The 56882-nt window shown below is 72.9% G+C and carries 51 protein-coding genes (1 of these 51 running past the window's edge); 29 read left to right on the top strand and 22 right to left on the bottom strand.

Annotated elements, in window-relative coordinates:
- Nucleotides 1-559, top strand: partial view of a Crp/Fnr family transcriptional regulator gene (locus ACQ3I4_RS05150; protein WP_329861858.1) — the 3' portion only. It extends 119 nt beyond the left edge of the window; 559 of the gene's 678 nt are visible here — the last part of the coding sequence; the start codon falls outside the window, past its left edge; the stop codon is at nt 557-559.
- A 79-nt stretch (nt 560-638) separates the two neighbouring features.
- On the opposite strand, the gene ACQ3I4_RS05145 is transcribed toward ACQ3I4_RS05150, so the two are convergent.
- From ACQ3I4_RS05145 to ACQ3I4_RS05135, 3 genes are read right to left on the bottom strand one after another with little or no spacing between them, the layout of a single operon-like run.
- Complete coding sequence (locus ACQ3I4_RS05145; protein ID WP_430633001.1) at nt 639-1526, bottom strand: NUDIX hydrolase; 888 nt, start codon at nt 1524-1526, stop codon at nt 639-641.
- Between the two features lie 37 nt (nt 1527-1563).
- On the bottom strand, nt 1564-2040 hold the full coding sequence (locus tag ACQ3I4_RS05140; protein ID WP_430633000.1) for a RidA family protein: 477 nt from the start codon (nt 2038-2040) through the stop codon (nt 1564-1566).
- Between the two features lie 22 nt (nt 2041-2062).
- A complete protein-coding gene (locus tag ACQ3I4_RS05135) occupies nt 2063-2194 on the bottom strand; it encodes a hypothetical protein (protein ID WP_430633069.1) in 132 nt (43 codons plus the stop codon).
- Between the two features lie 61 nt (nt 2195-2255).
- On the opposite strand from ACQ3I4_RS05135, the gene ACQ3I4_RS05130 reads away from it, so the two are divergent.
- The 4 genes from ACQ3I4_RS05130 (at nt 2256) to ACQ3I4_RS05115 (ending at nt 9301) form a co-directional block, all read left to right on the top strand.
- The gene (locus ACQ3I4_RS05130) at nt 2256-4577 is read left to right on the top strand and encodes a transglycosylase domain-containing protein (RefSeq protein WP_329861862.1); all 2322 of its coding nucleotides are present in this window, start codon (nt 2256-2258) and stop codon (nt 4575-4577) included.
- A gap of 2 nt (nt 4578-4579) precedes the next feature.
- Nucleotides 4580-5524, top strand: a complete 945-nt coding sequence (locus tag ACQ3I4_RS05125; RefSeq protein WP_430632999.1) for a metallophosphoesterase — start codon at nt 4580-4582, stop codon at nt 5522-5524.
- A gap of 121 nt (nt 5525-5645) precedes the next feature.
- Nucleotides 5646-7481, top strand: a complete 1836-nt coding sequence (locus ACQ3I4_RS05120; RefSeq protein WP_430633063.1) for an ABC transporter ATP-binding protein — start codon at nt 5646-5648, stop codon at nt 7479-7481.
- On the top strand, nt 7478-9301 hold the full coding sequence (locus ACQ3I4_RS05115; protein WP_430632998.1) for an ABC transporter ATP-binding protein: 1824 nt from the start codon (nt 7478-7480) through the stop codon (nt 9299-9301). The genes ACQ3I4_RS05120 and ACQ3I4_RS05115 overlap by 4 nt, the downstream gene beginning before the upstream one ends.
- Before the next feature lie 72 nt (nt 9302-9373).
- On the opposite strand, the gene ACQ3I4_RS05110 is transcribed toward ACQ3I4_RS05115, so the two are convergent.
- Nucleotides 9374-9610, bottom strand: coding sequence for a hypothetical protein (locus ACQ3I4_RS05110; protein ID WP_329861865.1), 237 nt, complete (start codon nt 9608-9610; stop codon nt 9374-9376).
- A gap of 162 nt (nt 9611-9772) precedes the next feature.
- Here ACQ3I4_RS05110 and ACQ3I4_RS05105 point away from each other — a divergent pair, with 162 nt between their 5' ends.
- Nucleotides 9773-11011: a helix-turn-helix transcriptional regulator gene (locus ACQ3I4_RS05105; protein ID WP_329861866.1), complete on the top strand. Its 1239-nt coding sequence runs from the start codon at nt 9773-9775 to the stop codon at nt 11009-11011.
- 41 nt (nt 11012-11052) lie between these two features.
- On the opposite strand, the gene ACQ3I4_RS05100 is transcribed toward ACQ3I4_RS05105, so the two are convergent.
- Both ACQ3I4_RS05100 and purD read right to left on the bottom strand, forming a co-directional pair.
- Entirely contained in the window at nt 11053-11952 is a 900-nt protein-coding gene (locus ACQ3I4_RS05100) for a phosphoribosylaminoimidazolesuccinocarboxamide synthase (RefSeq protein ID WP_329861867.1), read from the bottom strand.
- On the bottom strand, nt 11952-13262 hold the full coding sequence (gene purD / locus ACQ3I4_RS05095; RefSeq protein WP_329861868.1) for a phosphoribosylamine--glycine ligase: 1311 nt from the start codon (nt 13260-13262) through the stop codon (nt 11952-11954). The genes ACQ3I4_RS05100 and purD overlap by 1 nt, the downstream gene beginning before the upstream one ends.
- A gap of 54 nt (nt 13263-13316) precedes the next feature.
- Here purD and ACQ3I4_RS05090 point away from each other — a divergent pair, with 54 nt between their 5' ends.
- The 6 genes from ACQ3I4_RS05090 (at nt 13317) to purM (ending at nt 18522) form a co-directional block, all read left to right on the top strand.
- A complete protein-coding gene (locus ACQ3I4_RS05090) occupies nt 13317-13928 on the top strand; it encodes a class I SAM-dependent methyltransferase (protein ID WP_329861869.1) in 612 nt (203 codons plus the stop codon).
- A gap of 82 nt (nt 13929-14010) precedes the next feature.
- Nucleotides 14011-15015 (top strand): asparaginase, encoded by a 1005-nt coding sequence (locus tag ACQ3I4_RS05085; protein WP_329861870.1) that lies wholly within the window; start codon nt 14011-14013, stop codon nt 15013-15015.
- A gap of 2 nt (nt 15016-15017) precedes the next feature.
- Nucleotides 15018-15398, top strand: coding sequence for a sterol carrier family protein (locus ACQ3I4_RS05080; RefSeq protein WP_329861871.1), 381 nt, complete (start codon nt 15018-15020; stop codon nt 15396-15398).
- A gap of 3 nt (nt 15399-15401) precedes the next feature.
- Nucleotides 15402-15728, top strand: a complete 327-nt coding sequence (locus ACQ3I4_RS05075; protein ID WP_329861872.1) for a hypothetical protein — start codon at nt 15402-15404, stop codon at nt 15726-15728.
- 75 nt (nt 15729-15803) lie between these two features.
- On the top strand, nt 15804-17357 hold the full coding sequence (purF, locus tag ACQ3I4_RS05070) for an amidophosphoribosyltransferase (RefSeq protein ID WP_329861873.1): 1554 nt from the start codon (nt 15804-15806) through the stop codon (nt 17355-17357).
- Nucleotides 17358-17370: 13 nt separating this feature from the next.
- Nucleotides 17371-18522, top strand: coding sequence for a phosphoribosylformylglycinamidine cyclo-ligase (gene purM, locus ACQ3I4_RS05065; RefSeq protein WP_329861874.1), 1152 nt, complete (start codon nt 17371-17373; stop codon nt 18520-18522).
- Here the strand turns inward: purM and ACQ3I4_RS05060 are convergent.
- Nucleotides 18519-19505, bottom strand: a complete 987-nt coding sequence (locus ACQ3I4_RS05060) for a Sir2 family NAD-dependent protein deacetylase (RefSeq protein ID WP_430632997.1) — start codon at nt 19503-19505, stop codon at nt 18519-18521. The genes purM and ACQ3I4_RS05060 overlap by 4 nt on opposite strands.
- Nucleotides 19471-19698, bottom strand: a complete 228-nt coding sequence (locus ACQ3I4_RS05055; RefSeq protein ID WP_329861876.1) for a DUF3073 domain-containing protein — start codon at nt 19696-19698, stop codon at nt 19471-19473. Before ACQ3I4_RS05055 ends, ACQ3I4_RS05060 begins: the two co-directional genes overlap by 35 nt.
- A 191-nt stretch (nt 19699-19889) precedes the next feature.
- Here ACQ3I4_RS05055 and ACQ3I4_RS05050 point away from each other — a divergent pair, with 191 nt between their 5' ends.
- On the top strand, nt 19890-20474 hold the full coding sequence (locus ACQ3I4_RS05050) for a septum formation family protein (RefSeq protein ID WP_329861877.1): 585 nt from the start codon (nt 19890-19892) through the stop codon (nt 20472-20474).
- Here the strand turns inward: ACQ3I4_RS05050 and clpB are convergent.
- From clpB to ACQ3I4_RS05035, 3 genes are all read right to left on the bottom strand, one after another.
- Nucleotides 20440-23043: an ATP-dependent chaperone ClpB gene (gene clpB / locus ACQ3I4_RS05045; RefSeq protein ID WP_329861878.1), complete on the bottom strand. Its 2604-nt coding sequence runs from the start codon at nt 23041-23043 to the stop codon at nt 20440-20442. The genes ACQ3I4_RS05050 and clpB overlap by 35 nt on opposite strands.
- Nucleotides 23044-23149: 106 nt before the next feature.
- On the bottom strand, nt 23150-23707 hold the full coding sequence (locus ACQ3I4_RS05040) for a YceI family protein (RefSeq protein ID WP_430632996.1): 558 nt from the start codon (nt 23705-23707) through the stop codon (nt 23150-23152).
- A 73-nt stretch (nt 23708-23780) separates the two neighbouring features.
- Nucleotides 23781-24185 (bottom strand): YccF domain-containing protein, encoded by a 405-nt coding sequence (locus ACQ3I4_RS05035; RefSeq protein WP_329861894.1) that lies wholly within the window; start codon nt 24183-24185, stop codon nt 23781-23783.
- A gap of 180 nt (nt 24186-24365) precedes the next feature.
- Here ACQ3I4_RS05035 and ACQ3I4_RS05030 point away from each other — a divergent pair, with 180 nt between their 5' ends.
- Entirely contained in the window at nt 24366-25874 is a 1509-nt protein-coding gene (locus ACQ3I4_RS05030) for a polysaccharide deacetylase family protein (protein ID WP_430632995.1), read from the top strand.
- A 20-nt stretch (nt 25875-25894) separates the two neighbouring features.
- Nucleotides 25895-26761, top strand: a complete 867-nt coding sequence (trmB, locus tag ACQ3I4_RS05025; protein ID WP_430632994.1) for a tRNA (guanosine(46)-N7)-methyltransferase TrmB — start codon at nt 25895-25897, stop codon at nt 26759-26761.
- A 19-nt stretch (nt 26762-26780) separates the two neighbouring features.
- Here trmB and ACQ3I4_RS05020 read toward each other — a convergent pair whose 3' ends face one another.
- From ACQ3I4_RS05020 to ACQ3I4_RS04995, 6 genes are all read right to left on the bottom strand, one after another.
- A complete protein-coding gene (locus ACQ3I4_RS05020; protein WP_430632993.1) occupies nt 26781-27719 on the bottom strand; it encodes an alpha/beta hydrolase in 939 nt (312 codons plus the stop codon).
- On the bottom strand, nt 27701-28156 hold the full coding sequence (locus tag ACQ3I4_RS05015) for a heat shock protein transcriptional repressor HspR (protein ID WP_430632992.1): 456 nt from the start codon (nt 28154-28156) through the stop codon (nt 27701-27703). The genes ACQ3I4_RS05020 and ACQ3I4_RS05015 overlap by 19 nt, the downstream gene beginning before the upstream one ends.
- Nucleotides 28157-28214: 58 nt before the next feature.
- Nucleotides 28215-29195 carry a DnaJ C-terminal domain-containing protein gene (locus tag ACQ3I4_RS05010; RefSeq protein ID WP_430632991.1) on the bottom strand — a complete coding sequence of 327 codons (981 nt, stop codon included), beginning with the start codon at nt 29193-29195 and terminating at the stop codon, nt 28215-28217.
- 96 nt (nt 29196-29291) lie between these two features.
- On the bottom strand, nt 29292-29954 hold the full coding sequence (locus ACQ3I4_RS05005) for a nucleotide exchange factor GrpE (RefSeq protein WP_329861895.1): 663 nt from the start codon (nt 29952-29954) through the stop codon (nt 29292-29294).
- Nucleotides 29955-29966: 12 nt separating this feature from the next.
- Nucleotides 29967-31814 (bottom strand): molecular chaperone DnaK, encoded by a 1848-nt coding sequence (dnaK, locus tag ACQ3I4_RS05000; protein WP_329861884.1) that lies wholly within the window; start codon nt 31812-31814, stop codon nt 29967-29969.
- Between the two features lie 349 nt (nt 31815-32163).
- Nucleotides 32164-32430, bottom strand: a complete 267-nt coding sequence (locus tag ACQ3I4_RS04995) for a hypothetical protein (protein ID WP_430632990.1) — start codon at nt 32428-32430, stop codon at nt 32164-32166.
- A 144-nt stretch (nt 32431-32574) separates the two neighbouring features.
- Between ACQ3I4_RS04995 and ACQ3I4_RS04990 the strand changes: the two genes are divergently transcribed.
- Complete coding sequence (locus ACQ3I4_RS04990) at nt 32575-33843, top strand: helix-turn-helix domain-containing protein (RefSeq protein WP_430632989.1); 1269 nt, start codon at nt 32575-32577, stop codon at nt 33841-33843.
- A 194-nt stretch (nt 33844-34037) separates the two neighbouring features.
- Nucleotides 34038-35051, top strand: coding sequence for a trypsin-like serine peptidase (locus tag ACQ3I4_RS04985; RefSeq protein ID WP_430632988.1), 1014 nt, complete (start codon nt 34038-34040; stop codon nt 35049-35051).
- Between the two features lie 126 nt (nt 35052-35177).
- Here the strand turns inward: ACQ3I4_RS04985 and ACQ3I4_RS04980 are convergent, their stop codons facing one another.
- Together ACQ3I4_RS04980 and ACQ3I4_RS04975 are read right to left on the bottom strand one after the other, a co-directional pair.
- Nucleotides 35178-36845, bottom strand: coding sequence for a DEAD/DEAH box helicase (locus ACQ3I4_RS04980; RefSeq protein WP_430632987.1), 1668 nt, complete (start codon nt 36843-36845; stop codon nt 35178-35180).
- A gap of 225 nt (nt 36846-37070) precedes the next feature.
- Nucleotides 37071-39263 carry an MMPL family transporter gene (locus ACQ3I4_RS04975; RefSeq protein ID WP_430633062.1) on the bottom strand — a complete coding sequence of 731 codons (2193 nt, stop codon included), beginning with the start codon at nt 39261-39263 and terminating at the stop codon, nt 37071-37073.
- Between the two features lie 36 nt (nt 39264-39299).
- Between ACQ3I4_RS04975 and ACQ3I4_RS04970 the strand changes: the two genes are divergently transcribed.
- The 11 genes from ACQ3I4_RS04970 (at nt 39300) to ACQ3I4_RS04920 (ending at nt 50975) form a co-directional block, all read left to right on the top strand.
- A complete protein-coding gene (locus ACQ3I4_RS04970) occupies nt 39300-39779 on the top strand; it encodes a MarR family winged helix-turn-helix transcriptional regulator (protein WP_430632986.1) in 480 nt (159 codons plus the stop codon).
- Entirely contained in the window at nt 39776-40126 is a 351-nt protein-coding gene (locus ACQ3I4_RS04965) for a hypothetical protein (protein WP_329863283.1), read from the top strand. Before ACQ3I4_RS04970 ends, ACQ3I4_RS04965 begins: the two co-directional genes overlap by 4 nt.
- Before the next feature lie 162 nt (nt 40127-40288).
- Nucleotides 40289-41596, top strand: a complete 1308-nt coding sequence (locus ACQ3I4_RS04960) for an extracellular solute-binding protein (RefSeq protein ID WP_329863285.1) — start codon at nt 40289-40291, stop codon at nt 41594-41596.
- 67 nt (nt 41597-41663) lie between these two features.
- The gene (locus tag ACQ3I4_RS04955; protein ID WP_329863287.1) at nt 41664-42608 is read left to right on the top strand and encodes a carbohydrate ABC transporter permease; all 945 of its coding nucleotides are present in this window, start codon (nt 41664-41666) and stop codon (nt 42606-42608) included.
- On the top strand, nt 42608-43507 hold the full coding sequence (locus tag ACQ3I4_RS04950; RefSeq protein ID WP_430632985.1) for a carbohydrate ABC transporter permease: 900 nt from the start codon (nt 42608-42610) through the stop codon (nt 43505-43507). Before ACQ3I4_RS04955 ends, ACQ3I4_RS04950 begins: the two co-directional genes overlap by 1 nt.
- On the top strand, nt 43504-45024 hold the full coding sequence (locus ACQ3I4_RS04945) for a glycoside hydrolase family 1 protein (protein ID WP_329863291.1): 1521 nt from the start codon (nt 43504-43506) through the stop codon (nt 45022-45024). Before ACQ3I4_RS04950 ends, ACQ3I4_RS04945 begins: the two co-directional genes overlap by 4 nt.
- A gap of 19 nt (nt 45025-45043) precedes the next feature.
- Entirely contained in the window at nt 45044-46072 is a 1029-nt protein-coding gene (locus ACQ3I4_RS04940) for a LacI family DNA-binding transcriptional regulator (protein WP_329863293.1), read from the top strand.
- Between the two features lie 9 nt (nt 46073-46081).
- The gene (locus ACQ3I4_RS04935; protein ID WP_430632984.1) at nt 46082-47707 is read left to right on the top strand and encodes a phytoene desaturase family protein; all 1626 of its coding nucleotides are present in this window, start codon (nt 46082-46084) and stop codon (nt 47705-47707) included.
- A 9-nt stretch (nt 47708-47716) separates the two neighbouring features.
- Nucleotides 47717-48340: a LysE family transporter gene (locus tag ACQ3I4_RS04930; RefSeq protein ID WP_329863297.1), complete on the top strand. Its 624-nt coding sequence runs from the start codon at nt 47717-47719 to the stop codon at nt 48338-48340.
- 42 nt (nt 48341-48382) lie between these two features.
- Nucleotides 48383-48886, top strand: coding sequence for a low molecular weight protein-tyrosine-phosphatase (locus ACQ3I4_RS04925; protein ID WP_329863299.1), 504 nt, complete (start codon nt 48383-48385; stop codon nt 48884-48886).
- Entirely contained in the window at nt 48876-50975 is a 2100-nt protein-coding gene (locus ACQ3I4_RS04920; RefSeq protein WP_329863301.1) for a chorismate-binding protein, read from the top strand. Before ACQ3I4_RS04925 ends, ACQ3I4_RS04920 begins: the two co-directional genes overlap by 11 nt.
- 14 nt (nt 50976-50989) lie before the next feature.
- Here the strand turns inward: ACQ3I4_RS04920 and cls are convergent, their stop codons facing one another.
- The gene (cls, locus tag ACQ3I4_RS04915; RefSeq protein ID WP_430632983.1) at nt 50990-52471 is read right to left on the bottom strand and encodes a cardiolipin synthase; all 1482 of its coding nucleotides are present in this window, start codon (nt 52469-52471) and stop codon (nt 50990-50992) included.
- 103 nt (nt 52472-52574) lie between these two features.
- Between cls and ACQ3I4_RS04910 the strand changes: the two genes are divergently transcribed.
- On the top strand, nt 52575-53471 hold the full coding sequence (locus ACQ3I4_RS04910) for an aminodeoxychorismate lyase (protein ID WP_329863303.1): 897 nt from the start codon (nt 52575-52577) through the stop codon (nt 53469-53471).
- Here the strand turns inward: ACQ3I4_RS04910 and ACQ3I4_RS04905 are convergent.
- Together ACQ3I4_RS04905 and ACQ3I4_RS04900 are read right to left on the bottom strand one after the other, a co-directional pair.
- On the bottom strand, nt 53468-54748 hold the full coding sequence (locus ACQ3I4_RS04905) for an MFS transporter (protein ID WP_430632982.1): 1281 nt from the start codon (nt 54746-54748) through the stop codon (nt 53468-53470). The genes ACQ3I4_RS04910 and ACQ3I4_RS04905 overlap by 4 nt on opposite strands.
- Before the next feature lie 2 nt (nt 54749-54750).
- Nucleotides 54751-56826, bottom strand: coding sequence for an ATP-binding cassette domain-containing protein (locus ACQ3I4_RS04900; protein WP_430632981.1), 2076 nt, complete (start codon nt 56824-56826; stop codon nt 54751-54753).
- Nucleotides 56827-56882 lie beyond the last annotated feature (56 nt).

Here is a 56882-nt window from a genome sequence, read left to right as displayed (position 1 = left end):
CGAGGGCGACCAGGGCGACCAGCTCTACTTCATCGTTTCGGGCAAGATCAAGCTCGGCCGCACGGCCCCCGACGGCCGCGAGAACCTCCTGGCCGTCCTCGGCCCGGGCGAGCTGTTCGGTGAGATGGCGCTGTTCGACCCGAGCCCGCGCAACGCGACGGCGACGGCCGTGTCGGAGACCCGCCTGGCCGGGCTGCGCCACGAGAACCTGCGCAAGGTCATCCTGACCAGCCCGGAGGTCTCCGTGCAGTTGCTGCAGGCCCTGGCCCGCCGCCTCCGCCGCACCAACGAATCGCTCGCCGACCTCGTCTTCTCCGATGTCCCGGGCCGCGTCGCCAAGGCGCTCCTGGACCTCGCGGACCGCTTCGGCCGCCCCGCGACGGACGGCATCCTGGTGGCCCACGAGCTCACGCAGGAGGAACTGGCCCAGCTCGTCGGCGCCTCCCGTGAGACCGTCAACAAGGCCCTCGCCGAGTTCGTCCAGCGCGGCTGGCTGCGCCTCGAGGCGCGCGCCGTCGTGATCCTGGACATCCAGCGCCTGCGGCAGCGCTCGCGCTAGATCCACGCGCACGACGCCGGGGCCGCACCTTCAGCGCGAAGGTGCGGCCCCGGCGTCGTTCCGTCCCGGCTCCGGGCCGTCAGCGGCCCCGCGCGGCGCCGCCGCCCTCGCTCGCGGCGGCGAGATCGACCTCGAGCCGCCAGTGGGGCCCGCTCCCGGCGACCAGTTGGGGCCGGTAGCAGCGGGGCTCGCGGCGGTGGGAGAGGTAGGCGACCGCGCCGCGCGTCGTGGCGAGCTTCTCGAGCGTGAACTCCACGGCCGGGACCGTGGTCCGGCTCAAGGGAAGGCCCACGGTGTCCTCCTGGCCGGCGGCGTCGCCGAGGGCGGTCGTCTCCCGTTCCCGCACGAGCTCCCCCGCGGCGAGCCAGCGCGCCCAGACGCCCTTGCCGCGCAGGAGCGTGGCCCGCTGGTTCACGGGCAGGGCCGCGGCGAAGTAGCGGGTGTCGAAGCGGCGGTGGGCGAAGTCGGGGCTGATCCACCGCGAGAGCGGCCGCAGCAGGTCGGTGCGCAGGCCGAGCCCGCGCTGGGCCAGGAGCCGGCCGAAGCCGATGTCCTGTCCCGCGAGCGCCTCGCGGATCGACATCCACTCCGCGCTCGAGCAGTTCTCCACGATGGAGAGCCCGTCGGCACCGGCGAGCAGGACGCCGGTCTCCTCGAAGAGCTCGCGCAGCGCGGCCACGACGTGGCGGCGGGCCTCCTTGTGGTCGAGGACGTCGAGGCGTCGCGCCCAGTCCCCGGGCGAGGGGCCGAACCACGGCACCGGGTCGTCGTCCTCCGGCTCCACGCTGCCGCCGGGGAAGGCGATGCTGCCGAGCGGGGAGGCCCCGGGCCGGTATCCCAGGTAGGTCTCGACGCCGTCGGCCCCGTCCCGGACCAGGACGACGGACGACGCCGGTCGGGCCGCGCGCGGGGTCCGGGCCCCATGGGCGACCCAGCTCTCGGCCGCGCCGTCCTGCGACGGCGGCAACGCGAACGTCCGCCGGCTCAGGCCGCGCCGGAGCGCGTCAGCTGAATTCGGCGACGAGTTCAACTTCGACCGGCGCGTCCAGCGGGAGCACGGCCACGCCGACGGCGGAGCGCGCGTGGATCCCGGCGTCGCCGAAGACCTTGCCGAGCAGCTCGGAGGCCCCGTTGACGACCCCGGGCTGGCCCGTAAAGGACGGATCGGAGGCGACGAAGCCCACGACCTTGACGATCCGGCGGATGCGGTCGAGGTCGCCGATCACGCTCTTGACCGCCGCGAGGGCGTTGACGGCACACGTCGCCGCGAGCGCGTAGGCGGCCTCCGGGTCGACGTCGGCGCCCACCTTGCCCTTGGCTGTGAGTTCACCCTGAATAAACGGCAGCTGCCCCGAGGTGTAGACGTAGTCCCCCGAGACGACGGCGGGGACGTAGGCGGCGACGGGAGCGGCGAGGGGCGGAAGCTCGAGCCCGAGCTCGGCCAAACGGCGTTCGACGGCGGATGTCGGCTGGTTTTCCACGGTTCCTCCGGGCTCTTCGGTGCTACTGCTTGGGGCGCTTGAGGTAGGCCACCGGCGCGTTGCCGTCCGGTCCCGCGATGACGGTGACCAGCTCCCAGCCGTCCTCTCCCCACTGGTCGAGGATCTGCTTCGTGGCGTGAATGATCAGCGGCAAAGTCGCGTACTCCCATTTGGTCATAACCGATAGGTTAGCCGCTCCGGCTAAACTGGAAGGCATGGCCGGTCGTAAGTCTCCTTTTTTTGATACCGCAACCACCCTGGGCAAGATCGTCGCCTTCTTCGGGGTGAGTGCGCTCTGCGGAGTGCTCGCGGCGGGTCTGTTGATCCCTGCCGCGTCGGTCGCGGGGTCCAGCGCGTCGGCGGGCATCGAGTTCTTCGAGGCCCTCCCGGCCGAGCTGCGCGAGGAGCCGCTGTCCGTGCCCTCCCGCGTGCTCGCCAAGGACGGCTCCACGATCGCGACGTTCTACGCGGAGAACCGCGTCCCCGTGACCCTGGACAAGGTCTCGGAGAACATGCGCAAGGCGATCGTCTCCATCGAGGACGAGCGCTTCTACGAACACAACGGCGTCGACCTACGCGGCATCACGCGCGCCGCCGTCAGCAACCTCACGAGCTCCTCGCGCCAGGGCGCCTCGACGCTGACCCAGCAGTACGTCAACAACATGCTGATCAACGCCGACCACCTCAACGGCGTGGCCAAGGAGGACCTGACGATCTCCGGCGACAGCAAGTCCTACGGGGACAAGCTGCGCGAGATCAAGCTCGCGATCGCCGTCGAGAAGGAGTTCTCCAAGGACGAGATCCTGCAGGGCTACCTCAACATCGTGCTCTTCTCCGGGACGACCTACGGCGTCGAGGCCGCCTCGCAGCGCTACTTCTCGATCCCGGCCGCCGATCTGAACATCCAGCAGGCGGCGATGCTCGCCGGCATGGTGCAGCTGCCCAACGTCTACAACCCGGTGACCAATCCGGAGCTGACGACGAAGCGCCGCAACACGGTCCTCGGCGCCATGAAGCGCACGGGGGCGATCACGGCCGAGGAGTACGAGGAGGCCGTGGCCTCCGAGCTCGAGCTCAAGCCGCGCGAGCTGAAGTCCGGTTGCGTGGCCGCGCGCACCGCCGCCAACTTCTGCGACTACGTCTCCCGCCTCATCACCTCCGACGCCTCGTTCGGCAAGACGGTCGAGGACCGCACGCGCCTGCTCTTCCGCGGCGGCCTGACCATCAAGACGACGCTCGACCCGCGCCTGCAGAAGGAGGCGGAGACGGAGACCAGGAACGCCATCCCGGCCGACGACGAGTCCAATCTCGGCACCGCCCTGGTCTCCGTGGAGCCCGGCACCGGCAACATCCTCGCCATGGCGCAGAACAAGCAGTACGGCCCGCAGGACGGCACCGAGTACACGGAGTTCAACTTCGCCGTGGAACGCTCGCTGGGCGGCTCGGGAGGCTTCCAGGGCGGCTCCACGATGAAGCCCTACACGACGCTCGCGTGGCTCGAATCCGGCCACAACATGTGGGACACGGTCGACGCGCGCCGGGACAAGTATCCGGACACCTACCAGTGGAAGGCCTCGTGCCTCCCGGGCGGTTCCGTGCGGACGTACTCCGACGATGGCGTTTGGGACGTCAACAACGCCTCCGCCGGCTTCAAGCGCTCGATGAACGTCGACTACGGGCTCTACTGGTCGATCAACACGGCCACGGTGGCCCAGGCCGCCCAGCTCGACCTGTGCGACATCGCCGACGCCACGGCACGTCTCGGGGTCCTCGACCAGTCCAATCAGGACAAGGAAACGGGCGAGACGCTCGGGATCTCACCCGCGAACCCCTCGTTCGTCCTCGGCTCCGCCCAGATCACCCCGCTCTCCCAGGCCGCGGCGTTCGCGGCGTTCGCCAACGAGGGCGAGTACTGCAAGCCCCGCGCCCTGACCTCCGTCGAGGACGCGGCGGGGAACCAGTACAAGGTCCCCGGCGTCGACTGCTCGCAGCAGATCGACGAGAAGGTCGTCCGCAACCTCAACGGCACGCTCTCCAAGATCGCCTCCCAGCGTGTCGCCCGCGGCACCGTCAACGTCCCGATCGCCGGCAAGACGGGCACGAACAACGGCGCCTCCTCCACGTGGTTCGTGGGCTACACGACGGGCGTCTCGACCGCCGCGTGGGTGGGCCGCAACACCGGCAACGAGAACATCTTCTCGACGCGGATCAACGGGCAGCTGTACCCGCAGGCGGATTCCTCGACCTTCGCCTCGCCGATGTGGCTCGCGTACATGAAGGACGTCGTCGGGTACTACCCGGCCGAGGGCTTCGGCCGTCCCGATTCCCGCCCGGCACCGGTCGTCACGCCGAGCCCGTCGGCGCCGCGGAACTCCGGCAACGACTCCTCCGACAACGGAGGCGGAAACGACTCCGGGGGCAACGACAACGGAGGCGGAAACGACTCCGGCGGTAATGACAACGGCGGGGGGAACGACGCCGGTGGAGGCAACGGCGGCGGCCAGGACGAGCCGACCCCGCCGGAGGACGACGAGTAGGCATGGGCGTGGCGGGGGAACTGTCCAGGATCGCCACCAAGGGCGCCTGGGCCGCCGGCGCGGCGCTCGCCGCGGGCGGCCTCGCGTTCGGCTACGGGCTCTCCGAGCGGAACCGCTTCCAGGTCCGCCATGAGTCGCTCGCCGTGCTCCCGCGCGGCGCGGCGCCGCTGCGCGTCCTGCACTTGAGCGACATCCACATGGTGCCCGGGCAGGAGTCCAAGCGGCAGTGGCTTCGCTCGCTCGCCGGGCTGCGTCCCGACCTCGTGGTCAACACGGGCGACAACCTCAGCCACCACGACGCGGTCCCGGCCCTCCTGGAGGCGCTCGAGCCGCTGCTCGAGGTGCCGGGCGTGTTCGTCCCGGGCTCGAACTGCTACTTCGCGCCGCGCCTGAAGAACCCGCTGCGCTACCTCCGCGGCCCATCCGGCCCGCCGCGCAGCGCGGCCCGCGACGAGCTGCCGTGGCGGCGGATGCACGAGGCCTTCGGCTCGGCGGGCTGGATCAACCTCAGCAACCGGCACCAGTCGGTGCCGTGGGGTCCCTTGCGGCTCGACTTCTCCGGCGTCGACGATCCGCACCTGGGCCGGGACGCGTTCGCCGGGTGGCCGCGCGGCTCGTCCACCTCCGGAGAGGCCCCGCACGTGCGCATCGCCCTGGCCCACGCTCCCTACCAGCGCGTCCTGGACACGTTCGTGGACGCGGGCGCCGACGTCGTCTTCGCGGGCCACACCCACGGCGGGCAGGTGTGCCTGCCAGGCTACGGCGCGCTCGTGAGCAATTGCGACCTCCCGACGTGGCGCGCCCGCGGCCTCTCCTGGTGGGAGCATTCCGGCCGCGAGGTCCCGCTCAACGTCTCGGCCGGGATCGGCACGTCCCGCTTCGCGCCGATCCGGATCGCGTGCCCGCCCGAGGCCGTCGTCGTGACGCTCACGGCGCGCACGGCCTGACCGGGCGCCGGTCCGATAGCGACCGCGGCGGCACTGCGCGATTGATGACTGCCAACCGCTCGGGGTAGGGTGGATTTGCTTGCTGTAGGCAAACAACCATGGATCGAGGTCACCACGCGTGGTGCAGCACCAGACGGGCCACTCCACTCCCGGCGAGAACACGCCCCTGCTCAAGACCTTCGGCCGACTCGCGCCGCAGCTGAAGCCCATCCTCCCGCGCCTGCTCCTCGGCTTCCTCTGCGCCCTGGCCGCCGGCGTCGTCGCCCTGACCATCCCGCAGGTCCTGCGCGGCCTCGTCAACTCGGTGCTGCACGCCGGCGGGGCGAGCACCGAGGTCTGGATCGCCGCGGGCGTCGTCGCGGGGCTCGGCCTCCTCGAGGCCGTTCTCGTCTACCTGCGCCGTGTCTTCGTCATCACGCCGGCCGCCCGGATCGAGACGCAGCTGCGCGTGAGGCTCTACCGCCACCTGCAGGACCTCCCCGTCGCCTTCCACGACAAGTGGGGCTCCGGCCAGCTCCTCTCCCGTTCCATGGCGGATCTCGGGCTGATCCGGCGCTGGCTCGCCTTCGGTTCCATCATGCTCGTCGTCGCCACGGTCACGGTCGTCGTCGGCCTCGTGCTGATGTTCTCCAGCAACTGGCTGCTCGGCACGATCTACCTCGCGGGCGCGATCCCGATCACGATCCGCGCCTTCTACTTCCGCAACGTCTTCCGCGCCGCGAGCCGGCTCAGCCAGGACCAGGCCGGCGACCTCGCCACAACGGTCGAGGAGTCGGTGCACGGGATCCGCGTGCTCAAGGCGTTCGGCCGCGGCCGTCACGCCCTCGAGGGCTTCAGCGTCCAGGCCGAACGGCTGCGGGACACCGAGATCAGCAAGGCCCGCTCGCTCTCCGGCTTCCTGATGTTCGTGGTCTCCGTCCCGGAGATCACGCTCGGGATCGGCCTCTTCGTCGGCGTCTGGCTCACGGCCCGCGGCGAGCTCACGGTCGGCGAGGTCGTCGCGTTCTTCGCCACGGCCGCCGTGCTCGCGGGCCCCGTCGAGGGCATCGGCATGCTGCTGGGCATGACCCTGACCACCAAGACGGCGCTCGACCGCCACTACGACGTCATGGACACGCCCAACACCATCACCTCACCCGCCGCGGCCGAGGCCCCGGCCTCGCCGCGCGGACACCTCGAGCTGCGCGGGCTCTCCTTCCGCTTCCCCGACGCGAAGCCCGGTTCCACCCCCGTGCTGAACGGCGTGGACCTGGAGATCCTGCCCGGGGAGACCATGGCGCTCGTCGGCACGACGGGCAGCGGCAAGTCCACCCTCCTGCAGCTCGTGCCGCGGCTCTATGAGGCCACGGGAGGGCAGATCCTGCTGGACGGCGTGGACGTGCGCCGGTACGACGTCGAGGCGCTGCGGACCGCGATCGCCGTCGCCTTCGAGGACACGACCCTGTTCTCCTCCTCCATCCGGGACAACGTCCTGCTCGGGGCCCGCCCCTCGCCGGGCCAGTCCCCCGACGACGCGCTCGCCGAGGCCCTCGAGACGGCGCAGGCCGGCTTCGTCCACTCGCTGCCCGACGGCGTCGACACGCTCATCGGCGAGGAGGGCCTGTCCCTGTCCGGGGGCCAGCGGCAGCGGATCGCGCTCGCGCGGGCGATCGCGGCCAAGCCGCGGCTCCTGGTCCTCGACGACCCGCTCTCCGCCCTCGACGTCAAGACCGAGGAGGCCGTCACGGAGCGCCTGCGCGAGGTCCTCGCCCGGACCAGCACGCTGATCGTCGCCCACCGCCCGTCGACCGTCATGCTGGCCGACCGCGTGGCCCTGCTCGACGGCGGGAGGATCATCGACGTGGGCACCCACGCCGAGCTCCTGCGGCGCAGCGACCACTACCGCCATGTCATTGCCAGCCTCGACGAGCCGCCGAGCGTCGAAGAGGTCCTGGACGCCGGGGAGGAGAAGCGATGAGCGCAACACCGGAGAAGCCCCGCCACGGGGTCGCGGGCGAGGACCAGATCGTCCTGGACCGCGACGACCGCCAGCGCGTCCGCGCGCGTTCGTGGCGCCTGCTCGCGCTCCTCGCCGGCCCCCTGCGCGGAATGCTGGCCCTGACGATCGTCCTCGTCGTCGTCTCCAACCTGGCCCGCGCCTCGTTCCCACTCATCATCGCGTGGGCGATCGACTGGGCCCTGCCCGAGCTGATCGCCGGGCGGGCCGCCGCGCTCGGCGTGACGGGCGGCCTGTATCTCGTCGCCGCCGTGCTCGCGGGCGGCCTGCTCGGCTGGTACAACCTCTGCACGGCCAAGGTCAGCCAGGCGATGCTCCTGGACCTGCGCCTGCGCGTCTTCCGGCACACGCAGCGCCTGAGCCTCGAGTTCCATGAGAACTACACGTCCGGCCGCGTCATCTCCCGGCAGACCTCCGATCTGGAGACCCTGCGCGAGCTCCTGGACCAAGGCGTGTCCCAGCTCGTCTCCGGGGTCGTGTTCATCGTCTTCACGGCGGCGAGCATCTTCCTGCTGGACTGGCGCAGCGGGCTCGTCGTGCTCTGCGCGGCCGTGCCGATCGCCGTGGTCTTCCGCTGGTACCAGAAGCGCTCGGAACTGCTCTACCGCGAGTCCCGCGTGGTCTCCGCACGGCTCATCACGACGTTCGTGGAGACCATGACGGGCATCCGGGCGGTCAAGGCCTTCCGCCGGGAGCGGGAGAACAACGAGCGCTACGACGACGTCGCGAGTGAGTACCGGGACAACTCCATCCGCTCCATCAACCTTTTCGGGATCCTCCAGCCCACGCTCGTGCTGCTCGGCAACCTGACCGTGGCGACAGTGCTCCTGCTCGGCGGGTTCCGCGTCCTGGACGGCACGCTCGCCGTCGGCGTGCTCGTGGCCCTGCTGCTGGCCTGCAAGCGCGTCTTCCAGCCCGTGGAGTCCATCGCCATGTTCTACAGCTCCCTGCAGGCCGCCACGGCCGCGCTCGAGAAGGTCTCGGGCCTCCTCGAGGAGCAGCCGACCGTCGTCGAACCCTCCCAGCCGGTCCGGCTCGAGGATCCGCGCGGCGAGGTCCGCTTCGAGGACGTCGAGTTCGGCTACGGCGACGGGCCCGTCGTCATGCCCACGTTCTCCCTGGACATCCCGGCGGGGCAGACCGTCGCCGTGGTCGGCCAGACGGGCGCGGGCAAGTCCACGATCGCCAAGCTCGTCGCCCGGTTCTACGACGTCCGCTCCGGCGCCGTCACGCTCGACGGCGTCGACCTGCGCGGACTCTCCAACGCGGACCTGCGCCGGGCCGTGGTCATGGTGACGCAGGAGGCCTTCCTGTTCTCCGGCTCCGTCGCCGAGAACATCGCCCTCGGCCGGCCCGGGGCCAGCCGGGAGGAGGTCGTCCTCGCGGCCCGGGCCGTCGGCGCCCACGAGTTCATCCTCTCCCTGCCCGACGGCTACGACACCGATGTGAACAAGCGCGGCGGCCGGGTCTCGGCGGGACAGCGCCAGTTGATCTCCTTCGCCCGGGCCTTCCTGGCCGATCCGGCCGTGCTGATCCTGGACGAGGCGACCTCCTCGCTCGACATCCCGAGCGAGCGGCTCGTGCAGGAGGGCCTGCGCAAGCTCCTGGGCCAGCGGACGGCGCTCATCATCGCGCACCGCCTCTCGACGGTCGAGATCGCCGACCGGGTGCTCGTGGTCCACGGCGGCCGGATCGTGGAGGACGGGACGCCGGCCGAGCTCGTCGCCGCGGACGGCCGCTTCGCCGCCCTGCACCGTGCCTGGAAGGACAGCCTGGTCTAGCTCCGGACGCGCCGGCGCCTCCCGCCACGTCACCGTGGGGGGAGGCGCCGTCGTGCGTCAGGGCGTCGGCATCTAGTGCGGCCAGTCGCCGACCTTAGCCGTGGTGGTGCTGTGCGGCCAGTCGCCGACATTGATGGTGGCGTGCGGCCAGTCGCCGACCTTGAGGGCGCGGTGCGGCCAATCGCCAACGGCCACGCTCTGGGTTGTCTCCGCCGAGGTGGTGGTCGCGTGCGGCCAGTCCCCCACTGCCAGGAAAGCGGCGCCGGCCAGGGCCGACGCTGCAGCGAACGCCGCAAAGAACTTCTTCATGCTCTACTCCTTCAAAAGGTACTCAACACAGCCCTTATCAAGTGGCGTTCCACTTAACATTCATTGTAAATTAGTGGAAACGCGATTCGTCAAGGGCTCGCTTTGATGCACTTGCCGGACTTAACCACCCGAGATTTCGACCATGCAAGCTAAGGGGCTCCATTGGGCATCAAATTCGGAGAGAAGCTGCGGCAGGCCCGCCTGCGGCACAAACTGACCCAGGCGCAGCTTGGTGCCGGCAAGTACTCCACGAGTTACATCTCCCTGCTGGAGACCGGCAGCCGCGAGCCCACCTCGGAGATCATCACGGAGCTCTCGGCCCGGCTGGAGCTGGACCGCGAGGTCATGGAGTCCTGGAACACCCCCGTCTCCGCCGACGAGGCAGAGTTCGTGCTGCTCGAGCACCGGGCCCGCCAGTCCTACCTCGCCCGCGAGTACACGGATGCGGAGGCCACGTCCATGGAGGCCGCGACGGTCGCCCTGCGCCTGAAGAACTCGAGCGCCTGGTGGAACATGATGTTCCTGCGCGCGGAGGCCCTGAGGGACCAGGGCCGCTTCGATGACTACCGCGCGGCCGCCGAGGAGGTGCTCACGCACCCGCTGACCGAGGAATCGCTCGCGCTCAAAGTGCGCGCCGAGACGCTCGTCGCGAATGCCTACCTGGGCCTGGGAAAGCTCCACATCGCCGTCGAACACGCCCTCAAGGCCGTCGAACAGGGCCGCGAGCTCCCGGGCGACTCGCTCATCTACATCGGCTCCCTCTACGCGCTGATCGCCTCGCTCGCCGAGTCCGGCCAGCTCGAGCAGGCCTGGTCCACGTGCCAGACGCTGTCCGAGGCCGTCGCCCAGGGCGCGCCGAGCCAGACGGCGGGCAGCGCCTACTGGGCGATCGGCAATGTCGCCTTCAAGCGCCAGGACATCGAGGCCGGGCTGCTCAACCACCGCCTCGCCGCCGAGCGCCTGCGCCCCGCGAGCGACATCGAGCTGTGGGCGCGCTTCAACAAGGCCTCGGCCTCGATGCGCCTCGCCGCCGGCGTCGTCGAGGAGGAGACGCTGCAGTGCATCGAGCGGGCCGAGCTGGCCCTGAGCGTCATCGGCGGCAATCCGGCCGAGTCCCTCGAGCTCCAGCTGATCCGCGGCCGCTGGCTGCACCTGAACGGCCAGCCGGACCAGGCCCTCGAGCAGCTCGAGCCGGTCATCGAGGGCCGCGAGCTCCTGTCCCAGCACCTCCAGGGCGAGCTGGACCTGCTCACGGCCCGCTCCCTCGTGGGCACGGGCCGGCCCCAGGACGCCCTCGAGCACCTCGCGAGCGCCCAGCGGGCCTTCGCCTCGGCCGGGTCGCCGGACCGTGCCTCCCTCGCGATCGAGCTCGCCACGGAGATCCGCTCCTCCAAGCGCTGAGGCGCGCCCGTGCGTCGGAACCCGGGGCGCCTCGTGGACGCTCAGGCGCTGAAGGCCCGCCCGGTGAGGCGCTCGTAGGCCTCGACATAGCGGGCGCGCGTGCGCTCGACGACGTCGGCGGGCAGCGCCGGAGGCTGCTCGCCGGACGCCTTGTCCCAACCGGAGTCCGGTCCCGTGAGCCAGTCGCGCACGTACTGCTTGTCGAACGACGGCTGGGCGCGGCCGGGGGCGTAGAGCGCGGCGTCCCAGAACCGCGAGGAGTCCGGGGTGAGCACCTCGTCGCCGAGCGTCACGGCGCCCGTGGCGGGGTCCACGCCGAACTCGACCTTGGTGTCGGCGAGGATGATCCCGCGCTCGCGGGCCACGGCCTCCGCGCTCGTGTAGACCTCGAGCGTCAGCCGGCGCAGCTCGTTCGCGGCGTCGGCGCCCACGAGCTGTTCGACCTGGGCGTAGCTGATGTTCTCGTCGTGCTCGCCGACCTCGGCCTTGGCCGACGGCGTGAAGAGCGCGGGTTCGAGGCGCGAGCCGTCCACGAGCCCCTCGGGCAGCGGCAGCGAGCACACGGTCCGCGAGGCCCGGTACTCCGCCAGGCCCGAGCCGGTCAGGTAGCCGCGGGCGATGCACTCGACCGGGAACATCTCCAGCTTGCGGCACACCATGGCCCGCCCGGCGACGGCCTCGGGGACATCGGTGGAGAGGACGTGGTTGGCGATCCCGCCGAGGGTCTCGAACCACCACAGGCTCAACTGGGTCAGCACCTTGCCCTTGTCCGGGATCTCGGTGTCCAGGACGAAGTCGTAGGCGCTGATCCGGTCGCTCGCGACGACGAGCACGCGGTCGTCGAGGGCGGGGTCCTCGGGCGCGTAGAGGTCGCGCACCTTGCCGGAGTACACGTGCCTCCAGCCGTCCAGCACGGCGGCCCGTGCCGCGAAGCCGGCCATCAGAGGGATCCCCCGCCGCCGTGGCCCGTGCCCGGCAACCCGGGCTCGATCCCGCCCTGCGCCGCCTTGAGCGCGATGTCCGTGCGGAACTGGCCGCCGTCGATCCGGATCTTCGCGACGCCGGCGTAGGCGGCCTCGCGCGCGGCGTCGAGCCCCTCGCCGAGCCCGACGACGGCGAGCACGCGCCCGCCCGCGGTGGCGACCGCCCCGTCGTCGTCCAGCGCGGTGCCAGCGTGCAGGACCGAGACGCCGGGCAGCGCCGCGGCCTCCTCGAGGCCCCCGATCACGTCGCCCGTGCGCGGGGTCCCGGGGTAGCCGGCCGAGGCGAGCACGACGCCCACGGCCGTCTCGCTGCGCCAGCGCAGCTGCTCGGCGTCGTCGAGCGTGCCGCGCGCCGCGGCGAGCAGCACGCCGCCGAGCGGGGTCTTGAGCCGGGCGAGGACCGCCTGGGTCTCGGGATCGCCGAAGCGCGCGTTGAACTCGATCACGCGCACGCCGCGGCGGGTCAGCGCCAGACCGCAATACAGCACGCCCGTGAACGGGGTGCCGCGGCTGGCCATCTCGCGGATCACGGGGTAGGCGACGCGCTCCATGACCTCGTCGACGAAGCCCACGGGCAGCCACGGGAGCGGCGTGTAGGCGCCCATGCCTCCCGTGTTGGGGCCCTCGTCGCCGTCGAAGATGCGCTTGAAGTCCTGGGCCGGGGCCAGGGGGACGGCGTGCTTGCCGTCGGAGATGACGAAGAGGGAGACCTCGGGGCCGTCCAGGAACTCCTCGATCACCACGGTGCCGCCGGCGGCGAAACAGGCCTCGGCGTGGGCGAGGGCCTCTGCGCGGTCCTGGGTGACCACGACGCCCTTGCCGGCGGCGAGCCCGTCGTCCTTGACGACGTAGGGGGCGCCGAAGGCGTCGAGCGCGTCGGCCGCCTCCTCGGCGTTCTCGGCGACGCGGGCCATGGCCGTGGGCACGCCGGCCTCCGCCATGACCTCCTTCGCGAACGCCTTGGAGGCCTCGAGCCGGGCCGCTGCCCGGGTGGGCCCGAAGACGGGGATGCCGGCCTCGGCGAGCGCATCGGCGACGCCAGCAGCGAGCGGGGCCTCGGGTCCGACGACGACGAGGTCGGAGCCGAGCGCGCGGGCCAGGGTCACGACGGCGGCCGGGTCCTGGGCGTCGACGGGCCGGACCTCGACGTCCTGGGCGATCCCGGCGTTACCCGGGGCGCAGACCACGGACTCGACGTAGGGGTCGGCGAGCAGGGAGCGGACAAGGGCGTGTTCGCGGCCACCGGGGCCGATGACGAGTACCTTCACGATCCCCCAGCCTACCGGGGATCGCCCGCGCCGCGGGGGTCGTAGGCTGTCATCATGCGTGAGGAAACACGGTGGGAAGCCAAGGTCCGTGCCTCGCCCGGGCATTCGCAGTGGTACATCGACCGCTTCGCCGCGATGCGCGCCGAGGGCGCGGACCTCGACGGCGAGGCGCGGACGGTGGACGCGATGCTGCCGCGCGGGGCCCGCGTGCTCGACGCCGGGTGCGGGCCGGGGCGCGTCGGCGGCGCGCTCGCCGCCCGCGGCCACCGGGTGCTCGGCGTGGACGTGGATCCGGCGCTCATCGCGGCCGCGCGGGCCGATCACCCCGGCTCCGATTGGCGCGTGGGGGACCTCGCGGAGCTGGATCTGGCGGACGACGCCGGTGCCCCGCTCCGCTTCGACCTCGCCGTCTGCGCGGGGAACGTCCTGCTCTTCATCGCCCCGGCTTCAGGGGCCCGGGTGCTGGGCCGGATCCGTGAGCACCTGGCCGAGGACGGGCGCCTCGTCGTCGGCTTCGGCCTGGACCGGGGGTACGCTCCCGGGGAGTTCGCGGCCGACGCCGCCGCGGCGGGCCTCGTCGTCGACGCCCGCTTCTCCACGTGGGAGCTGCGCCCCTTCACGCCCGGCTCGGACTTCCTCGTCGCGTTCCTCTCCCCCGCCCCGTAGCCGCCGCCCGACGTCCGGGCGCGGCCCCGGCGTCGTCCCCCTCGGCCCGGACCCGGTCCGCCGCGCCCCTAGACTGGGAGTCATGCCCGAAACCTTCACCTCGGCCGATGCCGTGGACCTTGCCGTCGTCGACCGGAACGGCTTCGTCGAGTCGCGCCACCAGGGCACGGCCGTCGTCGTGGGTCCGGGCGGCGACGTCCTGCTCGAGCTCGGCGACGGCGCCGCCCCCGTCTTCCCGCGATCGACCCTCAAGCCGTTCCAGGCCCTGGCCTCGATGCAGTCCGGCGTCCCGCTGCGCGGCGCCGAGGTGGCCCTGGCCTGCGCGAGCCACGTGGGCAGCCGCGAGCACATGGACCTCGCCGCGTCCATGCTGGCCAAGGCGGGGCTCGACGAGTCCGCGCTGCGCTGCCCCGAGGCGTGGCCCCAGCACGAGGCGACGCGGACGGAGCTCGTGCGCTCCGGAGCCGCACGCTCGCGACTCGCCTTCAACTGCTCCGGCAAGCATGCCGCGTTCCTCTGGGCCTGCACGGAGAACGGCTGGGACACGGAGTCCTACCTGGACCCGGGGCACCCGCTGCAGCGCCGCGTGGTCGAGGTCGTCGAGGAGTACGCCGACGAGCGGATCGCGCACCTCGCCGTCGACGGCTGCGGCGCCCCCGTTCCCGCGATCTCGCTGCGCGGGCTGGCCCGGGCGACCTCGCGGCTGTCCCGCTCACCCGGCAACAAGGCCTCCGACGCGCGGGCCACGACGATCGCCACCGCGATGCTCGACTACCCGTGGGCCGTCCACGGCCACGGCGAGGAGAACACGGTGGTCATGGAGGAGACGGGGGTCATCGCCAAGCTCGGGGCCGAGGGCGTGCTGATCCTCGGGGCACCGGACGGCACGGCCTGCGCGCTCAAGATGCTCGACGGCAACGGACGCGCCGCGACGCTCGTGGGGCTGACCCTGCTCGCCGCGGCTGGCGCCCTCGACACGCGGCGGCTCTCCACGGCCCTCGAGCTGACCAACCGGCCCGTCCTCGGCGGCGGACAGGCCGTGGGGCGGATCCGCCTCGCAGCCCCCGTCGTCGCCGTGCTGGACTGACCGTGGCCGTCAAGCGCCGCATTGCCGCTGACTCCGGGCTCGCCGCCCTGCGCGCCTGGCGCGGGGCCGGCTCGGACGTGGCGGCCGTGCCGCGGCCCTCCGCAGCGACCGCCGTCCGGTACGCCCTCGAGGAGCTCTCCGCGGCCGCCGAGGGCAACTCCGTTGAGGTCCGCGTCCCCCCGTTCGGCGTGGCCCAGTGCATCCCGGGCCCCCGCCACACGCGCGGCACGCCGCCGAACGTCGTCGAAACGGACGCCCAGACGTGGCTCGCGCTGGCCGCGGGGGACCTGTCATGGGACGAGGCCGTGGCGGCCGGCCGCGTCTCGGCTTCCGGGGTCCGCGCCTCGCTGTCCGGCGTGCTCCCGCTCTTCGGTACCCTTTAAGGCATGTCCACGCCTGATCCGACCCCCTCCCCCGACGGCCCCGCACACGACGACGGCCGCATCGAGGTCGAGGTCCGCAGCGCGCCGAGGTTCTGGCCGTTCCTCGGCGCAGGCGCCGCGCTCGGCATCCTCGCCGCGCTCGTCTCCGCCTACACGGGCGAGGAGAGCGCCGAGTTCACCCGCGCCGCCGTCGCGGGGTTCCTCGCGGTGCTCTTCGGGCTCGCCGGAGTGCTCGTGGGCGCGCTCGCCTACCTGGCCGTGGACCGGATCCTGCGCCAGCGCGCCCGGCACGGGACCGCGGTCCCCGTCGAGCCCGACGACGCCGCCTGAGCCGCCGCCCGGGCGCCGCGTCACGCGCGGGATCCGGGGGCGCGGGCACGCGGACCGCATGAGAGAATGGTGCACATGGCGCGTGGTGACGGAAGACTTTCGCATGATCTCTTGCCCGACGAGAAGGGGCCGCAGGACGAGTGCGGCGTCTTCGGCGTCTGGGCACCCGGCGAGGACGTCGCCAAGCTGACCTACTACGGCCTCTACGCCCTGCAGCACCGCGGCCAGGAGTCGGCCGGCATCGCCACCTCCGACGGCAAGCGGATCAACGTCTACAAGGACATGGGTCTGGTCTCCCAGGTGTTCGACGAGAACACGCTGAACTCCATGACCGGGCACATCGCCATCGGCCACTGCCGCTATTCGACGACGGGCGCGAGCCACTGGGCCAACGCCCAGCCGACCCTCGGCGCGACGGCCGAGGGCACGGTCGCCCTGGCCCACAACGGCAACCTCATCAACACGGCCGAGCTCATGGAGATGGTCGTCTCCGAGCAGGGCAGCAAGTTCCGCGGCGAGCTCGCCCAGGGCAACACGACGGACACGGCGCTCGTCACGGCGCTCCTGCGCGGCGAGGAGGGGACCTCCCTCGAGGAGACGACGCTGAAGCTGCTGCCGAAGCTGCGCGGCGCCTTCTGCTTCGTCATGATGAACGAGGGCACGCTCTACGCCGCCCGGGATCCGCACGGCGTCCGCCCGCTCGTCCTGGGCCGCCTCGAGCGCGGCTGGGTCGTGGCCTCGGAGCAGGCCGGCCTGGCCACGGTCGGTGCGAGCTTCATCCGCGAGATCGAGCCCGGCGAGTTCATCGCGATCGACGAGGACGGCATCCGCACGCAGCGCTTCGCGGAGGCCACGCCCTCCCATTGCGTCTTCGAGTACGTCTACCTGGCCCGCCCGGACGCCGCGATCAACGGCCGCTCCGTGTACGAGTCGCGCGTCGAAATGGGCCGCCAGCTGGCCCGCGAGAACCACGCCGAGGCGGACATCGTCATCCCCGTCCCCGAATCCGGCACCCCGGCGGCGATCGGCTACGCCGAGGAGTCCGGGATCCCGTTCGCGCACGGCTTCGTGAAGAACGCGTACGTGGGCCGCACCTTCATCCAGCCCTCGCAGACCCTGCGCCAGCTCGGGATCCGGCTCAAGCTCAACGCGCTCGAGCCCGTCATCAAGGGAAAGCGCGTCGTCGTCGTCGACGACTCGATCGTCCGCGGAAACACCCAGCGGGCGATCGTGCGGATGCTGCGCGAGGCCGGCGCGGCCGCGGTGCACGTGAAGATCTCCTCTCCGCCCGTGAAGTGGCCGTGCTTCTACGGCATCGACTTCGCCTCCCGGGCCGAGCTCATCGCCAACGGCGCCACGATCGACGAGATCACGACGTCCATCGGCGCCGACTCCCTCGCGTACATCTCCGAGGACGGCATGATCGGGGCCACGCGGCAGGAGCGGAGCCGCCTGTGCACCGCCTGCTTCACGGGCGACTACCCGATCGATCTGCCCGCCGCCGACCGCCTCGGCAAGAACCTCCTGGAGCGGGCCAACGCGGGCGTCTCCGACGGCTGCGATCCGGGACCGGACGCGGAGCTCGAGGCCTCGCTGACCGCCGCCGACAAGACCCCCAGCACCAAGTAAGGACGCGCACCGCATGACCTCCCCCACCCCGCAGCAGCCCGCCGGCATCACCTACGCCTCCGCCGGCGTCGACGTCGAGGCGGGCGACCGCGCCGTCGAACTCATGAAGGGGGCCATCAAGGCCACGCACAACGACTCGGTACTCGGGGGCGTCGGCGGATTCGCGGGGCTCTACGACGCCTCGCGCCTGCTCTCCTACAAGAAGCCGCTCCTCGCGACCTCCACGGACGGCGTCGGGACCAAGGTCGCGATCGCCCAGGCCATGGACATCCACCACACGATCGGCCACGACCTCGTCGGCATGGTCGTCGACGACATCGTCGTGGTCGGCGCCGAGCCCCTGTTCATGACCGACTACATCGCGTGCGGCAAGGTGGTCCCGGAGCGGATCGCCGACATCGTCCGTGGCATCGCCGAGGCCTGCACGCTCGCCGGGACCGCCCTCGTCGGCGGCGAGACCGCCGAGCACCCGGGCCTGCTCGGCGAGCACGAATACGACGTCGCGGGCGCCGCCACGGGTGTCGTCGAGGCGGACGCCCTCCTCGGCCCCGAGCGCGTGCGCACGGGAGACGTCGTGATCGGCATGGCGGCCTCCGGCATCCACTCCAACGGCTACTCCCTGGTCCGCCGCGTCGTCAACCACGCGGGCTGGGCCCTGGACCGCGAGGTCTCCGAGCTGGGGCGCACCCTCGGCGAGGAGCTCCTCGAGCCGACCCGCATCTACACGGCCGACTGCCTGGACCTGGTCCGCACGCTCAACGGCCCGGCCGCCGCGCCCGTCCACGGCTTCAGCCACGTCACGGGCGGCGGGCTGGCCGCGAACCTGGCCCGCGTCCTGCCGCGGGGCCTTATGGCGACGGTCGACCGCTCCACGTGGGAGCTGCCCGCCGTGTTCCGTCTGGTCTCCGAGCTCGGCGGCGTCCCGCAGGCCGACCTCGAGCGCACGCTCAACCTCGGCGTGGGCATGGTCGCCATCGTCGACGCCGCGTCCGCGGACGCCGCGATCGCGCGTCTGAACGGCCGCGGCATGCCGGCCTGGGCCATGGGAACCGTCGGCGCGCTCGACGACGCCGCGGCCTCCGCCGGGCCCGACTTCGTCCAGGGCGCCAAGGGCGTCGACGGCGGCGCAGTGCTGATGCGCGGCGAGTACGCGGCCAGCCGCTAGTTCCCGGGGCCCCGGTCCCGGAGTGCCAATCCCCCGACGTCCTCGAGCAGCTGCTCGAGGGCCGGGGCGACGCGCGTGCGCCAGAGCCAGTCGGCCTTGGCGTCCCCGCGCGTGGGCCCGCCGTTGATGATCCCCACCTGCTTTCCGGCGCGGACCGCGTCGAGGAGCAGCTTGTACCCGCTCATCACGGCCAGGCTCGAGCCGACCACGAGCAGACTGGATGACTTGTCCTCCAGTCGTGCAATCTCCTCTTTGCGGGCCGCGGGGACGCCCTCGCCGAAGTAGACGACGTCCGGCTTGAGTTCCTCGCTGCCGCAGTTCAGGCAGCCCACCATCCGGAACTCGTCGACGTGGCGCGCCTCGAGGGTCACGTCGCCGTCGGGGTTCACGAGGGAGAGGTCGAGCTCGATCCGCTCGACGTAGCCGGGATTGGCGGCGTCGAGCCGCGCGTCGAGCGCATCGCGGTCCTCGACGAAGCCGCACACGAGGCAGCCCACGCGGTCGAGGTCGCCGTGAAGCGCGACGACGGTGGAGGAACCGCCGCGGGCGTGCAGCCCGTCGACGTTCTGCGTGACGATCCCCGTGGCCCAGCCGCGGCGCTCGAACTCGGCGAGCGCATGGTGCGCCGCGTTCGGCTCGGAGCCGGCCATGTGCCGCCACCCCACGAAGCTGCGGGCCCAGTAGCGGTGCCGCGCGCCGGCGTCGTACTTGAACTCCTGGAACGTCATGGGACGGTGCCGCTTGAGCGAGCCGTTGGGTCCCCGGTAGTCGGGGATGCCGGAATCGGTGGACACGCCGGCGCCGGTCAGGAGCAGCACCGAACCCCGGGAGAGCATGCGCGCGATCCCGTCGCGCGCCGTCCCGGGGTCCTGTGGTTCTACGGAGTCGTCCACGACGCGTGCGATCGAACGCAACGCGGCCCGGTGGGCGTTCTCGATGGCCAGCCGCTCACCCGATGCGGCGCTGCTCGTCCTCTTCGTCATCGTCCGAATACTTCGCTCCGTACTCCGCGTAGTCGGCGTCGTAGGAATCCTCGGCATGCGTGGTCGAGGCACCGGCACGACTGCGGGTGCCTCCGAGCTCGCGCTGGAGAGCGGACAGATCGGTGGCCGGGGAATAGTACTTCATATCCCGGGCCTGACGTGTCGCTTTTGCCTTCTGACGGCCGCGCCCCATGGCGTGACCCCCTTTTTTCGGTAGATCCGGTGGTGGTTCCCTGCTAGAGAGGAAAGGCCCCGGAATATGTGACTGGTTCGTTCGTATTTCTAGGTTAACATGATTCGCCCCCGATCGCCGTCTCCGCGCGGTGCGGTGGCGGCTACAGTGGAAGGGACGCCAGAGAGCCCAGCCCACCGCAGGGAGCCGCAGTGGAGGAGCCACACCGCAGCGAGCCGAGCCCGTACCAGCCGGCCCGTCCAGCGCAGACCCAGGTCCGCCCGATCTGGGGCCTGTCGCCCGTCTGGCTCGTCGTCGCCGCACTCGCCGTCGTCCTGCTCGTCGTCTACGCGACCGGCCGCCTCGTCGAGGCCGGAAGCGCCGGGGAATCCCCCGCCGCCGAGGTCGAACGCTCCGCCCCCGGCATCGACGGGATCATCGCCCGCGACGTCCCGGCCGAGCAGTTCCTGCCCGGGGACTGCCTCAGCGGCTTCACGGGGGCGCTCGAGCCGGCCACCGTCGTCGCCTGCACCACGCGGCACTCGGCGCAGCTCATCGGGATCGCGGAACTCGAGGACGGAGCCTACCCCGGCGACGGCGAGATCGCCGCCGCCGCCGAGGCCTCCTGCAAGGAGATCCAGCTCGACCCCGACGCCGTGACGGCGGGGCGGTGGAACTACGAGTTCAGCCGCCCCTCGCAGGGGACGTGGCAGGCCGGGGACCGGAGCGTCGCGTGCTTCCTGGTCCTCGTGGAGGGCACGGTCAGCCGTTCGCTCCTGCCGCCCGACGGGACGTGAGCGCGAGCTCGGTGCCGTCCTCGGACACGGCCACCTCGACGACGTCGCCGTCCGCGATCGAGCCGTCGAGCAGGCCCCGCGCCAAGCGGTCGCCGATCTGGCGCTGGACGAGCCGCCGCAGCGGGCGGGCGCCGTAGGCCGGGTCGAATCCGGCGAGGGCGAGCCATTCGCGGGCCGCGGAGCCGACCTCGAGCTCCAGGCGCCGCCCGGCCAGGCGCCGGGCAAGCGAGGCGACCTGCAGGTCCACGATGGACCCGAGCTCCTCGACCGTGAGCGGCTCGAACATCACGACCTCGTCGAGCCGGTTCAGGAACTCGGGCTTGAACGAGGAGTTCACGACGTTCATGACCGCGTCCTTGCGCGCCTGCTCCGGGATCGACTGGTCCACGAGGAACTGCGAGCCGAGGTTGGACGTCAGGACCAGGATGACGTTGCGGAAGTCCACCGTCCGGCCCTGCCCGTCCGTGAGGCGCCCGTCGTCGAGGACCTGCAGCAGCAGGTCGAAGACCTCCGGGTGGGCCTTCTCGACCTCGTCGAGCAGGAGGACGGAGTAGGGCCGGCGGCGCACGGCCTCCGTCAGCTGACCGCCCTCCTCGTAGCCGACGTATCCCGGGGGCGCCCCGACGAGGCGCGCCACGCTGTGCTTCTCCGAGTACTCGGACATGTCGATCCGGACCATCGCGCGCTCGTCGTCGAAGAGGAAGTCGGCGAGGGACTTGGCGAGCTCCGTCTTGCCGACGCCCGTGGGCCCGAGGAAGAGGAACGAGCCCGTGGGGCGGTCCGGATCGGAGATCCCGGCGCGGGCGCGCCGCACGGCGTCGGAGACGGCCGCGACGGCCCGGGACTGGCCGATCAGGCGCCTACCCAGCAGCGATTCCATCTCGAGCAGCTTCCGCCCCTCGCCCTGCAGCATGCGGCCAGCGGGAATCCCCGTCCACGCCTCGATGACCTCCGCGATGTCCTCCGCCGTGACCTCGTCGGAGACCATCGACTCGCCGGCCTCCTGCTGCTCCGCGGCCTGCGCGGCGTCGAGCTCGCGCTGCAGCTCCGGGATCTCCCCGTAGAGCAGGCGGGAGGCGCGCTCGAGGTCGCCCTCGCGCTGCAGGACGTCGGCCTGCGAGCGCAGCCCGTCCAGACGCACCTTGAGGTCGCCGACCCGGTTCAGGCCGGCCTTCTCCGCCTCCCAGCGGGCGTTGAGGGCATCGAGGTGCTCGCGCTTGTCGGCGAGGTCCGCGCGGAGGGCACCGAGGCGCTCGACGGAGCCGGGATCGGACTCGTCCTTGAGGGCGAGCTCCTCCATGGTCAGGCGGTCGACGGCGCGGCGCAGCTGGTCGATCTCCTCCGGCGCGGAGTCGATCTCCATGCGCAGCCGCGAGGCCGCCTCGTCGACGAGGTCGATCGCCTTGTCCGGCAGCTGGCGCCCGGAGATGTAGCGGTGGGAGAGCGTCGCGGCGGCGACGAGCGCGGCGTCGGCGATCTCGACCTTGTGGTGGGCCTCGTAGCGCTCCTTGAGCCCGCGCAGGATCCCGATCGTGTCCTCGACGCTCGGCTCGCCCACATAGACCTGCTGGAAGCGGCGCTCGAGGGCCGGGTCCTTCTCGACGTTCTCGCGGTATTCGTCCAGGGTCGTGGCGCCGATGAGGCGCAGCTCGCCGCGGGCCAGCATGGGCTTGAGCATGTTGGACGCGTCCATGGCTCCCTCGGAGGCCCCGGCCCCGACCACGGTGTGCAGCTCGTCGATGAAGGTCACGACTTGGCCGTCGGAGGCCTTGATCTCCTCGAGGACGGCCTTGAGCCGCTCCTCGAACTCGCCACGGTACTTGGCACCGGCGATCATGGCGCCGAGGTCGAGCGCGATGAGGGTCTTGCCCTTGAGGGACTCCGGGACGTCGCCGGCGACGATGCGCTGGGCGAGCCCCTCGACGACCGCGGTCTTGCCGACGCCGGGCTCGCCGATGAGGACGGGATTGTTCTTGGTGCGGCGGGAGAGCACCTGGACGACGCGGCGGATCTCGGCGTCGCGGCCGATGACGGGGTCCAGCCGCCCGGCCCGCGCCGTGGCGGTGAGGTCGGTCCCGTACTTCTCGAGGGCCTGGAAGGTGCCCTCGGGATCCGGCCCGTCGACCGTGCGGCCCGCACGGATCGCCCCCAGGGCGGCCCGGAGCGCCTCGGGCGTGGCCCCGGCCTCGCGCAGCACGGTCCCGGCCGGACCGGGATCGGCGGCGAGCGCGAGGAGCAGGATCTCGGCGGACACGTAGGCGTCCCCCTGCTCGGCGGCGAGTGCCTGGGCCGTGGCGACGAGCTGCAGGAAGGTCCGCGAGTACTGGGCCTGGGCCACGGAGGTGCCCGAGCTGGAGGGCAGGGCCTTGATCGCGGAGCTCGCGCGCACGGAGACCGCGTCGGGGTCGATCCCGGCCTCGCGCAGCAGCGCGACGGCGAGCGATTCCCGCTTGTCCATCAGCGCCTTGAGCAGGTGGGCGGGTTCGACCTGCGGGTTGCCCGCGGTCGAGGCGTTCATGCCGGCGGCGGACAGCGCCTCCTGGCTCTGGGTGGTGAATTTGGCGTCCACGGGGTTCCTCTCTCTGCACGGACTGTCTCTACTCAAACTTGAGTCTACTCAACTCAACTTTAAACGGGGAGCGTTTATTCCGTGGGCGGAACCCGCGCGGACTCCCCTATTCCTGCTCCTGCTTGACGGCCGAGAGCTCGAACTCCAGGAGCACGCGCTCGGAGACCAGGACGCCGCCGGAATCGAGCGCCGCGTTCCAGTTCACGCCGTAGTCCTTGCGGTCGATCCGGCGGCTGCCCTCGAAGCCCGCCCGCAGCTGGCCGAACGGATCCCGCTCGACGCCCGTGAACTCGATCGGCACGGAGACCTCGTGGGTCGTGCCCTTGATGGTCAGGTGCCCGTTGACCACGAAGCCGTTCTCCTCGACCTGGTCGATCCGGGTCGATTCGAACACGATCTCCGGGAACTGCGGGGCGTCGAAGAAGTCGTTCGTGCGCAGGTGCTGGTCGCGGTCGGCGTTGCGCGTGTCGATGCTGGCCACCTGGATCACGAGCCGCACGCTCGAGTGCCTGGGCTCCTCGGCGTCGACCGTGATGGTCCCCTCGACATCGTTGAAGGCGCCGCGGACCTTGGTCACCATGGCGTGCCGGGCCTGGAAGCCGACGCGGCTGTGCGCCGGGTCGAGCTTCCACACGCCGGTGTAGTTCGGATCGATCGCGATCATCTGAAGTCCCCTGTTCGTCTGACGGTCTACGGGCGGTGCCTCCGCCGTCCCCGGGGACAATCTACCGCCCGGCTCAGGCGTGGCGGTAGGCGGGAAGCCGCGCGCCGCTCGGGACGATCTCCTTGCCGAGCGGGACGAGCGAGACCGGGATCAGCTTGAGGTTGGCGATGCCGAGCGGGATCCCGATGATGCTCACGAACATCGGGATGGCGGTCAGCACGTGGCCGATCGCGATCCACAGTCCCGCCACGAGGATCCAAATGACGTTGCCGATCGTGGACATCAGCCCGGTGCGTCCGCCCCGGTCCACGATCGTGCGGCCGAACGGCCAGAGCGCGTAGGCGGCGATGCGGAACGAGGCGATCCCGAACGGGATGGTCACGATCAACAGGCAGCAGACGATGCCGGCCAGGACGTAGCCGAGGGCCAGCCAGATGCCGCCGAAGAGGAGCCAGATGACATTGAGGATCGCGGACAGCGGTGACTTCATGTCCCCCATTCTGTCCCCGGGCCCGGCGCGGCGCCATGGGGGTTTGCCCTGAGCCGTCCCCGGTCGCCGGTCCGCGCCGCCGTCACGAGCTAAAGGTTTGCTAACGATCCCCCCTCCGGGCGCCCTTCCGGCGCCCCTCGTCCGCCGGCACCCCGCAGACTGGAACCCATGACCTCCCCCCGACGACTCCGGCTTCAGTGTGCCCTTGCCGCCTCCGCGGCCCTGGCGCTGGCCGCGTGCGCCCCGCCGGCGCCCGTCGTCGTCCCGGACGCGGCGCTCGTGCCCTCCGCCCTCTCGGCGCGGACGGCGGTGGGCGGCGAGGGCCTCCCCGAGGAGATGGTGCCGGGACTCGAGGGGGTGAGCCTGGGCGGGCGGGCACCGGACGTCTACGGCCGCTGGTTCGCCTGGCCGGGCCACCCGGGGTTCGCCGAGGCGCAGCGCGGGGTCGTCACCGCGGCGGCCCGGGACTTCGCGGCGGCCGCGCGGGGCCAGGCCTCCGGGGTGGCGGAGCTGAACGTCCAGCCGGCCCTGACCGCCGCCTCGCCGGAGGCGGTCGCCGTCCGTCTGACGCAGTACTCGAGCCTCGGCGGCGACGCCGGCAGCTCCTACACGACCGTCTGGTTCCAGCCCGGCCGGGGCTCCCTGGACACGCGGGCCCTCTTCCGTTCCGGCGCCGCGTGGGAGGACTTCCGCGGCCTCGTCGCCGAGGTGCTCGGGCAGCATCCGGACGTCCTGCCCGAGGCCGTCGGGGACCTCGACGACGCGTTGCTGGATTCCCTGAACTTCGACGCCGCGGGGAACGGACAGGTGGAGTTCGACGACGGCTCCGTCGCCCCCTCCACGGCGGGCGCCGTCGTCGCGGCCGTCCCTTCCGCCGCCCTGCTGCCCCTCCTCGGGGACGCGGGCGTCGCCGCGCGGGCGGCGGGCATGGCGCCGTCGCCCGTGGCCGGCCCCGCCGGGGACGGGAACCGGGAGGACGACGGCGGGGCCGGCGGCGCGTCGTCGTCCTCCGGCGGCGCGGCGTCGCTGGGCGGCGCGGTGGACGCCGCGCTGGGGGCGGGCCCCGTGGACTGCGCCGTCGAGCTCTGCGTGGCGCTGACCTTCGACGACGGCCCGGGCCCGCACACGGCAGCGCTTCTGGACCACTTGGGCTCCCACGACGCCCGGGCGAGCTTCTTCGTCGTCGGACCACATGCCGCGCGCCATCCCGGGCTGCTGCGGCGGGCGGCCGCCGAGGGGCACGAGATCGGCAACCACACGTGGAGCCACCGGGCGCTGACCGCGCTCGGCGCGGACGGCGTGGGCCGAGAGCTGGGCCGGACGGCGGACGCCGTCGCGGCGGCCACGGGGACGGCGCCCACGCTCATGCGCCCGCCGTACGGAGCGGACGACGACGCGGTGAACCGGCTCGCCCATACGCCGGTGGTGCTGTGGGACGTGGACTCCCGCGACCTCGAGCTGCGCGATGCGGCGCGGATCGCCGACGCCGCCGTGGAGTCCGTCCGGCCGGGCTCGATCGTCCTGCTGCATGACGTCCAGGCGGAGACCGTCGCGGCCGTCCCGCGCATCCTGGAGCGCCTCGGCGCCGAGGGGTACCGGTTCGTCACCGTCTCCGAGCTGCTCGCCTCCCAGGCACCGCGGGCCGGTGTCGCCTACGAGCACGGTCCACGGCACTGACCCCGCGTAGAATCGTCCCAATGAGCCTCCCCGAAGACCACAAGCCGCCCGTCAGCGGACGAGCGGTGCAGGACCCCAGCTTCTACCGCACCGAACCCGTCTCGTTCGTCCGCCGCGGCTCGCGCCTGCACGGCCGGCGCGCCGAGGCCTGGGACCGGCAGGCGGAGCGCTTCCTCGTCGACGTGCCCCGGCACCACGCCGACACCTCGGTCCTCGCCGGAGCGGAGTTCGATCCCGCGGCGGTCTTCGGCCGCACGGCACCGCTGACCGTGGAAATCGGCTCGGGCCTCGGCGAGGCCGTGGCAGCGGCCGCCGAGGCGCACCCGGAACGCGACTTCCTCGCCGTCGAGGTCTACCGCCCCGGGCTCGCGCAGCTGCTGCTGCGGATCGAGCAGAAGGGCCTCGAGAACGTCCGCGCCGTGCAGGCGAACGCCCCCGAGGTCCTCGACGTCCTCCTGGGCCCGGGCTCCGTGGACGAGCTCTGGGTCTTCTTCCCCGATCCCTGGCACAAGGCGCGCCACCACAAGCGCCGGCTCGTCAAGGAGTCGTTCGCCGACAAGGCCGCCCGCGTGCTCGCACCCGGTGCCACGTGGCGGCTCGCGACGGACTGGTCCGACTACGCGGAGCAGATGCGCTCCGTCCTCGACGCCTCGGCCTCGTTCGAGTCCCTCCATCCGGGGGAGCTGGCCGGAGACGACGGCCCCCTGGCCCGGGTCCGCCGCGCCGGCCTCGAGGGCCGCGACCCGGAGCCGGACGCCACGGATCCACTCGGCGGCTGGGCGCCGCGCTACGAGGGCCGGATCCCCACGAGCTTCGAGTCCAAGGCGCGGAAGGCGGGACGGCTCGTCTTCGACCTCGCGTACCGGCGGACGACGGCGGACGCCTGACGACCGGGCGCAAGCCTGGCTAGGCGAGCGGCTCGAGCCCGGCGGTGACGAGGGCCAGGTTCCGCAGCGAGAGCGTCCCGGGATCGCGGTATCCGTAGCGCGGACGACCCGCCCCGGGAACGAACCGCGAGGTGTTGTGCCCCGTCACCGGCAGGAGCCCGAGACCGGGCCGGCCGTCGACGTCGAACACCCTCCCGGCGGGGCGCGTGCGGCCGCTGAGCCGGCGCCCCAGACGGGCCAGCGCGTCGTCGGCCGCGACCGCCTCGAAGACCCGGTGCGCCGGGACGCCGAGCAGGGACGGATCGGCCGCGAGCCGCCGCGGCATGCCCGCCGAGCCCGTCGTCGCGAGGCAGGAAACGGTCCCGGAAGCGCGCTCGGCGGCCAGCGCGGCGAGCCCGTGGGCGGCGACGGTCGCGCCGTAGGAATGGGCCTCGACCGCGGTGCGGGGTCCGTCGGGGCGCCAGCGGGCGAAGCGCTGCAGCTCGTGGCTGAAGCGCTCGGCAGCGGCCCGGGCCCGGAGGTCGAGGACCGCGTGCGCCAGGGTCGGGGCGGGGTATCCGAGCCACGCCACGACGGCCGGGGACCCGACCCCGACGACGCGTTGCTCCAGGAGCAGCTGGCCCGCCTCGCGCACCGTGCCCCACATCGCGGTCTCGGGTGCGATCCCCACTCCGGAGAGCTGCCACGTGACGAGATCGGCCGCGTCGAGCTCGCCGACGGCCACCGCGGCGAGTGGCCGCGGGCCCTCGAGGTCCAGGAACAAGAGGTGGCGGGGCGGGATCGCGGCGTCCATCGAGCCGGGCCGCAGGGCGTGGGCGACGCCGTCGACAGCGGCCTTGGCGCGCTGTGGCATGGCGTCGCGCTCCCGCATCCGGGCGCGGAAGCGTTCCATGGCCCGCTCGCTGAGCGCGGCGTAGCCGCCGTCCGGGACCGGCCCGCCTAGCCGCGCGGCCGCCACAGCACCACGGCCTGGCTGCGGGCCCGCGGACGCTGCCCGCGCGCGAGCGTGACGACCTCGCCCGCGACGCCGGCGGCGAAGACGCGGGCGTGCTCGACGGCGCGGGCCGCACGCACGTCGTCGAGTTCCTCCATCAGCTCCCCGACGCGGGCCCGGAGGGCGGCGACCTGGTTCTCGAGCTCGAGGATCCTGCGGATCCCCTCGAGGGACACGCCGTCCTTGGACAGTCGCTGCACCTCGCGCAGCAGCTCGACGTCGTAGCGGGAATACCGGCGCTGCTTGCCGCGCTGTCGGGACGGGGAGACGAGCCCGAGCCGGTCGTACTGGCGCAGGGTCTGCGGGTGCATGTCTGCGAGCTCGGCGGCGACGGAGATCACGAACACGGGCGTGAAGCGGTCCACCCCGAACGGCTCGGGGCCGGTGCTGCGGGGGGCCATGCGGTCCCTCCTTTCCTCGGGGCGTCGTCGCGGTGCCGCCGGCCGGGCGGCCGGGGCCTTAGAGCGCGGCCTTGGCGGCCAGTCCCGCCCGGGGATCGGCGCCGGCGGTGGCCTCGGCGAACGCCTTGACGGCCGCCTCCGCCTCGGCGTTGAGGTTCTGCGGGACGACGACGTCGAGCACCACGAGCAGGTCGCCGGCCTCCTGGGCCGTCTTCACGCCGCGGCCGCCGAGGCGCAGGGTCCGGCCCGAGCCCGAGCCGGCGGGCACCTTGACCTTGACCGTGTCGCCCGCGGGCGTCGGCACCTCGATGCTGCCGCCCAGGGCCGCCTCGGAGAACGTGACGGGCACGTGGATGCGGATGTTGTTGCCCTCCCGTTGGAAGAACGGGTGCGCCTTGACCGAGACCTTGACGAGGAGGTCGCCCTGGCCGGCCGGGCCTGGCTGGCCCTTGCCGCGCACGCGCACGGTCTGCCCGTCCTTGATGCCGGCGGGGATGCGCACCTCGATCACCTCGCCGGTGGACTCGCGCAGGGAGACCGTGGTCCCCCGCAGCGAACCGCCGAAGGAGATCGTCGTGGTGGCGGTGCGGTCCGCACCCTTCTGCGCGGGCTGGCCGAAGCCGCCCGGCTGGCCGCCGAATCCGCCGAAGAGGTCCGCGAACTCGGGCGGGACCTGCCCGCCGCCGAAGCCCGAGGGGCCGCGCCGGGCGCCGCCGGGTCCGCCCCCGAACAGGTTGCCGAAGATGTCGTCGAAGCCGGCACCGGCCGCTCCCCCGGGGCCCCCGGCCTGGAACCGCGCCCCGGAGCCCATGGCCCGGATCGCGTCGTACTGCTGGCGCTGCTCGGGATCGGACAGCACGGAGTTGGCCTCGGTGATGTCCTTGAACTTCTGCTCCGCTCCCGGGTTCCCCGCATTGGTGTCGGGGTGGTGGGTGCGGGCCAGCTTGCGGTAGGCCTTCTTGATGTCGGCCTCGCTCGCGTCCTTGGAGACGCCGAGAATCGCGTAGAAGTCCTTGTCGACCCAGTCCTGGCTTGCCATGAGGCGCCTCCTTTCAACGTCGGGTGATGGTGTCCGGCCCGTGGACCGGTGCGGCGGGCGGGCGGGCCGTGGTGGACCGCCCGCCCGCCGCGGCGGCTACTCGCCCGTGGAGACGATCACCTGGGCGGCGCGGATGACGCGCTCGCCCTTCTTGTAGCCGGGACGGAGGACCTGGGCGACGTGGTCGGCCGGGATCTCCGGATGCGGCTGCTGCATGAGCGCCTCGTGGACGGTGGGGTCGAATCCGGCCCCCGCTTCCCCGATGCGCTCGAGCCCGTGGCCGCCGAGGATCGTGTCCAGCTTGCGGGCCACGGCCGCGAACGGCCCGTCCTCGAGGTCGCCGTGCTGGCGCGCGGCGTCGAGGTCGTCGAGCACCGGGAGCAGGCTCGCGAGCACGGTCTGGACGGCGAGCTCGCGCACGCCCTCCCGGTCGCGCTCGACGCGCTTGCGGTAGTTGACGTACTCGGCCTGCAGCCGCAACAGGTCGTTGCGCAGCTCGGCCTCGGCCGCGCTGCTACCGGAGTCCGCGTCGTCCCGGCCCTCCTGGCCGGCCTCGTTGAGGATGCGCTCGGCCTGGGCCAGCGCGTCCTCGGAGTCGTGCGCCTCGTCCACGGGCACCGTCTCGTGGTGCTCGGCGCCCTCCGCCGGGGACTCGTCCCCGCTGCGGACGGCCCCGGTCTCCGGGTCGATCTTGCGCTTGTCGGTGAAGCGGATCGGCTCCTCGGAACCGTGCTCCGCCTCGTTGCCGTGGTGGGGCATCACGTGACCGCCTTACTTCTTCTCGTCTTCGTCCACGACCTCGGCGTCGACGATGTCCTCGTCGGCCGCCGGGGCCTCGTCGGCGCCCTCGGCGCCCGCGGACTCGGACTGGGCCTGCGCGTAGATGGCCTCGCCCAGCTTGGTCTGGGACGCCTGGAGCTTCTCGAACGCGGCCTTCACCTCGTCGTCGTTGTCCTGCTTCTCCAGGGCGGCCTTGAGGGCGTCGACGTCGGCCTGGACCTCGGTCTTGACCTCCTCGGGCAGCTTGTCCTCGTTGTCCTTGATGAGCTTGTCCACGGAGTACGCGGACTGCTCGGCGGCGTTGCGGGTCTCGGCGGCCTCGCGGCGGGCCTTGTCCTCGGAGGCGTGCTCCTCGGCCTCGCGCACCATGCGGTCGATGTCTTCCTTCGAGAGGCTCGAGCCGCCCGTGATGGTCATCGACTGCTCCTTGCCGGTGCCCTTGTCCTTCGCGGAGACGTGGACGATGCCGTTGGCGTCGATGTCGAAGGTGACCTCGATCTGCGGGATCCCGCGCGGGGCCGGCGCGATCCCGGTCAGCTCGAACGTGCCCAGCGGCTTGTTGTCGCGGGTGAACTCGCGCTCGCCCTGGAAGACCTGGATGGACACGGACGGCTGGTTGTCGTCGGCCGTCGTGAACGTCTCGGAACGCTTGGTCGGGATGGCCGTGTTGCGCTCGATGAGCTTGGTCATCACGCCGCCCTTGGTCTCGATGCCCAGGCTCAGCGGGGTCACGTCGATCAGGAGGACATCCTTGCGCTCGCCCTTGAGGACGCCGGCCTGCAGCGCGGCGCCGACGGCGACCACCTCGTCCGGGTTCACGCCCTTGTTGGCCTCCTTGCCGGCGAGCTCCTTGACGAGCTCGGCGACGGCCGGCATGCGGGTGGAGCCGCCGACGAGGATGACGTGGGCGATGTCGGAGACCTTGATGCCGGCCTCGGCGATGACGTCGTTGAACGGCTTCTTGGTGCGCTCGAGCAGGTCGGACGTCAGGTCCTGGAACTTCGCGCGGCTCAAGTGCTCGTCCAGGTGGACCGGGCCCTCGGGGGTCACGGAGAGGTACTGCAGCGAGATGTTGGTGCTCGTCGCGGAGGAGAGCTCCTTCTTGGCCTGCTCCGCGGCCTCCTTGAGGCGCTGCAGGGCGATCTTGTCCTTGGACAGGTCGGCGCCCTTGGACTTGGCCTGGGCCAGGAGCCAGTCGACGATGCGCTGGTCCCAGTCGTCGCCGCCGAGGCGGTTGTCGCCGGCGGTCGAGCGGACCTGGATCGTGGAGAAGTCGTCCTCGTCCTTGCCCACCTCGAGCAGGGAGACGTCGAACGTGCCGCCGCCGAGGTCGAAGACCAGGATGAGCTCGTCCTCCTTGCCCTTGTCCAGGCCGTAGGCGAGTGCCGCGGCGGTGGGCTCGTTGACGATGCGCAGGACGTTCAGGCCGGCGATCTCGCCGGCCTCCTTCGTCGCCTGGCGCTCGGCGTCGTTGAAGTACGCGGGGACGGTGACGACGGCGTCGGTCACCTTCTCGCCCAGGTACGCCTCGGCGTCGTGCTTGAGCTTCATCAGGGTGCGCGCGGAGATCTCCTGCGCGGTGTACTTCTTCTCGTCGACGTCGATCGACCAGTCGGTGCCCATGTGGCGCTTGACCGAGGCGATGGTGCGGTCGATGTTGTTGACGGCCTGGCGCTTGGCGATCTCGCCGACGAGGACCTCGCCGGACTTGGAGAAGGCCACGACCGACGGCGTGGTGCGCGCGCCCTCGGCATTGGCGATGACGGTGGGCTCGCCGCCCTCCAGGACGGAGACGACCGAGTTGGTGGTTCCGAGGTCGATGCCTACGGCACGGGACATGATGCTTCCTTTCCTTGGGAAACGTGGTGCGGCGCCCAGCCGTGCGGTTGAGCGGTCTGCACTCAACTTTACGCAGACCGCCTTCGATGTCAATTCAAAGTTGAGCCGAATCCGCTCAACGTTGGCGCGCGCCCCGCCAGCGCACCGCCGGCCGACCGTTCCGGGCACCGCTCGATCCGCGGAATTCCGGGGCAGCCGGGGAGCCCATCCGGGACCCGGGCCGCGCCGCCGCCCCCGTGTTCGCCCTGCGCGATACGCGTCCGGACGCACGGCGGCACCCCCGGCGTCCTGGTGGACGCCGGGGGGGTGCCGCGGTGCTCGGGGCGCCGTTTCCGGAAGCGCGCCGAGCTCAGAAGTGGTCGGGCCAGTCCCCGGGCGAGGCCTGCGGGTCGACGGGCACGGAGTAGTGGTCCGGCCAGTCGCCGGGCGAGGCCGCCGCGGGGCCCGCCCCGGGCGTCGTGCCGGCCCACGCGACGGCCGTCAGCAACGCCGCCGCACTGGTCCAGGCGAGCGCGCGGGCGACCGCTCCGCGCGTTCCCGGCCCGGTGGCCGCCCGCTTCGACACCGCACCCCGGCCCGCGCGGCTTCCTTGCCGGTCCAGCGTTCCGTGGTCCACCACGTCGTCCCTCCGTCGGCGCCCGGCGCCCAGTCGGCGCCAGCTTGTCATGTTCCGCGACAGACGCTAGCAGTCCTCTGACAGATTTGTCACGACTTGGGCACCGTTTCCACGGCCCGGACGGAGCACGACTAGGATCCTGTTATGCCCGCCACCACCCCGGAACGCACCTCCGACGCGCCGTCCGCCGCGGACGGCTCCGGCTTCGCCGCGACCCTGCGCAGGCTCCGGATCGAACGCGGCCTGACCCAGTCCCAGCTCGCGGGCGACGCCTACACCGCCAGCTACGTCTCGCTCCTGGAATCCGGACGACGGCGGCCCCGACCCGATATCGTGGCCGGACTCGCCGCGCGCCTCGGCGTGGACGCCTCCGAGCTCTCGGGGCGGTCCCTCCCGGGCCCCGACAAGGTGCGGCTCGTGCAGCTCGAGCTGTTGTCCCGGCAGCAGCTCGCCGCCGGGGATCTGGACGGGGCCTTCCGGACCGCGGAGACCGCGCTCGAAGGCTCCGGGGCGTCGGAGGATCCGGCCTGGTGGTTTAGCCATGCCTTCGGGGCCGCCGAGGCCGCGCTGGGGCTGCGTCGCTTCGAGGACTTCGACCGCCTGCTCGACCAGCTGCTGGACCACCCGGTCACCGGACACGCCGCGGCCCTGGAATCGCGGTGTCGAAGCCTCCTCGCGCAAGGACGCCTGGCGCGGGGCGAGCTGCCCGATGCCGCCGATGCCGCGCGCGCGGCGCTGGACCTCGCCCTGCTCGACCCCGTCGACCCCGAGGCCCTGGCCGTCGCCATCGGCTCCCTCACCTCCGCCCTCGCGGAAGGCGACGACCTCGAGCTCGCCGCCGCCGCCTGCGCGGAGTACGGGCGCCTGGACCTTGACGTATTGAGCACCCGCTCGCGCGCCAACGCGTGGTGGACGCAGGGCAACATCGCGTTCCTCCACTCCGATCCGGCACGCGGCGTCGAGCTGCACGACGCCGCGCTCGGCCTGCTCTCCCCCGCGACCGGGCTGCGGCAGTGGGGCCAGCTCAACCGCGCGACCGTCGCCCGACGGCTCGCGGCCGGGGTCCACGACGATTCCCTCGGCGCCCACTTGCGGCGGGCCCGCCTCGCCTTCGAACTGCTCGACTCGAAGGCCGAGCTCGAGCAGCTGGCCGTGACGGAGGCCCAATGGCTGCTGGCCGCGGGGCGGCCGGCGGAGGCGCTCGCCGCCCTCGAGGCCGCGCTGCCCGGACTGACGGAGCTCCCCACCCAGACGGTCGCCGAGGCGCACCTGGCCCACGCCGACGCGCTCGCCGCCCTGGACCTCGATCCGGGCGAGGCCCTCCTGGCGGCGGCCCAGGGCTTCGAGGCCGCCGGCGCGTTCGACCGCGCCTCGGCCGCCTACAAGCGCTACGTCCAGCACCAGCGCCGCTGACCCGCGATGCGACGGCGGCACCCCACCGCCCGACGTGAAGCGGTCATTGAAGATCACTCCACCGCCTTTGTCAACACCTGAAGTTTCTTCAATACTACTTTGTCATTACCCCTCGACAAACTTGTCATGCTGGTGTCAGGATGCTGTTATCCCGTTGGCCTCCGGGCCATTCGCATCCTCCGAAAGGGCACACCATGCTCAGCAAGAAACTCTTCTGCGGCCTCGCCGCCTCGGCCCTCGTCGCGGCCGGGGCCGTGGCCGCCGCCGGCACCGCCACGGCTTCCACGACCGAAACGGCGGCCTCCGGATCCGGCTCGACCGTTACGGTCCACCACCTTCCCCAGCAGAAGTCCTCCGCCGCCGGATGGTCCGCGGAGCGCATGCTCAACGCGGTGGGCGAATCGGTCCTCGCCGAGAAGGCGGCCGAGCGCTGGAGCGCACAGAACGTCCTGCGCCCCGCGGCACTCGACGCGGACAACGCGCCGTTGAGCATCCCCGGAACGGCGCCCTCGGCCCCAGCCGCCGTGGCCCCGGCCGCCGAAGCCGCGCCCAGCGCGGCCAACGAGAACCCCGTGCCCCACATCGGCAAGGTGTTCTTCACCCTCGGCGGCCAGGACTACGTCTGCTCCGGCAACTCCGTGGTCTCCGGCAACGACTCCGTCGTTTCCACGGCCGGGCACTGCCTCAACGAGGGCCCGGGCTCCTTCGCGAGCGAGTTCGTGTTCGTCCCGGCCTACGAGAACGGCTCGGCCCCCTACGGCCAGTGGCCCGCGGAGACGCTCTACGCCCCGACGGCCTGGATCCAGCAGGGCGACATGAGCGTGGACACCGCCTTCGCCGTCCTCGCCGAGCAGGGCGGCCAGAGCCTCGCCGACGCCGTCGGCGCCTCGGGCGTCCAGTTCAACGCCCCGACGGGCCAGCAGTACACGGCCTACGGCTACCCGGCCGCCTCGCCCTTCAACGGCCAGACCCTCAAGTCGTGCTCCGGCACGGCGACGCCGGACTCGATCAACCCGGGCTTCGGCACGCAGGGGATCCCGTGCGACATGACCGGCGGGTCCTCCGGCGGCCCGTGGTTCATCAACGCCACGCACGGCGGCTACCAGAACTCCGTGAACAGCTACGGCTACGGCGGCGTCAACGCGATGTTCGGCCCCCGCTGGGCCAACGTCATCCAGGACAGCTACGAGGCCGCCTCGCAGCACTGAACCCCGCGCCGGGCTCTGCACCCGGACGCACCGGAGGCCGGTTCCCCTCGGGGAAACGGCCTCCGGCCTGTTACGTGCGGCCCGCTACGTGCGGGCCGCGGCGCCGCGGTGGGCGCCGCGGATCGGCTAGTTGGAGCCGCCGCCGTTGGACTGCGGTGCGCCGGCGCGCCGGTTGCGACGGGGACGGCCTCCGCGCGCGGCGGCATCGGCCACGCCGGGGCCCACGGCGTCGGCGATCGTCTGCCCGCCCTGGCGGGGACGCTGGACGGCCGCTCCCCGGCCCGCGGGCTTCTCCGCGTGGCGCGTCGCGCCGGCTCCCCGGCCGCCGCCCTGGCGGCCCGCGACGTCGCGTCCCGGCTGCCCGGCCCGCGAGCGGCCCGAACCGCGGCCGCTTCCCGCGCCGCGCCCACCCGCATCCCGGGTACCGGCGTCGCGGCTCGCGGCACCACGGCCGCCGGAGCCGCGCGTCTCGGGCGTCCGGGCCTCGGACTCGCCGGCGGAGCCGGCGGAACGTCCCCGGCCCCGGCCACGGCCGCGGCCGCCGCCCTGGGCCGCGGGTGCGGCCCCGGCGTCGTTCCGCGGCGAGCGGCGCTGCGGCTGGGCGGCGACCGGCGCCGCGTACTCGACGTGCCCTGCCTTCTCGCCGCGCACCTCGGCGACGGCGTGCGACTCGGGCGAAACGGCCTCGAAGGGGACCTTGATCCCGGCGGCCTTGAGCAGCGCGCGCACGTCGCCCTGCTGCTCGGTCGTGGAGATCGTCACGACGGTGCCCTCGGAGCCGGCGCGGGCCGTACGGCCGGAGCGGTGCAGGTAGGCCTTGTGCTCGGCGGGCGGATCGATGTGGACGACGAGCTCGACGCCGTCCACGTGGACGCCGCGCGCCGCGACGTCGGTGGCGACGAGGACCTTCGCGGCGCCCGAGGAGAACGCGGCCAGGTTCCGGTCGCGGGCGTTCTGGCTCAGGTTGCCGTGCAGGTCGACGGCCGGGACGCCGGCCTTGGACAGCCACACGGCCATCTTCTTGGCGTGGTGCTTGGTGCGCATGAACATGATGCGGCGTCCGGTCCCGGCGGCGAGCTCGCGGACGAGCTCCTTCTTCAGGTCCGGGTCCACGACGAACACGCGGTGCTCCATGGTGTCCACGGCGGCGCGCGGGGCGTCCACCGAGTGGGTCACGGGGTTCTCGAGGTAGCGGGCGACGAGCTTGTCCACGCCGTTGTCCAGGGTCGCCGAGAAGAGCATGTGCTGGATGCCGCGCGGGGTGCGGTCCAGGATGCGCTTGACGACGGGCAGGAAGCCGAGATCGGCCATGTGGTCGGCCTCGTCCAGGACGGAGACCTCGACGTGCGCGAGGTCCGCGACCTTCTGGTTCAGCAGGTCCTCGAGCCGGCCGGGGCAGGCGATGAGGATGTCGACGCCGGCGTTGAGCTCGCGTTCCTGGCGCCCCTGCGGGACGCCGCCGAAGACGACGGCGGTGCGCAGGCGGGCGGATTCGGCCAGCGGGATGACGGTGCGGCTGATCTGGGTGGCCAGCTCGCGGGTCGGGGCCATGATGAGCGCGCGCGGGAAGCGGGCGCGGCGCTGCCGGGGGTTGGCCGCCAGGCGGGCGACGAGCGGAAGGGCGAAGGCCAGGGTCTTGCCGGATCCGGTCTGGCCGCGGCCCAGCACGTCGCGTCCGGCGAGCGTGGAGGGAAGCGTGGCCTGCTGGATCGGGAACGGCGCGTCGATGCCCTGGGAGGACAGGACGTCAGCGAGGGAGGCGGGCACGCCGAGGGAAAGGAAAGTGGTGCTCAAGGGGGCTGCTTTCGGTCGTAGCGGTGCGCAGCCGGTTCCGGCGCGCGGTGTCGCCGAAGGAAAAGAAAGCCTGGGCCCGAAAATGCATGGGCCGCCGGCGTGGTGCCGGCCTTCCGCCGCTCCGCACGGGATGCGGTGGGCGGGACAAGGATCAGATCTGTCGACGTCGGGCGTCGGTCTCCGGAAGGTACCGGGCCAGCGCCACAAGTACCAAGGATAGCAGCCTCACGCGCGGTGGGCCGCCGGTCCCCGGCGCCGTGAGAGGGCACCCGGCCACCAGAAGCGCCGCCCGAGGTCGTGGGCGAGGGCCGGCACCAGGAGCGTGCGGACCACGAGCGTGTCCAGGAGCACGCCGAAGGCCACGATGAAGCCCAGCTGGACCAGGAACATGATGGGGATGACGGACAGCGCCGCGAACGTCGCGGCCAGCACGACTCCCGCGGAGGTGATGACCCCGCCCGTGACGGCCAGCCCGCGCAGCACGCCGCGGCGCGCGCCATGCACGGCGGCCTCCTCCCTCACCCGCGCCATGAGGAAGATGTTGTAGTCCACGCCGAGGGCCACGAGGAACACGAAGCCGAACAGGGGAACCGAGGCGTCGGCGCCGGGGAAGCCGAAGACCCCGTTGAAGACGAGCGCCGAGACGCCCATCGCCGTGCCGTAGGAGAGGACGGTGGTCGCCGTGAGCAGCAGGGGCGCCACGAGGGAACGCAGCAGGAGCACCAGAATCAGCAGGATCGCGCCGAGGACCAGCGGGATGATCTTCAGCAGGTCCGCCTGGGCCGTGGCCTGCGTGTCGCTGAGGGTGGCCGTGGTGCCGCCGACGAGGGACCCCGGGTCCGCGGCATGGAGCAGGGTCCGCAGCCGCTCGAGCGTCAGGGACGCCTCGGGTGCGTCAGCCGCGTCGGCGAAGGTGATGGAGAGCAGCACCTGCCCGTCGACCTCCTGCGCGGGCCGGCCGGCCGCGGGGAGCGCGGGACCGCCGTCGGCTGCCTGGACGTACGCCGAGGCGACCCCCTCCAGCTCCTCGACATCGGCGAGGAGCGGTTCCGCCCGGTCCGCGTCCACCACGGCAAACGCCGGGCTTCCCGAGCCGGCGGCGAAGTGGCGGGCCAGGATGTCCTGGCCCTGCGCAGACTCCGTCTGCCCCAGGACGAGCTGGCTCTGCGGCACGCCGTTCGCCTTCAGCTGCGTCACTCCCAGGCAACCCAGCGCCAGGACGATCGCCGTGAGGATCCAGACGGGCCGGGCGTGCCGGCCCACGAAGGCCGCAAGCGCCCCCCACAGGCCGCGCGGGGTGCCGTCGTCCGGTGAGTCCGGGGCGGCTCGGGGGATGAAGGGCCAGTAGGCGGCGCGGCCCAGCAGGGCGAGGGCGGCGGGCAGGAACGTCAGCGCCGAGAGCACGGAGAACGCGATGCCCGCCGCCCCGATCGGCCCCAGGGCCTTGTTGGAGTTCAGGTCGGAGAACATGAGGCACAGCAGGCCCGCGGTCACGGTCCCGGCCGAGGCGAGAATCGGTTCGGCCGAGCGGCGCACGGCGGTGCCGACGGCCTCGAACCTCCCGGCGCCCGCGGCGATGGCCTCCTTGTGCCGCGCGACGAGGAGCAGGGCGTAGTCGGTCGCCGCACCGATGACCAGGATGGAGAGGATGCCCTGTCCCTGCCCGTCGAGCCGGATCCACTCCAGGCGGGCCATCCAGTAGACCGCCGTGACCGCGGCACAGAGCGCCGCGACGGACGTCAGGAGGACGGCGGCCGGGAGCAGCGCCGAGCGGTAGACGAGAAGCAGGATCACCAGGACCGCCGCGAGGGCGACGGACAGGAGCACGGAGTCGATGCCGCCGAAGGCCTCGACGAGGTCGGCGTTGAAACCCGCCGGACCGGTGACATAGGCCTCCACCCCGGCAGGCAGGAGGCGGTCCAGCTCCGCGCGGAGCTGTGCGACGGCGTCGTCCGTGTCTACCTCGGCGGACAGCGGGACCACGAGCTGGACGGCCAGCGAGTCCTCGGAGGGCAGCGGGCCGGCGATGTCGCCGTCGAAGACCGGGAGCGAGGCGAGGGCATCGGCGGTTTCCCGTCCGAGCGCCGGGTCGAGCGCTTCGTCGGCGACGATCAGCACGACGGCGGGGACGGCGTCGCCGTCGCGGAACGCGGCCTGCTTCTCGAGCGCGCGGGTGGCCTCGGCGGAGGCGGGGAGGAAGGAGGCCTGGTCGGTGGTCTGCACCTCGCCCAGGCGCCCGAACGTGGGGCCGCCGATGCCGGCCACTCCGAGCCAGAGCAGGACGAGGACGACGGCGGCGAGGGCGCGGCCGGCCGCGCGACGGGTGGTGTGCTGCGGGCTCACGGCGGCTCCAGTCGATCGGTGCGGGGGCGGCTCGGAAGCCGCGGAGGCGGATTTACCTAGCCAAACTACTTTCATCATGGAAATAAATCCAGTCGCGACTAGGATATCCGCATGGAAGCGACGGGATCCCTGCGGCTCATGCTGGCGCTGCAGGAGTTCGCCCAGGCATCGGAACGGTACGTCGAGACCGTGGGCGCCCGGCACCACTCCCACCGCACGGACATGAACGCGCTCGCCGCGATCCTGCGCTTCGAGCGCACCGGGCGGGCGCCGACCCCGGGAGACCTGGCCCGCGAACTGCGCCTCAGCGCCCCGGCGACGACCGCCCTGGTGGACCGCCTGGTCTCCTCCGGACACGTGGAGCGGCTCCGCGCCGAGGACGACCGCCGACGCGTCCTGCTCCGGCTCACCGACCAGGCGCGCCGCGACGGCCGCGAGATGTTCGGCCCCCTCGGCACCGCCCTGGCCGGCGTGATCGGACACTACGACCCGGAGGAGATCGACCTCCTGGCGCGGTTCGTGACCGAGGCGCGCGAGGGCGTGGACGCGGCGAGCGCCGCGGTGGAATCCGGCGAACGGGACCGGCCGTGAGCGCGGGCCGGCCACCGGCCACGCCGCCGCGCCCGCGGTTCTGGATCGTGCTGCTCGTGAACCTGGGACTGGGGATCCCCGGCGTCGTCCCGGTCTTCATGGCCTGGTACCTCCTCGTCAACTGGCCCCTCGCCGCCCTCGGCCTGACGAGGGAAGAGGTTCCGGGCAGCGATTCCGTCCTGCCCGGCCCCGCCGAGCTGCTCCCCCTCGTCCTCGCGGCCGTGGCCGTGTGGTTCGTCGTGAACCTCCTGCTCCTGCGGCGGCTGGGTCTGGCGCGGACGTGGTGGTGGATCGCCGCTGCACTACTGCCGCTCCTGCCCTACCTGGCGCTCCAGCTCTTCCTCTGAGCACGCCCTTCGACGCTTCCGGCTCGGCGGACCTTGACCCGCGATGTGTCCGGTGTCACACTGAAGCCATTCCATGAGAGCGCTCTCACACTTTCACCGACGATCGGACAGAACGCTCCCACGCAACCGGCTACCCCGCCGGGCGCACCAGACCACAAGGAGATTCCGGTGAGAACCAACCGTTCCCTGGGCGCCCTCGCCGGCGCCTCGATCCTCGCCCTGGGACTCGTGTCCTGCGGCGGCTCCGGCGGCACCGCCGGCACCAGCTCGCCCGGAGCCGACGGGTCCCCGGCCGGCGACATCACCCTGACCGTGGCGACCTTCAACGAGTTCGGCTACGAGGAGCTGTTGACCGAGTACATGGACGCCAACCCGGGCGTGAAGATCGAGCACACGAAGGCCGCCACCACCGACCAGGCCCGCGACAACATGAACACGCGCCTGGCCGCGGGCTCCGGCCTGGCGGACATCGAGGCCGTCGAAGTCGACTGGCTCCCGGAGCTCAAGCAGTACCCGGACCTCTTCAACGACCTCGCCTCCCCCGAGACGGACGGCCGCTGGCTGGACTGGAAGACGGAGGACGCCACGGTCGACGGCAAGCTCATCGGCTACGGGACGGACATCGGCCCCGAGGGCATCTGCTACCGGGCCGACCTCTTCGATGCCGCCGGGCTGCCCACCGACCGCGACGAGGTCGCCGAACTGCTCACGGGCGACTGGGACCACTACTTCTCGGTGGGCCGGGACTTCACCGCCTCCTCGGAGGCCGCCTGGTTCGACTCGGCAGGCGCCACGTTCCAGGGCATGGTCAACCAGCTCGAGCAGCCCTTCGAGAACCCCGACGGGACCCCGATCCCGCTCGCGGAGAACACCGGGATCAAGGACGTCTACGAGGCCGTGCTGAGGGCCTCGATCGACGACGGCCTCTCGGCGAACCTCGAGCAGTGGGGCGAGGACTGGACCTCCTCCTTCCAGCGCGACGCGTTCGCGACCATGCTGTGCCCGGGCTGGATGCTCGGGGTCGTCGAGGGCAACGCGGCCGGAATCGACGGCTGGGACTTCGCCGACGTCTTCCCCGGCGGCGGCGGCAACTGGGGCGGCTCGTACCTGACCGTTCCCACGCAGACCGCGCACCAGGAGGAGGCCATCAAGCTCGCGGCCTGGCTCACGGCGCCCGAGCAGCAGATCAAGGCCTTCCAGGCCAAGGGCACGTTCCCGAGCCAGGTCGACGCGCTCACGGACGAGACGCTGCTCTCCGAGGCCAACGCCTTCTTCAACGACGCCCCGACCGGGCAGATCCTCTCGGAGCGGGCGAAAGCCGTCACGGTGACGCCGTTCAAGGGACCGAACTACTTCGCCATCCGGGCCACGGTCACGGACGCCCTGACGCGCGTCGACGTCAACAAGACCGACGACGCGGACAGCTCCTGGCAGAAGGCCCTCGACGCCTACCAGGCGCTCGGGCTCTGACCCCGGCGGCCGGGCGGACCCCACCGCGGGGACCGCCCGGCCGCCCCGTACCAGCGAAAGGCACCCCATGGCCCTGGCCCTCCCCGGGATCCGCAGCGCCCGGATCAACCGCTGGGACGTCAAGTTCTCCCCCTACCTCTACATCAGCCCGTTCTTCCTCCTCTTCGCCGTCGTCGGCCTCTACCCGCTCGGCTACACCGCCGTCGTCGCGGTCCACGACTGGCACCTGATCGGAGGCCGGGGCGAGTTCGTCGGCCTCGAGAACTTCGCCGACGTCCTGGGCCAGCCCCGCTTCTACACCGCCCTGCGCAACACCTTCAGCATCTTCCTGCTCTCCTCCGTCCCGCAGATCATGATCGCGCTGCTCATCGCGGCGGTGCTGGACGCCAACATCCGGGCCAAGACGTTCTGGCGCATGGGCGTGCTGCTGCCCTACGTCGTCGCGCCCGTGGCCGTCGCGCTGATCTTCAGCAAGGTCTTCGCCGACCAGTCCGGGACCGTCAACGCCCTGCTCACTGCGATCGGCCTCCCCGCCGTGGGCTGGCACTCGGATCCGCTCGCCTCCCACGTCGCGATCGCCACGATGGTCAACTTCCGCTGGACCGGCTACAACACCCTGATCCTGCTCGCGGCCATGCAGGCCGTGCCGCGGGACCTCTACGAGGCCGCGATCGTCGACGGGGCGGGCCGGGTGCGCACCTTCTTCTCCGTCACGGTCCCGATGCTGCGCCCCACGATCATCTTCGTGGTCATCACGGCCACGATCGGCGGGCTGCAGATCTTCGACGAGCCACGCATGTTCGACACCCTGGGCCAGGGCGGCGCGGACCGGCAGTGGATGACCATGACGATGTACCTCTACGAGCTCGGCTGGGGCGCCCCGCGCGACTTCGGCCGCGCCGCCGCCGTCGCCTGGATCCTGTTCCTCATCATCGTGGCCATCGGCCTGCTGAACTACGCCGCGACCCGGCGCATCGCCTCCTCCGGCGGGCGCGGGCGGAAGGAGCACTGATGGCCTCCGTCGCCATGACCGCGCAGATCGCCGGGGCCGGCGCCGCCCGCGCCGCCGCACGCCGCCGCGGCGGCACGGGCCGCGCCCCCGGCTGGCGCACCTACCTCGTCCTGGGCGGTGTCCTGGTCGTCTCGATCGCGCCCCTGTACTACGCGCTCCTACTGGCCTCCTCCACGGCCGCGGACATCGCGCAATCCCCCGTCCCGTCCCTGATCCCGGGCCCGCACCTGTTCGAGAACATCGGCAAGGTCGTCACGGCCGACATCAAGTTCTGGCCGGCCCTGTGGAACAGCACCATCGTGGCCGTGCTGACGAGCCTGTCGGTCGTGTTCTTCTCCACGTTGTCCGGCTACTCCTTCGCCAAGCTGCGCTTCCGCGGCCGCGGACCGCTCCTCGTGTTCGTCATCGCGACCATGGCGGTGCCGACCCAGCTCGGGATCGTCCCGCTCTTCATCGTCATGAGCGAGCTCGGCTGGACCGGGAAGCTGCAGGCGGTGATCGTGCCCGGCATGGTCACGGCGTTCGGCGTGTTCTGGATGACGCAGTACCTGCGCGGCGCCCTGCCGTTCGAGCTCATCGAGGCGGCCCGCGTGGACGGCTGCTCGATGCTGAGCACGTTCTGGCACGTCGCCCTGCCGGCCGCGCGCCCCGCGGCCGCCATGCTGGCCCTGTTCACGTTCGTGGGCTCCTGGACCAACTTCTTCTGGCCGTTCGTGGTGCTGGGCTCCTCCAACCCCACCCTGCCGGTGGCCCTGCAGATGCTGCAGGCCTCCTACTTCAAGGACTACTCCCTCATCATGGCGGGGGTCGTCGTGTCCACCATCCCCCTGATCCTGGTCTTCGCCGTCGCCGGCCGCCACCTGGTCCAGGGCATCATGCAAGGAGCGGTCAAAGGATGAGCACACACAGCGAACAGGCCACCAGCTGGCAGCAGGAGCAGGGCATCAGGACGACGACGGAGCTCGCCTTCCCTCCCGGGTTCCGGTTCGGGGCGGCGACGGCCGCGTTCCAGATCGAGGGCGCAGCCGCCGAGGACGGCCGCGGCGATTCCATCTGGGACGCCTTCTGCCGCGTTCCCGGGGCCGTCCACGCGGGCGACGACGGCGCCGTTGCGACGGACCACTACCACCGGATGCCGGCCGACGTCGCGCTCATGCGGGAGCTCGGCCTGGGCACCTACCGCTTCTCGACGTCCTGGGCGCGGATCAAGCCGGACGACGCGGCCGTGAACCCGGCGGGGTTGGACTTCTACTCGCGCCTCGTCGACGAGCTCCTGGAGGCCGGGATCGACCCCTGGCTGACCCTGTACCACTGGGACCTGCCGCAGGCCCTGCAGGAGCGCGGCGGCTGGGCGGTGCGGGACACGGCGCACCGCTTCGCCGACTTCGCCGCCGACGTCTTCGACGCCCTCTCCGACCGCGTGCGCCTGTGGACCACGCTGAACGAGCCCTGGTGCTCCGCCTTCCTCTCCTACGCGGCCGGCGAGCACGCGCCGGGCCACACCTCTCCGGCGGAGGCCGTCTCAGCGGCCCACCACCTGATGCTCGGCCACGGCCTCGCGCTGCAGCGGATGCGCGCCGCGGCCGGCGGGGAGCACCGCTTCGGGATCACGCTGAACCTCACCGTCGCCGACCCCGCGGATCCGGAGGACCCCGCCGACGTCGACGCGGCCCGGCGCGTCGACGGCGCGTTCAACCGCGTCTTCCTGGACCCGCTCTTCAGGGGCTCCTACCCTGCCGACGTGGTCCGGGACATGGCCGCGGCAGGGCTCGGCCGACACGTGGAGGACGGGGACCTCGAGCTGATCGGCGCGCCCATCGACGTGCTCGGCGTGAACTACTACAACGGCGGGCTCGCCGCCGGCCCCGCGGGCCCCTCCTTCCCGGCCCCCGGTGGCACGGGCGAGGACGGCTACACCTACCTCTCCGAGCGCGGCCTGCCCCGGCGCAGCCCGTTCGTGGGCTCGGAGATGCTGCGCCCGGTGGACCGGCCGCTCCCGCGCACGGCGATGGGCTGGGAGGTCCAGCCGGAGGGCCTGACCCGCCTCCTGCTGCGCCTGCACCGCGAGTACACGGGGCCCGCGTCCGTGCCGATCGTCATCACGGAGAACGGGGCGGCGTACGACGACGTCCCGGGCACCGACGGCACGGTGGACGACTCCGCCACGCGGCTGGCCTACGTCGACGCGCACCTGCGCGCCGTGCACCGGGCCATCGGCGAGGGCGTCGACGTGCGCGGCTACCTGCTGTGGTCGCTCCTGGACAACTTCGAGTGGGCGTTCGGCTACTCGAAGCGCTTCGGCATGGTCCACGTAGACTACGAGACGCTCGAACGCACCCCCAAGGCGTCGGCGAGATGGTACGCCCAGGTGGCCCGCACCGGCGTCGTACCGCCCCTGCCGGACGCCGCCCGCTAGCCCAGGACAGGAGGCAGCCGTGACCACCACGGGCCACCCGGCCGCCCCGCCGACGCTCGAGGACGTCGCCCGCGTCGCCGGCGTCTCCCGCGCCACGGTCTCCCGCGCCGTGCGCGGCGGAGAGCGCGTAAGCGAGGCCGCGCGTGCCGCGGTCGAGGCCGCGATCCGCGAACTCGACTACGTCCCCAACCGCGCCGCCCGGCAGCTCGCCTCCCGCCGGGCCGGGACGATCGCCGTGGTCCTGCCCGAGCCGGACACCCGCGTCTTCGCCGACCCGTTCTTCGCGCTCACCATGGCCGGCGTCAACGACGCGCTGCGGGACACGGACGTGCAGCCGGTGCTGCTCATGGGCGGGCCCGACGGCGGCACGGGCCGGATCCTGTCCTACCTGCGCGGCGGCCACGTCGACGGCGTCCTCGTGGCCTCCCACCACCGCCGCGACCACCTCGTGGAGGAACTCGCCGGCGGGCGGCTCCCGGCCGTGTTCGTCGGCCGGCCCCTGCGCCGGCACCACCACGCCTACGTCGTCGACGTGGACAACCGCGAAGGCGGGCGGCGGGCCGCGGCGCACCTCGCCGAGCGCGGCTGCACGCGCGTCGTCTCGATCGACGGCCCGCCGGACATGGCCGCGTCCGTCGACCGCGCGGCCGGATGGCGGGCGGGTCTCGAGGCCGCGGGCCTGGGCCAGCTCGGCTCCTCGGCGGGGGATTTCACGGCGCGCAGTGGCCGGGAGGCGATGCGCCGCCTGCTGCGCGAGCACCCCGGGCTGGACGGCGTCTTCGCGGCCTCCGACCTCATGGCCGTCGCGGCCCTCGACGAGCTGCGCTCCGCCGGCATCGACGTGCCGGGCCGGGTCAAGGTCGTCGGCTACGACAACCACGCGTTCGCCGAGGACGCCTCCCCGCCGCTCACGAGCGTCGTCAATCCCGCCCGCGAGCTCGCGGCGCGGGCCGCCCACGTCCTGCTCGAACTCGCCGAGGGCGGCTCGCCCGAGCGGCTGACGCTCCTGCCCTGCACGCTCGTGGAGCGGGAGTCGAGCGCCCGCTAGGGTGTCCTCATGAGCCCACGCGACGTCGTCGTCATCGGTGGAGGACACAACGGCCTCGTCGCCGCGGTCCTCCTGGCCCGCGCCGGCCTGTCCGTCACGGTCCTGGAACGCAACGACCGCCTCGGCGGGGCCACCGTCTCCCAGGAGGTCTTCCCGGGCGCCCGGATCTCCCGCTATTCCTACCTCGTGAGCCTCTTCCCGCAAGAGCTCCTCGACGAGCTGGGGCTGGACCTCGAGCTCGTCCCGCGCCGCTACTCCTCCTACACCCCGGCACCGGACGGCACGTCCGGCCTGCTCGTCGACGGCCACGACGCGCGGGCCACCCGGGCCTCCTTCGCCGCCGTCGGCGCGGCCGGCGACGCCGCCGCGCTCGACCGCTTCCAGGAGGCCACCGCCGCGCTCGCCGCCGGCGTCTGGCCGACCCTGCTGGGACCGCTGCCGCGGCGCTCGGAAGTCCGCGGGCGCGTCCTCGCGCAGCCGGGCGGGGACCGGGCCTGGCGCGGATTCGTCGAGCGGCCCCTCGGCGAGGCGCTCGAGGAGGAGTTCGCCTCCGACCTGGTCCGGGGAATGGTGCTGACCGACGGGCTGATCGGCACCTTCGCCGAAGCGCACGCGGGCTCGCTCGAGCAGAACCGCTGCTTCCTCTACCACGTCATCGGCCGCGGAACCGGGGCGTGGAACGTCCCCCGAGGCGGCATGGGGCGCCTCGCCGAGCAGCTCGAGGAGCGGGCCCGCGCGGCCGGCGTCCAGCTGCTCACGGGCGCCGAGGCCACCGCGGTCCGCCCCGGCGGGCGCGTCGACTACCGGACCCGGGACGCCGACGGCACCGGCACGACGGCGTCCCTCGCGGCCCGCACGGTGCTTTGCGGCGCCGCCCCGGCCGTCCTGGCCCGGCTCCTGGGCGGCGGATCCGCGGAGGCCGGCCCCGGCGTCGTCCCCCCGGCACCGGCTCCGGAGGGCGCGCAGGCCAAGGTGAACCTCCTCCTGGCGCGACTGCCGCGGCTCAAGGACGACGGCGTGGCCCCGGCCGCCGCGTTCAGCGGCACCTTCCACGTCAACGAGGGCTACGCGCAACTGGCCGCGGCCCACCGCGCCGCCGCCGAGGGCCGCTGGCCGGACCCGCTGCCGCTCGAGGCCTATTGCCACTCGCTCAGCGACCCCTCGATCCTCTCCCCCGTGCTGCGGGATGCGGGGGCGCACACGCTCACCGTCTTCACCCTGCACACGCCGCACCGGCTGCTCGCGGGACGGGACCCGGCGCGGGCCCGCGCCGAGATCCAGGCCGCCGTCCTGGCCTCGCTTAACTCGGTGCTCGCCGAGCCGATCGAGGACTGCCTCGCGGTGGGACCGGACGGCACCCCGTGCCTCGAGACGCGCACGACCGCCGACCTCGAGGACTCGCTCGGGATGCCCGGGGGAAACATCTTCCACGCCCCGCTCGCGTGGCCGTGGGCGGAGGACGACGAGCCCCTCGACACCCCGGCCCGGCGCTGGGGCGTGGACTCGGGCGTCGACGGGATCCTGCTGTGCGGGGCCGGGTCCCGCCGCGGCGGCGGGGTCAGCGGGCTCGGCGGCTGGGCGGCCGCGCGCGCCGTGCTCGAAACAATGGGGGCCGGCCCCGGGGGCGGGACCTAGACTCGTGCGGTGACCTTCTCCGTCTGGCTCTCCCTGCTGGGCGCCTCCGCCCTGATCAGCTTCTCCCCCGGCGCCGGGGCCGTGAACACCATGACCAACGCCCTCAATGCCGGCTTCCGACGCTCCTTCTGGGGCATCCTCGGCCAGCAGGCCGCCCTGCTGATCCACGTCGCGATCGTCGCCGCGGGCGTCGGCCTGCTCGTGGCCAACTCGCCGACGGCGTTCGCCGTGATCCGCTACGCCGGCGCCGCCTACCTCGTCTACCTCGGCGTCCGGCTCCTCACCGCCCGCCCCGCGGCCGACACGGCCCCGCTCGACGCGCGCGCCCACGAACCCGCCTGGTCCATGTTCCGCCGCGGCGTCTGGGTCAACCTGCTCAACCCCAAGGCGATCGTCTTCTTCCTCGCCTTCACGCCGCAGTTCATCCGCCCGGACGCGCCCCTGCTGCCGCAGTACCTCGTGTTCATCGCCACGATCGTCGCCGTGGACGTCGCCGTGATGTGGTTCTTCTTCGCCGCGGCGGCCAAGTCCTTCCGCCGTTTCACGCGCACCGCACGCGGTGCGCGCGTCCTGAACCTGGCCTTCGGCACCCTGTTCATCTTCGTCGCGCTGCTGCTCGTGCTCGTGCACTGAGCCGCCCGCCACGGCCCGCCGCGAAGCCCCTAGACTGAAACCATGTACCGGATCACCGCCGTCTGCACCGGCAACATCTGCCGCTCACCCATGGCCGAGTACCTGATCCGCGGCGCCCTCGAATCCGCCGGCGTCGACGGGGTCGTCGTGGACTCCGCGGGCACGAGCGACGGGGAGGCCGGCAACCCCGTGGACCCGCGCGCGGCCGCCGTCCTGACCCGTGCCGGGCTCGATCCCTCGAAGCACGTGGCGCGGCGCTTCGAGGCGGCGGACTTCGCGGACGCAGACCTGGTCCTGGCCCTGGACACGGACCACTACGCCCGGCTGCGCCGCCTCGCCCCCGGGCCGCAGGACGCCGCGAAGGTGCGCCTGCTGCGCTCCTTCGACCCCGCCGTCGCGGACAAGGGACCCTCCGGGCAGGGCATCTACGACCCCTGGTACGGGGACGCCGCCGATTTCGCGCTGTGCCACGAGATGATCCGGGCGGCCCTGCCGGGGCTCGTGGAGCACGTCCGGCTCGAGGCCACGGGCCGCCGTGGGGCGTAGCGCACCCGTCGTCATCGCGGTCGACGGCCGCTCCGGTGCGGGCAAGAGCACGCTCGCGCTCGAACTCGCGACGGCGCTGCGTCGCCACCGCCCCGTCTCCCTCTTCCACCTCGAGGACCTCTACCCGGGCTGGGACGGGCTGGAGGCCGGGATCGCACGCTACGTCTCGACCGTCCTGGATCCGCTGTCCTGGGGGGAGGACGCCCGCTGGACCGCGTGGGACTGGGTGGCCGGCGCCGACGGGGAGCGGCGCACGACGCCCGCGACCCCGGTCGTCGTGGTCGAGGGCGTGGGGGCGGCCGCCGCTGCGGCGAGGCCCTTGCTCGACGCCGTCGTCTGGGTCGACGCGGACGACGACGCCCGGCGCGCCCGCGCCCTGGCCCGCGACGGGGAGGCGTACGCGCCGCACTGGGAGCGCTGGGCCGCGCAGGAACGGGCGTGGCTCGCCGCGGATCCGGTCCGGGAGGCGGCGGACGTCGTGGTGGCCAACGCCGCCGACGGGCGCGCCCCGGTCGACGCCCTGCGGCTGCTCGCCGAGCTGCCCTGGCTCCAGCCGGCCCTGCACCCGGAGGCGGCCGCGGCCGGCTCGCCCCGGCTCGTCCACCGCCGGGTCCGCCTCCCGCGGGGAGCCGACGCCGCCTCGCTGCACCACGCGCTGTTCGGCGCCTCCGCGCACCAGGTGCTGCTCGAGTCCTCCAACGCGGGCGCCGCCGACGTGGGCGGGCGGAACCGCTTCAGCGTCCTCGCGGACGCCTCCGGGAGCGCGGGGATGCTCGCCGAGCACCGCTCCGGGACCACCTTCCTGACGGCCGGGTGCGCCCGGGCGCGCGTCGACGGGGCGTTCTTCGACTGGCTCGAGACGGCGTGGGGCCGGGCGCGCTACGCCGCCCCGGACGGGCTCGAGGCGGGATTCGCGCTCGGCTGGCTGGGCTGGCTCGGCTACGGGCTCAAGGCGGAGACGGGCGGGAGCGCCGGCGCGCGGGCGCCCGGTACCGCCGACGCCGCCCTGCTGCACGCCGGGCGCGGCGTGGTCCTGGACCACGGGGCCGGCGAGGCCTGGCTGCTGGCCCTGGACGCGGACGACGCCGGGGCCTGGCTCGAGCGGGCCGCGGCGGTGGTCGCCGCGGCCGGGGCCGGCACGGGGGCTGGTGCCGCGCGGGGCGCGGGTGCCGAGCGCTCCGCGCTCGCGGTGCCGGCGTTCCGTTGCGCCGACACGCGCTCCGGCTACGAGGAGAAGGTCCGCGCCGCGCAGGCCGAGATCCGCGAGGGCAACAGCTACGAGGTCTGCCTGACAACCGTGCTGGGCGCCGAGGTGCCGGCCCACCAGTGGGACCCGTGGGCGGCCTACCTGCGGCTGCGCGAGCGCAATCCGGCGCCCTTCGCGGCGTGGATCCGCTGCGGCTCGACCGCCGTGGCGGGGACGTCGCCGGAGCGCTTCCTGCACGTGGGCGCCTCGGGTCTGCTGCGGGCGGAGCCGATCAAGGGAACCCGGCGGCGCTCGGCGGACCCGGAGGAGGACGAGCGGTTGCGCGCGGAGCTGGCCTCCTCGCCGAAGGACCGGGCGGAGAACGTCATGATCGTGGACCTGCTCCGCAACGACCTGGTGCGTTCGGCCGATCCGTCGACGCTGCGGGTTCCGCGGCTGTGCGCCGTCGAGTCCTACGCCACGGTCCACCAGATGGTCTCCACGATCGACGCCCGCCTGCGGTCGGACGCCTCGCGGGCCGAGGCGGTCGCGGCCGCGTTCCCGGCCGGGTCGATGACGGGGGCGCCGAAGATCTCGACGATGGCGATCCTGGAGCGGCTCGAGGACGGAAGGCCGCGCGGGATCTACTCCGGCGCCGTCGGACACTTCTCCCATACTGGGGCCGCCGAGCTGTCCGTCGTGATCCGCACGCTCGTGATGGAGCAGGACGCGCGGGACGGCGGGGCCGGTCCGTGGCGGCTCTCGCTCGGCGTCGGGGGCGCCGTGACGGCGGACTCGGTGCCGTCCGAGGAGTGGGCCGAGGTCGTCGTCAAGGCGTACGGGGTGCTCAGCGCGCTCGGGGCGGGCTTCCTCGACGCGGACGGCCTGCCGCAGCAGCGCTGAGCGCCGGGCCGCCCCTACTGCAGGGTGGCGGTGAGCCGGCAGGCGTTGTCCACCCACCGGGCCAGGAGGGGCCGGGCCTGCCATTCCCCGAGCGTGAGCAGCGTGGAGCCGGCGCGGTACTCGTTCTGCACCCGCGTCAGCTCCGCGACGGCGGTCGCTCCGAGCATCATCACCGAGACCTCGAGGTTCAGGGAGAAGGAGCGCATGTCCATGTTGGACGAGCCGAACACGGCGACCTCCTTGTCCACGGTGAAGCACTTGGTGTGCAGCACCATGGGCCGGCGGTAGCGGTAGATCTTCACGCCGGCCTTGAGCAGCTGCGCGTAGTAGGACTGCTGGGCGTGGTGGACGAGGAACTGGTCGCCGGTCTCGGAGACGAACAGCTCGACCTCCACGCCGCGCTGGGCCGCCGTCGTCACGGCGTAGAGGAGCGAGTCGTCGGGGACGAAGTAGGGGCTCGTGATGGTCAGCCGTTCCGTGGCGGCGTAGATGAGGGTGTTGAACAGGCGCAGGTTGTTCTCCGACTCGAACCCGGGGCCGCTGGGCACGATCTGCCCGGTGACGTGCCCCGCCTCGGGGAGCTCGGTTCCGGCGACGAGCTCGGCCAGGAGGTTCTCGTCCGTCTCCTGGGACCAGTCGGTCGCGAAGACGACCGCGAGCCCGGTGACGAGCGGGCCGCGGACCTGGGCCATGAGGTCCACCCACTCGCGCCCTGCCCGGTGGGCGGAGGCCCGCTTGTAGCCGGGTTCGATGAGGTTCTGGCTGCCCGTGAAGGCCGTCTCGCCGTCGATGACGACGAGCTTGCGGTGGTTGCGCAGATCGGGCCGGCGCCACTGCCGGTTGCGGACGGAGACGGGCAGCATGGCACGCCACTCGATGCCGGCGTCGTCGAGGCGCCGCTTGAGGGCCGAGAAGCCCTTGATCCGCGCGGTGCCGAGGTGGTCGAACAGGAAGCGGACCTTGACCCCGCGCGCCACGGCCGCCCCGAGTGCGTCGAGGAACGGTCCCGCGTAGTCCGGATCGTCGCCGACGATGTAGAACTGCACGTTCACGGTGTCGCGGGCCCCGCGGACCGCCGCGGTCATGGCGTCGAGGGAGGCCTGGTAGTCCGTGAAGAACTCGAAGGAGTTGCCTTCCTGGATGGGGAAGGCGCCGAGGTTCCGGTTCAGCTCGACGGCGGACTTGACCCACTCGGGGGCATCGAACTCGGAGTCGTCGGTGTCCAGGTGCTGGGTGGCGGCGAGGACGCGGCGGTTGACGTCGGTCTGGCGGGCGACGCGGCGCTGGGAGAGCTTGAAGTTGCCGAAGAGCAGGAAGAGCAGCAGGCCGATCACGGGCATGAAGAAGATCAGCAGCAGCCAGGCCATGGCGGTCGTGGGGCGCCGGTTGCCGGGCACGACGCCGAGCATGACCAGCCGGATGCCGACGTCGAAGACCCACGCGATCGCCAGCAGCCAGTAGGGCAGCGGTTCCCACAAGACGAGCGCGTCGAACACCCGGTCTCCTTCCCTGCCGACGATGGCTTCCAGCCTAGCCGCAAGTCAGCCCCAGGACCCCGCGACCGCCTGACGGGGCCCCGCCGGGAGTAGGGTTGGATCCATGACTGTCGTGGTGTTCCTGGAACCTGGGTTTCCCGCCGGCCGGGTGGCCGACGCCTCCGTCCCGCAGCTCTCGGTCCTGGACCAGGGCGCCACGCGCGGCGACGGTGTCTTCGAGTCCGCCCTCTACGTCCGCGGGCGGGTCCGCAAGCTCGACGCCCACCTGGCCCGGATGGCCGTCTCGGCCGCGACATGCGAGCTCCCGCTGCCCGCCGAGGACGCCTGGCGGGCGGCGATCGCGACGGCCGTCGCCGCGTACGACGCCGCTCTCGCCACCGAATCCGGGGACGACGCCGGACACGAGGCCGTGGTGAAGCTCGTCGCCACGCGCGGCCCCGAGGGCGCCGGGCACGGCACGGCCTGGGTGGCCGTCTCCCCCGCCCCCGAGCTGGGTCGGCGGCAGCGCGCCGAAGGCGTCGACGTGCTCCTGCTGGACCGCGGCTACGACTCCACGGTCGCCGAGCGTGCCCCGTGGCTGCTCATGGGCGCCAAGACCCTGTCCTACGCCGTGAATATGGCGGCCCTGCGCCACGCGCGCAAGCAGGGGGCCGACGACGTCATCTTCGTCTCGAGCGACGGGCGCGTCCTCGAGGGCCCGACCTCGACCGTGCTCCTCGCCGTCCGCGACGGCGACGTGAAGCGGCTCATCACCCCCATGCTGGAGACGGGCATCCTGCCCGGCACGACGCAGGGAGCGCTCTTCGCGGCCGCGGAGGCCGCCGGCTGGGAGCTCGGCTACGGCCCGCTCGAACCGCAGCACCTCGTCGAGGCGGACGCCGTGTGGCTCGTCTCCAGCGTGCGCCTGCTCGCGCCCGTCAACTCCCTCGACGGCGTCGAGCTCTCCCGCGACCCGGAGCTGACCGCGGAACTGACGTCCTTCGTCGACGCCATCGGCTAGCTCCCCGGACCCGCCTGGTCCGCGTCGACGTCGGCATCGCGGAACGGGGAGGACCACAGGGCCGCCGCCGCGGCCAGCAGCACGGCGGCCGCCGTCCACAACGCGGCCGCGGGGCTCCAGGCGACGGCGAGGAATCCGCCGAGCGGCGCCCCGAGGACGATCATCCCGCGGTTCGCGGAGCGGCGCGTCGCGCTCATCCTCGCGATCAGGCGATCCGGGGTCACCGCCTGCCAATAGCCCATTTCCAGCGGCCCACCAACCCCCATCGAGAACCCGAACACCAACTGGCCCAGCCCGACGGCCACCCCGGCCGCCCACGGCACGCCGGCCTCCTGGCCTCCGGCCATCCAGGGCGCAGCGGCGATGAGCGCCACCGCCGGCACCTCCGCCAGGCGCGGCAGGACGAGCGCGCGGCCCGTCCCGAAGCGCGCACCGGCCAGCGGGGCCAGGCTCGTCCCGACGACGGCCCCGATCCCGGCACAGCTCATGACCAGCCCGAGCCCGAGGGCGCCCAGTGAGAGCTCCTGCAGCACGAGCACCGGCAGGACGGTCCCGATCATGGCCGAGCCGATGAACCACCCGTGCGTGCACCAGGCCAGGGGCGCGAGCCGCGGATGCCGGTAGATCCAGCGCAGCCCCTGGGCGATGCGGGTGCGCACGGGAACCGCGGGGCCCTCCGGACGGCCCCGGCCCCCGTCGCGGAGCGTGGACAGGACGGCGGCCGAGAGGAGGTGGCTCGCGGCGTCGAGCAGCAGCGCGAACGGCGCCCCGAGCCACGTCACGAGCGTCCCCGCGACCACCCCTCCGGAGGTCTGGGCCACGGTGTCGCTCTGCTGCAGGCGCATGTTGGCCCGGACCAGGAGGGGCCTCGGGACGATCTGCGGCAGGAAGGACTGGTGGGCCGCATCGGCGAGCAGGGCCAGCACGCCGAAGGCGAAGACCAGGCCGAAGACGGCCGGCAGCGCGCCGGCCGGGCCGGCCAGCCCCGTCAGGCACAGGGCACCGAGGACCACGGCCCGGCCGACGTCGGCGGCGATCAGCACGGTGCGCCGCCGCCAGCGGTCCACCCAGAGCCCGGCGACCAGGCCGAACAACAGGTAGGGCGCCCAGCGGAAGGCGCCCACGAGGCCCTGGTCCTGGGCCGAACCGCCGAGGACCTCCAACACCAGGACGGACAGCGCCACCGTGGTCAGGTAGGTGCCGGCGTCGGAGGCCGCCGCCGCGGCCCAGAACCGCACGAACGCCGGGTTCTCCCGCAGCCGTCGTCCCGTCGCCACGCTCAGGCCCAGACCAGGTTCCACGTCCCCGCGGCCAGTGCGGCCGCCGTCGCGCCGGCCCCGAGGGCGAGCCCGGCGAGCAGTACGACGGGGTCCCGCCGGGAGAAGCGCGCCGGACGGGACCAGCTGCGCTCGGCTCCCCCGAAGCCCTTGGCCTCCATCGTGACGGCCAACCGGGACGCGCGGCGGATCGACTGCACCAAGAGCCCGAACATCTGGCCGAGGTCCGCGGCCAGACGACGGCGGAGCGAGCCCCGGGAGCCGACGCCGCGGGCCCGGCGGGCCATGCCCAGGGTCTGCCACTCCTCGACGAGCAGCCCCAGCAGGCGCATGCCGGCGAGGGCCCCCAGGACAAAGCGGTGCGGCAGCCGGGCCTGCTGGGCGAGGGCGTTGGCGAGATCGGTGGGGTCGGTGCTGGAGACCACGAGGACGGCCGGCACGGCGACGGCGAAGGCGCGCAGCCCCGTCGCGATGCCCGCTTCGAGCGAGCCCTCGGTGATGTCGAACCACCCCAGCCCCAGCAGCACGGCGCCGGAGTCGTTGCCGACGAGCGCCGTCCCCCAGGCCGCGAACAGCCCGGCGATCAGCAGCGGCCACGCCCGCGCCAGGAAGGCCGCGATCCCGATCCCGCTCAAGGGCAGCATCAGCAGCGTCGCGGCGACGATGATTCCCGCGCTGACCATGTCGAGCGTCGCGATGAGCGGGATGGTCGCGAGCATCACCGCGCCGAGCTTGGCGAGCGGATTGGCCCGGCCCAGGAAGCTCACCCGGGCCGCTTCCGAGGGCTCGAGCAGCCCGGGTGCCCCGGCGTCGTCCCCGTCTTTCGCGGACCCCGTCGCGGCGTCGCGGCCGGTCCCGAGCTCCGCGACGTCGAGGACGCGGGCGCCGACGGCGTCGGCGAAGTCGGCGTCGTGCGTCACGGCGAGCACCGAGGTCCCCTCCGCGAGCTGCTCGCGCAGGAGCAGCGCCAGTTCCGCCCACGTGTTCGCGTCCTGGCCGAAGGTCGGCTCGTCGAGGACCAGCACGCCCGGGCCGGCGGCGAGCACGGTCGCGACGGAGAGGCGGCGCTTCTCTCCGCCGGAGAGGGTGAACGGATTCGCGTCCGCGAGGTGCTCGAGCCGCAGCCGCCGCAGCAGGGCGTCCACGCGTTCGGCGATCTGCTCCTCGCTGAAGAGCTCCTCCCGGCCGTCGGCGGTGCGCGCGTGGCGGGGCCCGTACTCGAGCTCCTCGCGCACGCTGGCCGTGACGAACTGGTGCTCCGGTTCCTGGAACACGGTGCCGATGCGTCCGATCAGGGCCGAGGCGCGCCACTGGTAGGGCCGCGCCCCGGCCGCCTCGCCGCGCAGCGCCGGGCTCGCCACGACGTGTCCGGCGCGCTCGGGCAGGAGCCCCGCCAGGGTCAGCGCGAGCGTCGACTTGCCGGAGCCGTTCGGCCCCGTCACGCAGACGGCGCGGCCCGCCTCGAGTCCGAGCTCCACCCCGGTCAGCGCGGCGGGCTGGGTTCGGCCGCGGGCGACGGCGAGGCCCTCGGCGCGCAACAGCCCGCCGCCGGGCGGCGCCGCTTCCCGCGCCGGGAGCCGCGGGACGTATCCGGGCACCCAGACGCCCGCCGCGACGAGCTCGTCCCGCACGGGGCCGGGGGCGAAGAGCTCGGCGGGCGTTCCCGCGTGGGCGACTCCGCCACCGGGGGCCAGGACCACGACGCGGTCCACGTGGGGGGCCCAGGCCTCGAGCCGGTGCTCGACGATCACGGCCGTCGCCCCGGAGGCGTCGAGGGCCCGGACGACGGCGTCGCGCACCTCGAGCACGCCGGCCGGGTCCAGGTTGGCGGTGGGCTCGTCCAGCAGCACGAGCCCGGGGCGCATCGCGAGGATCCCGGCGAGGGCCAGGCGCTGCTTCTGGCCGCCGGACAGCCGGGCGGTCGGGTGCGTGAGGGGGACGTCGAGTCCGACGCCGGCCAGCGCCGCGCGCACGCGCGGTGCGATCTGCTCCGCGGGGACGGCGAGGTTCTCGGCACCGAAGGCGACGTCGTCGCCGACGCGGGCCTGCACGACCTGGGTCTCGGGGTCCTGCTGCATGAGCCCGGCGGGGGGGCAGAGCAAGGGGGGGGGGGGGGCGCGTGGAAAAGAAGGGC

This window comes from Zafaria sp. Z1313, assembly GCF_050563205.1.
Lineage (GTDB): Bacteria > Actinomycetota > Actinomycetes > Actinomycetales > Micrococcaceae > JAZDCJ01.
The sequence above is the reverse complement of the archived record's forward strand: the minus strand, read 5'-3'. Positions and strand labels throughout refer to the sequence as shown.

Coding starts and splice junctions, on each gene's coding strand:
- ACQ3I4_RS05055 (WP_329861876.1), bottom strand. CDS start 19,698: ATGGGGCGCGGCCGTCAGAAGGCAAAAGCGACACGTCAGGCCCGGGAT.
- ACQ3I4_RS04955 (WP_329863287.1), top strand. CDS start 41,664: ATGGCCCTGGCCCTCCCCGGGATCCGCAGCGCCCGGATCAACCGCTGG.
- purM (WP_329861874.1), top strand. CDS start 17,371: ATGACCTCCCCCACCCCGCAGCAGCCCGCCGGCATCACCTACGCCTCC.
- trmB (WP_430632994.1), top strand. CDS start 25,895: ATGAGCCTCCCCGAAGACCACAAGCCGCCCGTCAGCGGACGAGCGGTG.
- ACQ3I4_RS05005 (WP_329861895.1), bottom strand. CDS start 29,954: ATGCCCCACCACGGCAACGAGGCGGAGCACGGTTCCGAGGAGCCGATC.
- ACQ3I4_RS05100 (WP_329861867.1), bottom strand. CDS start 11,952: ATGGCCGGCTTCGCGGCACGGGCCGCCGTGCTGGACGGCTGGAGGCAC.
- ACQ3I4_RS04975 (WP_430633062.1), bottom strand. CDS start 39,263: ATGAAAGTAGTTTGGCTAGGTAAATCCGCCTCCGCGGCTTCCGAGCCG.
- ACQ3I4_RS04900 (WP_430632981.1), bottom strand. CDS start 56,826: ATGCAGCAGGACCCCGAGACCCAGGTCGTGCAGGCCCGCGTCGGCGAC.
- ACQ3I4_RS05090 (WP_329861869.1), top strand. CDS start 13,317: ATGCGTGAGGAAACACGGTGGGAAGCCAAGGTCCGTGCCTCGCCCGGG.
- ACQ3I4_RS04925 (WP_329863299.1), top strand. CDS start 48,383: ATGTACCGGATCACCGCCGTCTGCACCGGCAACATCTGCCGCTCACCC.
- ACQ3I4_RS05130 (WP_329861862.1), top strand. CDS start 2,256: ATGGCCGGTCGTAAGTCTCCTTTTTTTGATACCGCAACCACCCTGGGC.
- ACQ3I4_RS04985 (WP_430632988.1), top strand. CDS start 34,038: ATGCTCAGCAAGAAACTCTTCTGCGGCCTCGCCGCCTCGGCCCTCGTC.
- ACQ3I4_RS04935 (WP_430632984.1), top strand. CDS start 46,082: ATGAGCCCACGCGACGTCGTCGTCATCGGTGGAGGACACAACGGCCTC.
- purF (WP_329861873.1), top strand. CDS start 15,804: ATGGCGCGTGGTGACGGAAGACTTTCGCATGATCTCTTGCCCGACGAG.
- ACQ3I4_RS05075 (WP_329861872.1), top strand. CDS start 15,402: ATGTCCACGCCTGATCCGACCCCCTCCCCCGACGGCCCCGCACACGAC.
- ACQ3I4_RS05010 (WP_430632991.1), bottom strand. CDS start 29,195: ATGGCAAGCCAGGACTGGGTCGACAAGGACTTCTACGCGATTCTCGGC.
- ACQ3I4_RS04950 (WP_430632985.1), top strand. CDS start 42,608: ATGGCCTCCGTCGCCATGACCGCGCAGATCGCCGGGGCCGGCGCCGCC.
- ACQ3I4_RS05115 (WP_430632998.1), top strand. CDS start 7,478: ATGAGCGCAACACCGGAGAAGCCCCGCCACGGGGTCGCGGGCGAGGAC.
- ACQ3I4_RS04945 (WP_329863291.1), top strand. CDS start 43,504: ATGAGCACACACAGCGAACAGGCCACCAGCTGGCAGCAGGAGCAGGGC.
- ACQ3I4_RS05110 (WP_329861865.1), bottom strand. CDS start 9,610: ATGAAGAAGTTCTTTGCGGCGTTCGCTGCAGCGTCGGCCCTGGCCGGC.
- ACQ3I4_RS05085 (WP_329861870.1), top strand. CDS start 14,011: ATGCCCGAAACCTTCACCTCGGCCGATGCCGTGGACCTTGCCGTCGTC.
- ACQ3I4_RS05030 (WP_430632995.1), top strand. CDS start 24,366: ATGACCTCCCCCCGACGACTCCGGCTTCAGTGTGCCCTTGCCGCCTCC.
- ACQ3I4_RS05040 (WP_430632996.1), bottom strand. CDS start 23,707: ATGATCGCGATCGATCCGAACTACACCGGCGTGTGGAAGCTCGACCCG.
- ACQ3I4_RS05060 (WP_430632997.1), bottom strand. CDS start 19,505: ATGACGAAGAGGACGAGCAGCGCCGCATCGGGTGAGCGGCTGGCCATC.
- ACQ3I4_RS05015 (WP_430632992.1), bottom strand. CDS start 28,156: ATGGCCCCCCGCAGCACCGGCCCCGAGCCGTTCGGGGTGGACCGCTTC.
- ACQ3I4_RS04910 (WP_329863303.1), top strand. CDS start 52,575: ATGACTGTCGTGGTGTTCCTGGAACCTGGGTTTCCCGCCGGCCGGGTG.
- ACQ3I4_RS05125 (WP_430632999.1), top strand. CDS start 4,580: ATGGGCGTGGCGGGGGAACTGTCCAGGATCGCCACCAAGGGCGCCTGG.
- ACQ3I4_RS04970 (WP_430632986.1), top strand. CDS start 39,300: ATGGAAGCGACGGGATCCCTGCGGCTCATGCTGGCGCTGCAGGAGTTC.
- dnaK (WP_329861884.1), bottom strand. CDS start 31,814: ATGTCCCGTGCCGTAGGCATCGACCTCGGAACCACCAACTCGGTCGTC.
- ACQ3I4_RS04990 (WP_430632989.1), top strand. CDS start 32,575: ATGCCCGCCACCACCCCGGAACGCACCTCCGACGCGCCGTCCGCCGCG.